The organism is Halalkalibacter okhensis (genome assembly GCF_000787375.1).
In the GTDB taxonomy this organism is placed as follows: Bacteria; Bacillota; Bacilli; order Bacillales; family Bacillaceae_D; genus Halalkalibacter; species Halalkalibacter okhensis.
Genome location: NZ_JRJU01000025.1, coordinates 1 through 56108, shown reverse-complemented (window position 1 = coordinate 56108; position 56108 = coordinate 1). Strand labels below are relative to the sequence as shown.

The window sequence follows — 56108 nt, the reverse complement described above, 5'->3', positions numbered from 1 at the left end:
CGCTTCCAGCCGATTCAAGTCAATGAACCAACACTTGATGAATCAGAGCAAATTTTAAAAGGGCTTCGTGACCGTTACGAGGCACATCACCGTGTAACCATTACAGATGATGCGATTGAAGCAGCAGTTAAATTATCTGATCGCTACATTTCAGATCGTTTCCTTCCAGACAAAGCCATTGATTTAATTGATGAAGCTGGTTCAAAGGTTCGTCTGAAGTCCTATACAGCACCACCTAACTTGAAAGAGCTTGAGCAACGTCTTGACGAAACGAGAAAAGAAAAAGACGCCGCGGTTCAAAGCCAAGAATTTGAAAAAGCTGCTTCTTTACGTGATTCAGAGCAACGTTTACGTGAAGAGTTAGAAGAAATGAAGAATGAGTGGAAGAAAAAGCAAGGCCAAGAGGACACAGAAGTAACAGCTGAAGACATCGCTCAGGTTGTCGCTAGCTGGACGGGAATTCCTGTTTCCAAGTTGGCGGAAGAAGAGACGGATCGTTTACTTAAGATGGAGTCGATTCTTCATGAACGTGTCATTGGTCAGGAAGAAGCGGTTAAATCGATCTCTAAAGCTGTCCGTCGTGCTCGAGCAGGTCTGAAAGATCCGAAACGTCCAATTGGTTCCTTCATTTTCTTAGGACCAACTGGGGTTGGTAAGACAGAACTAGCAAGAGCGGTTGCTGAAACATTATTTGGTGATGAAGACTCTGTCATTCGTATCGATATGTCTGAATACATGGAAAAGCATACGACGAGCCGACTAGTTGGTTCTCCTCCAGGTTATGTAGGACATGATGATGGCGGACAATTAACGGAAAAAGTTCGCCGTAAGCCATATTCAGTTATCTTGTTAGATGAGATTGAAAAAGCACACCCTGAAGTGTTTAATATCTTGCTACAAGTGCTTGAGGATGGACGTTTAACAGATTCAAAAGGAAGAACAGTTGATTTCCGTAATACCGCTATTATTATGACATCGAATGTAGGAGCAAGTGAATTAAAACGTAGCAAATTCTTAGGATTTGCGACAGAAGGCGAAGGTCAAGAATACAAAGATATGAAAGGGAAAGTGATGGAAGAGCTAAAGCGTAGCTTCCGTCCAGAATTCCTGAACCGTATTGATGAACTAATTGTCTTCCATTCACTTGAGAAGAAGCACATTCGTGAAATTATAACGTTAATGGCTGCTCAATTGAAAGCTCGTTTACAGGAGCAAGGCATAGACTTTGAACTTACTGAAGCGGCAAAAGATAAGATTACAGACCTTGGCTATGATCCAGAATATGGTGCGCGTCCGTTACGTCGTGCGTTGCAAAAGCAAGTGGAGGATCGCCTATCAGAAGAGTTGCTAAAAGGAACGATTTCTAAAGGTCAAAAAGCGATCATTGATGTTAAGGATGACGAATTATTTGTCCAAACATCTGAAACACTTGAAAATCTACAAGTATAAATTTAATCTTAGTGCATACATCACTGGCTCTAAAGTAGAAAAAGCCGAGGGAGAGTCATAATCCCTCGGCTTTTCACCATATAATAGGACTATAAGAGTCACAAAGGGTCTTACCGTTCATAAATTTTTGGTCAGAAGCTCAAGGAGAAAACTTTTTACTTCTACTCTGTTACAATAGATGTAATAGGTAGAAGGGAGAGAAATCATGGCCAAGAAGAAAACGAAATTCGTCTGCCAAGAGTGTGGATATGAATCAGCAAAATGGATGGGCAAGTGCCCGGGTTGCCAAGGCTGGAACACAATGATAGAGGAGTTTGAACCAAGTGCGAAACAAGCGAGTCGAAGCTATGTTACATCTGCTGCAACAGGTTCAAAGCCCCAATCCATTATTTCAGTAAAGAGCGAGACAGAAGCAAGAGTTAGCACGACGATGACGGAATTAGATCGTGTACTTGGTGGAGGAATTGTCCCAGGATCACTCGTTCTTGTAGGGGGAGACCCGGGAATTGGGAAGTCAACGCTTTTGCTACAGCTTTCTTCTAAGTTAGCTGAAACAAAGCAAAAGGTTTTATATATTTCTGGTGAGGAATCCGTGAAACAAACGAAGTTACGTTCAGAACGTCTTGGAGTGTCCTCAGGGGACTTATATGTCTTAGCTGAGACGGATATTGCTTTTATCGAGCGTGCGATAGATGAAGTGAAACCGACATTAGTGATTATTGATTCCATTCAAACGGTCTATCAAGAAGACATCACATCTGCACCTGGAAGTGTGGCGCAAGTTAGAGAATGTACGGCTGCTTTTATGCGCATTGCTAAAACAAGAGGAATTGCTATTTTTATCGTGGGGCATGTTACAAAACAAGGATCCATAGCAGGGCCGAAACTGCTAGAGCATATGGTTGATTCTGTTCTATACTTTGAAGGAGAACGACATCATACGTATCGGATTCTACGTGCCGTTAAGAATCGTTTTGGGTCCACGAATGAAATGGGCATATTTGAAATGAAAGAAACAGGTCTAGAGGAAGTGCTCAATCCGTCTGAAATCTTTTTGGAGGAACGGTCACAAGGAGCGGCTGGATCGATTGTTGTTGCTTCAATGGAAGGAACGAGACCTGTGTTAGTAGAGCTACAAGCACTTATATCACCGACGAGCTTTGGAAATCCAAGACGAATGGCTACCGGAGTCGATCATAACCGGGTATCTCTTTTGATGGCAGTACTTGAAAAGAGAGTGGGGCTTCTTCTTCAAAATCAAGATGCGTATTTAAATGTCGCTGGTGGAATTCGTTTGGATGAACCAGCCATTGATTTGGCTATTGCTCTTAGTATTGCATCAAGCTTCCGTAATCAAATTACGAGCCCTACAGATGTTGCCATAGGTGAGGTGGGATTAACGGGAGAAATTAGACGTGTTTCACGTATCGAGCAAAGGGTAAATGAGGCAGCCAAATTAGGGTTTAAACGGGCGATCATCCCGGAGAAGAATCTAGGGGGCTGGACGTATCCAAAGGATATTGACGTCATTGGTGTACCAACATTAGAACGAGCGCTAGAGGTCGGCTTAGGAGGGTAATAAATGAATGAGGGGAAAAAGCGGCAAGCTTTTATTCAAAATGTATTGAAGCTAGTTGCGCCCGGAACAGATTTGAGAGCAGGGATTGATAATGTTTTACGTGCGAAAACGGGAGGTTTGATTGTCATTGGTTATGACAATGCGATGATACCTATTGTGGACGGAGGTTTTTTTATCAACTGTGACTTTTCACCTGCTTACCTATACGAACTAGCCAAAATGGATGGGGCGATTATTTTAAGTGAAGATGGAAAACGAATCTTGTATGCCAACACCCAACTGGTCCCTAACAATGGGATCACCTCAAATGAAACAGGTATACGGCATCGTACAGCGGAACGGGTTGCTAAGCAAACAGGAAACCTAGTGATTTCGATTTCACAGCGACGAAATGTAATCACTCTCTATCAAGGAGATCACCGCTATTCATTAAAAGATATTGGCGTCATTTTGACAAAGGCCAACCAAGCCATTCAGACACTTGAAAAGTATAAAGTTGTTCTTGACCAAGGCATTACTAATTTGGGCGCACTCGAATTTGAACAACTTGTTACACTTCAAGAAGTGACACAAGTCATTCACAGAGTGCAGATGGTTTTAAGAATAAAAGGTGAGATACTAAATTATATTAACGAGCTAGGCAATGAAGGTCGATTAATTACGATGCAGTTAAATGAGTTAGTAGCAAACACAGAAAAAGAAGCGATTCATTTAATCAAAGATTATATGAAAAACGATCAACAAAATCCTAAAGATCTACTAAAGGAATTAACTAAGTTTCAAACCGAGGAATTATTTGATGAACAAGAGATTGTCAAAGCACTTGGTTATAGCAAAAATATAAATATTCAAGAGCAAGCGGTTTTGCCACGAGGTTACCGGATTTTACATCGTATTCCAAGGCTGCCATCTACCATTATTGAAAACCTAATCGAAAAATATGAGAACTTATCCAATGTTATGTTTGCCAGTATCAATGAGTTAGATGAAGTGGAAGGAATTGGTGAACCGAGGGCAAAGATGATTAAAGATGGGTTAAACCGTATACAAGAACAGCTGTTTGTGGATCGGCATATTTAACATTTAATATCAACATAAATCGTACTGTATAATAGGGAGTTTTCAGAATTGATAAGTGATTTAGCGTTTGATACGTTTCGCGAGTACGGAAGAATTTTGAGAATTTATGTGAAATACAGTTTGATAGGTTTCAAACCGGTAAACTTGTCTATAATAATAAAAGGAGGTGAATATGGATGCTAAAGCGAATTGTACAGCTTTTCTTCGTTCTAGTTGGAGGCACTTTGGGTTTTATCTTCATTCCAGAACTTATCCATATCTTAAATTTTGGCGAAGTACCCGTTTGGGTGACAAATTCCTATGCTGGCGCAGTGATCGGTGCTATTATTTTCTTTTTTGCTACGTTTTGGCTAGCTGATTATATCGTGAATCTCATGAAGCTTCTTGAGGAAGCGATTGTACGGGCTCCAGTCACAGATGTATTGTTTGGTACGATGGGATTAATTGTTGGTCTAATTGTTGCTTATTTAATTGGTATTCCATTAAACGCTATTAACATCCCGATTGTGAGTACCGTTGTTCCTATTTTTGTCACGATTTTCGTTGGATATTTTGGATTCCAAATTGGGTTCAAAAAACGAGATGAGTTGATTAATTTGTTTACACTAACGAGGAATTTAGGCAAGAAAAAAGAGGAAGAGGTCGATCCTTCAGTTGGGAAGCAATTAAAAATTTTAGATACAAGTGTTATCATTGATGGACGTATTGCTGACATTTGTAAAACGGGCTTTTTAGAAGGAACTCTAGTCATTCCTGGATTTGTGTTAGAAGAGTTACAACATATAGCCGATTCATCGGATGTGCTAAAGCGAAATCGAGGGCGCCGTGGCCTTGATATCTTAAATACAATTCAGAAAGAATTACCGATTAATGTAGAAATCTATGAAGGTGACTTTGAAGATATTTCTGAAGTAGATAGCAAATTAGTTAAATTAGCAAAGGTTTCTTCAGGAATGGTTGTAACAAATGACTTTAATTTAAATAAAGTATGTGAGTTGCAAGGAGTCGCCGTATTAAATATTAATGATTTAGCGAATGCAGTGAAGCCTGTTGTGCTCCCAGGTGAGGAGCTTAAAGTTCAAGTGATTAAAGATGGAAAAGAACAGCATCAAGGTGTTGCTTATCTTGACGATGGCACGATGATCGTTGTAGAGGGTGGGCGTGACTATATTGGAAAGCAAATTGATGTTGTTGTTACAAGTGTATTGCAAACAAGTGCGGGACGAATGATTTTTGCCAAGCCTAAGTTGCTTGAAAAGGCACTGTAAAGAGTGGGTTGAAACATAGTAGATCATTTCATAAGCGCTATACTCTTGATGGAGGATAGCGTTTTTCTTCTTTTGTTCTAAGTGTACAGGCTATACTTAAAACAAACATATGCAATTAAATGGGAGAACATGCTAAAATATATATCGGTTTAAAAAAGTAACGTATATATACAATATACAATTCATGGGATTATTATATATTGCTTTGATAGGAGAGAATACAATGGAGTATCGAGTTGTCATCCCTGCAGCTGGCCAAGGGAAAAGAATGAAAGCAGGCAAGAACAAGCAATTTCTTGAATTAAATGGCCAACCGCTTATTGTACATACGATCCGTTTGTTTCAGGAAGATTCGTGGTGCGACCAAGTGGTCCTTGTAGCTAATCGCGAAGAACTTGAAATCATGAATGAGTTAGCAAAGAAGCACTCCCTATCTAAAGTGACCGTAGTAGAAGGTGGAGAAGAACGTCAGCATAGTGTTAGAAACGGGCTTAGCTCTATTTTGGCAGATAGCATTGTTTTGGTCCATGATGGAGCAAGGCCATTTGTTCCTAGGGATGTCATTCACGCTTTAGTGCAAAAAGCGGCTGAGATGGGGGCTGTTACAGCGGCCGTGCCAGTGAAAGAGACGATTAAACGGGTCCTCTCCAAAAGAGTTGTGAATACATTGAAGCGTGAGGAACTGTGGACCATTCAAACACCGCAAGCGTTTCAGCTATCGTTAATAAAAGAAGCACATGAAAAAGCACAAGCTGCTGCTATGCTCGGAACAGATGATGCGAGTTTAGTTGAATGGTTAGGACATGAAGTTGCGATTGTTGAAGGGGATTATCAAAACATTAAGCTTACCACTCCTGAAGATTTATTGTTTGCAGAAGCTATATTTAAGGAAAGAGAGATGAGATAGGCATGAGAATTGGACAAGGGTTCGATGTTCATCAGTTAGTTGAAGGCAGACCACTTATACTTGGGGGGATAACGATTCCTTATGAATTAGGTCTCCTTGGACATTCTGATGCAGATGTATTGTTACATACGATTGCTGATGCAGCGCTAGGGGCAATTGGCGAAGGGGATATTGGCAAGCACTTTCCTGATACAGACAGTGCGTTTAAGGATGCAGACTCTGCGAAGCTTCTTACTCATGTATGGGAACTCGTGAAAGAAAAAGGATACAAGTTAGGAAATATCGATTGCACCATTATCGCTCAAAAACCGAAAATGGCTCCGCATATTGAAACGATGCGAGCGCGTATTGCTGAGTTGCTAGAGGCCGATGTTAGTCAAGTGAACGTAAAAGCAACGACAACAGAAAAACTAGGATTTACAGGGAGAGGCGAAGGAATCGCTTCGCAGGCAACAATTCTTTTAGTAGAGCAGTCATAAAAAAAGGTTTAGTTGACCAAAGTAGTGATATAGTGATATAGGTAATTAACATAAACATGTTATTATGCATAATAGGATCATAGAAATGGAAGGTGTATATTATGGGAAGTGACGTTCGCGTTCGTTTTGCTCCTAGTCCAACAGGACATTTACATATTGGTGGTGCTCGTTCTGCCTTATTTAACTATTTGTTTGCGAAAAGCCAGGGCGGGAAATTTATTTTGCGTATTGAAGATACTGATCAAGCCCGCAATGTCGATCAAGCAAAAGAGAAACTATTAGATAGTTTGAAGTGGCTTAAAATGGATTGGGATGAAAGTATTGATGTAGGTGGAGAATATGGGCCGTATAGCTGCATGGAACGTGTAGGGTTGTACAAAGAATATCTAGACCACCTTCTTAAAGAGGGGAAAGCATACTACTGCTATATGACAGAGGAAGAATTAGAGGCAGAGCGTGAGGAACAAAAAGCACGTGGGGAATTGCCTAAATATAGCGGTCGTGATCGAGATTTAACTGAAGAGCAGCGTAAAGAATATGAAGAAAAAGGAATTAAGCCGGTTGTGCGTTTCCGTGTTCCTGAAGGAAAGCTCATTCAAATTCAAGATGCAGTTCGTGGCGAAGTTACATTTGAATCGGATGGAATTGGTGATTTCGTTATTGCGCGTAAGGATGGCATTCCAATGTATAACTTTGCTGTTGTAATTGATGACCACCTCATGAAAATTTCGCATGTTATCCGTGGAGAAGAGCATCTATCAAATACACCAAGACAAGTGTTGCTTTATGAAGCGTTTGGTTGGGATGTGCCGAAATTTGCACATGCATCGTTAATTCTAAATCCAGATCGCCAGAAGATGAGTAAGCGGGATGAGTCCATTATTCAATTTGTTGAGCAATACAAAGAGCTTGGGTACATGCCAGAAGCCATCGTTAATTTCCTTGCTTTATTAGGTTGGTCTCCTGTTGGGGAAGAGGAGATTTTCTCTGTAGACGAGCTAGGAGAACAATTCACATTGGACCGAGTGGCAAAAGCTCCTGCTGTTTTTGATACAGACAAACTAGCTTGGATGAATAATCAATACATTAAAAATGCTGACCTTGATCAAGTGGTTGAGCTTGCATTGCCACATTTAGTTAAAGCTGGAAAGCTGTCAGAAGACATGACAGACGAACAAAAAGATTGGGCTAAGCGTTTAATTGCCTTGTATCAGGAGCAAATGCATTATGGTGCTGAGATCGTTGAGTTAACAGAACTTTTCTTTAAAACAGAAATTGGGTATAATGAGGAAGCACAAACGGTTTTAGATGAAGAGCAAGTTCCTGAAGTGTTAGCTCAATTAATAAAAGAGTTAGAAACAATGGAAGAGTTTACGGCTAGTACCATTAAGGATGCTATGAAAGCAACTCAAAAAGCTACAGGTCATAAAGGCAAGAAATTATTTATGCCGATCCGTGTAGCAACGACAGGGCAAACACATGGACGTGACTTGCCGGAATCATTGGAGCTTTTAGGCAAAGATGTTGTTGTTGCTAGACTTCATAGCTTATTAAATAAATAAGGTTACCGTGTTGAGAGGGAAAAGTAAAAGTGAGTCATTCCTTGCAGAGAGGACCATCATTGGCTGAGAGTGGTTTAGGAATCTTGCTTTGAACATGCACCCTTGAGTCTCTTTTTGAACATTATTTTTAGTAGGAAAGAGCGAGTTGCTTCGTTACAAGCTAGAAAAGATGAGTAGGTATTGCCTTCTCTAAGCAGAGTGGAACCGCGCCAAAAGCGCCTCTGTGCATCCTAGATGCACAGAGGCGCTTTTTTTGCTAAGTAGATCATTTAAGGGCAGCGGGTCCTCTAAAAGGGGGATGAGAACACATGGGGAAAAAATTTCGCACGTTATTAAATGATGTTGACGTTGTATTTGAACAAGATCCTGCCGCAAGAAGTAGACTTGAAGTGATATTTACGTACTCGGGTGTTCATGCAATATGGGCACATCGCGTAGCACACTGGCTTTGGAAAAGGAAAATGTGCTTCTTAGCTAGATCGATTTCACAAATTAGTCGTTTCTTCACCGGGATTGAAATCCACCCTGGTGCAATAATTGGTCAACGCTTGTTTATTGACCACGGAATGGGAGTGGTTATCGGAGAAACATGTGAAATTGGAAATAATGTCACGATCTATCAAGGGGTCACTCTCGGAGGGACAGGAAAAGAAAAAGGGAAGCGTCATCCAACAGTAGAGGATGGTGTCTTAGTTGCATCAGGAGCTAAAATACTAGGTTCCTTTACAATTGGAAAAAATGCACGTATAGGGGCTGGCTCCGTTGTATTAAAAGAAGTGCCAGCTAATTCTACAGTTGTGGGGATTCCAGGGAGAATTGTTATTCAAGATGGAGTAAAGGTTGAGCATGGATTGAATCACCATCTTTTGCCTGACCCGATAGCGGATAAATTAAAGGAATTGGAAGAAGAAATCAAAGCATTGAAAGAAGAACGGGAGCATCTGAGGTCATCAACAAAAAAGTAGCCTAATGCATAATGTAATAGAAATAAGAAAGAGGGAGTAGATCCAATGTCTATTCATGTTTACAACAGTTTAACAAAAAAGAAAGAACCCTTTATTCCGATGGAAGAAGGTAAAGTAAAGATGTATGTGTGCGGACCGACTGTATACAACTACATTCATATTGGGAATGCAAGGCCTCCGATTGTGTATGATATGGTCAGAAGATATTTAGAGTACAGAGGGTTTGACGTTACGTTTATATCGAACTTCACGGATGTTGATGATAAAATCATACGGGCAGCTAATGAAATTGGAGAAGATGTATTTCAAGTAGCTAATCGATTTATTGAAGCCTATCATCAAGATACATGCGCACTTGGGGTAAAAGAGGCCGACATTCACCCTCGTGTTACAGAAACAATGCCTGAAATAATCTCCTTCATCGGCGCGTTAATTGAAAAAGGATTCGCCTACGAATCAAGTGGGGATGTTTATTTTAGAACAAGAAAATTTAAAGATTATGGAAAGCTTTCATCTCAATCGATTGATGACTTGCGATCTGGAGCACGTATTGAAGTAGATGAAAGAAAAGAAGACGCTCTAGACTTTGTGTTATGGAAGGCGGCCAAAGAAGGTGAGATCTCATGGGAAAGTCCATGGGGAGAGGGAAGACCGGGCTGGCATATTGAATGCTCCGCTATGGTTAAAAAATATTTAGGGGACACGATTGACATTCATGCAGGCGGGCAAGATTTATCTTTCCCTCATCATGAAAATGAAATTGCTCAATCGGAAGCATTAACAGAAAAACCGATGGCAAATTATTGGCTTCATAACGGATTTATTAACATTGATAATGAAAAAATGTCGAAATCACTCGGAAATTTTGTTTTGGCCAAAGATATTATTCGACAACATTCAGCAGAAGTCGTTCGTTTCTTTATGTTAACAGCTCATTATCGCAGCCCTATTAACTTTAGTGATGAGTTACTAGAGGGGGCTAAAAGTGGACTCGAACGATTAAGAACAGCGGTATCGAGTTTAGAACATAGGCTAGAAGAATCAGCTGGCTTGGGTGAAAAAGGAGATTGGCTAGAGAGGATCGGTGCACTAAAGGATCGTTTTATCCAGGAAATGGATGACGATTTTAACAGTGCTAATGGAATTTCTGTTCTGTTTGACTTAGCAAAAGAAGCAAACCGCTACCTTCGCGAAGAGCAAACATCGAAGGAAGTACTAGAGGCATTTCTGCAATTATTTACAGAGTTTGCTGAGGTATTAGGGCTTACGCTCCACTCACAAAAAGAGTTACTGGATCATGATATTGAAGAGTTAATAAAACAACGTAATGAAGCGCGCAAACAAAAGGATTTTGCTCTTGCTGATAAAATTCGTGATGAGTTAAAAGAACAAGGGATTGTGTTAGAGGATACAGCTCAAGGTGTTCGTTGGAAACGAGGCTAGTATGAAGATCATTGAAGCAAATACAGACTTGAAACAACTTAACGCGCTAGCGCTTGCTTACATGGGTGATTCGGTGCTTGATATGTATGTACGCTACTATTTAATTGCAAAAGGAAATGTAAGACCGCACCGCCTTCATGTGGAAGCAACGAAATACGTTTCAGCTAAGTCACAGGCGTATATTATGGGTAGGCTAATAGAAGAAGAGTTTTTAACTGAGGCTGAGATGGCGGTATTTAAACGTGGAAGAAATGCGAAATCAGGCTCAATTCCTAAAAACACAGATTTAAACACCTATCGCTATTCAACAGGATTTGAAGCGATGTTAGGCTATCATTATTTTCAAGGAGAGCACGAGCGCCTTGATGAAATTATCAAAAAAGCTGTTGAAGTGGTTGAAGAAAGATAACGGTTATAGAAAGGAGGAAATAAGATGAGTCAAGAATTTATTGTCGGTAAGAATCCAATCATTGAAGCATTGAAAGCAGGGCATTCCATTAATAAAATTTGGATTGCAGAAGGTTCTCAAAAGGGCCAGATGACAAAAGTTGTACAGCTTGCCAAAGAAAATGGCGTGTTGATTCAACACGCCCCAAAGAAAAAATTAGCTCAACTTGTTGATACAGATAACCATCAGGGAGTGGTGGCATCCATAGCAGCCTATGAGTATGCAGAGATGGAGGATTTGTTTCAAGCAGCAAGTGAGCGCGGGGAGGAGCCCTTTTTCTTACTGTTAGATGAGGTGGAGGACCCACATAATCTAGGTTCTATTTTACGTACAGCTGATGCTGTTGGTGCCCACGGAGTCATTATCCCAAAACGCAGAGCCGTAGGGCTGACACAAACAGTAGCCAAGTCTTCAACTGGGGCCATTGAATATGTTCCAGTTGTACGTGTAACAAACATCGCAAGAACAATGGATGATTTAAAGAAACGTGGGCTCTGGTTTGCTGGGACAGATGCTAAAGGAACAGCTGATTATCGTCAAGCGTCATTTGATATGCCGATTGGTCTTGTTATTGGAAGTGAAGGGAAAGGGATTAGTCGTTTAGTGAAAGAAAAGTGTGATTTCCTCATTCGAATTCCCATGGTTGGTCATGTCACATCGTTAAATGCCTCAGTTGCTGCTAGCTTGCTCATGTATGAAGTATACCGGAGACGTCATGAAGTAGGCAGTGAGTAAAATGAGGGACATTTTGCTCGTCGATGGCTATAACATGATTGGGGCCTGGCCTGAGCTTCGAGAGCTAAAAGACAAAGACCTTGGTTTAGCGCGAGATCGCCTTGTTGAAATGATGGCAGAGTATCAAGCATACACTGGATATCAAGTCAAGGTGATCTTTGATGCACACATGGTTCAAGGGATTGGCAAAAGCTATAAAAATCACCGGATTGATGTATTATATACCCGCAAAAATGAGACGGCCGACGAACGAATTGAAAAGCTTGTTCTTGACTTGAAGCGTATCGATACAACGATCCATGTTGCTACATCTGATATGGCAGAGCAATCGATGATTTTTGGGAGTGGAGCTTTGCGGAAGTCTGCTAGGGAATTGTTAATGGAAATTGAAACGACGGAAAAAGGAATCGACAAAGAAGTCCAAAATACGCAAAAAAAGAAAAATTCGACAAAAATCCCTCTTAGCAAAGAAGTTGCTGAAATTTTTGAAAAATGGCGTCGACAGCGTTGATACGTGGTTGACCCGCTGGAAAACTGTGCTATATAATGGGTCTATAATTTAGACAACAGTCAAGGTCGGAGGGATTGTCGTGAGCATGGACCTTCAAGAAACCAAACTAAAGCCAAACTATGACGCTGTAGAAGATGATGAACTAGTTGTTTTTGTAAGAAATGGAGATAGTGGTGCACTAGAATTTCTAATCAACAAATATAAGAACTTTGTTCGCGCAAAGGCAAGATCTTATTTTTTGATTGGTGCTGATCATGAAGATATTGTGCAAGAAGGGATGATCGGACTTTATAAAGCAGTCCGTGATTTTAACGGGGATAAACTGTCCTCCTTCAAGGCTTTTGCTGAACTTTGTATTACAAGACAAATTATTACAGCTATTAAGACAGCAACAAGACAAAAGCACATACCATTAAACTCTTATGTTTCATTGGACAAGCCTTTATATGACGAAGAATCAGACCGGACTTTGTTAGACGTGATTTGTGGGACAAGAGTAACGGATCCGGAAGAGTTACTCATTAATCAAGAAGAGTTTGAAGACATAGAATTAAAGATGGGAGAACTTCTAAGTGATTTGGAGAGACAAGTATTAATGCTCTACTTAGATGGCAGATCTTATCAAGAGATTTCAGTTGATTTAAATAGACATGTTAAATCGATTGACAATGCATTGCAAAGAGTGAAAAGAAAACTCGAGCGATACGTTGAGCTCAAAGGGGTTTCAATTTCATAGGATAAGTAAGGGTAGCGAAGAAGTTGTGTCGGTGCCCTCTTTGCAACGTTCAACTTACAGATTGTTCTAATAATTGACACAGGTACATCGGTGTGATAGATTTAGATAGTATGTACTTTGAGCGTTGGAGGTGCGTTGTGCGAGCTAAAGTTGTACTAGCCTGTGAGGTTTGTCATTCTAGAAACTATGTGACAGAAAAGAATAAACAATCACATGGCAATCGCATTGAAATGAAGAAGTTCTGTAAAAGTTGCCAAGAACACACCCTTCATCGTGAAACAAAGTGAATCGAAATCTTTAAATTGACTATACACATATAAATATTTCGAATAGATGAACGTATATTTGTCTATATTGATTGATGCTGGAGGTGTCTTTGGTGGCTGGTGGAGAAAGAAGTGTCGGGAAGTTTTTCCGGGATGTTGTGCAAGAGATGAAGCGCGTATCATGGCCTACTCGTAAAGAATTAACACGTTATACATGGGTTGTTTTAGGAACGGTGGCTTTTATTTCTGTTTTCTTCTTTGTGGTCGATTACGGGATTTCTGAGCTTGTTCGAATCCTACTCGGGTAATGTATAGGTATAATCGTTAGAACAGCTTCTAAAAGGCCGGTCAAAGAAAGTTTGACAGCCTCGCTAATGAAGAGGAGGGAAGGACAAAACCGTCCTATTTAAAATGGAAAAAAATTGGTATGTACTTCATACGTATTCAGGGTACGAAAACAAAGTAAAGACTAATCTAGAAAAACGCGTTGAATCAATGGATATGACAGATAAAATCTTTCGCGTTCTTGTACCAGTTGAAGAAGAAACTGAAGTGAAAAATGGTAAAAGTAAAACGGTAACAAAAAAAGTTTTCCCTGGGTATGTCATTGTTGAAATGGTGATGACAGATGATTCATGGTATGTTGTGAGGAACACCCCAGGAGTAACAGGCTTTGTAGGTTCAGCGGGAGCGGGATCTAAACCAACACCACTTTTACAAGAAGAAGTAGAATCTATTTTGAAGCAAATGGGTGTAGAGCAACCGAAAGCGGATATTGACTTTGAATTAAAAGAGTCAGTTAAAGTGAAAGAGGGTCCATTTGCTAATTTTGTTGGTTCAATTGAGGAGATTCAAGTGGACAAGCAAAAGGTGAAGGTCCATGTAAACATGTTTGGTCGTGAAACGCCTGTGGAACTGGACTTTAATCAGGTGGAAAAGATTTAATTCGAAAAAAACTTGCTATCTTTTGTTGAAAGTGATAGAATCTTCATGGTTGACAATGGTTTCAGTAAATGAGCCATCGGGTGCAGATGCATTGCATCCGTTTTTTGAGTGGGAGGGTGGAAATTCTTCACCCGGATAACCACATCACGGACTTTAAGGAGGTGTGTCACGTGGCTAAAAAGGTAATTAAAATGGTTAAGTTACAAATTCCTGCTGGGAAAGCTAATCCAGCGCCACCAGTTGGTCCTGCATTAGGTCAAGCAGGTGTAAATATCATGGGATTCTGTAAAGAATTCAACGCTCGTACTTCTGATCAAGCGGGTCTTATTATTCCGGTTGAAATTACAGTATTTGAAGATCGTTCGTTTACATTCATCACGAAAACTCCGCCTGCTGCTGTTCTTTTAAAGAAAGCTGCTGGGATTGAGTCAGGTTCTGGAGAGCCTCATATTAAGAAGGTTGCTACAGTAAAGCGTGATAAAGTACGCGAGATTGCTGAGACGAAAATGCCAGATCTTAACGCAGCTGATGTTGAAGCGGCTATGCGTATGGTTGAAGGTACAGCTCGCAGCATGGGTATTACGATCGAAGACTAATTGGTAAGTTTTACGGAGGTTGCGATGAGGTATGACCCTCTTTGCCTAGTTACTAGGTTCGCAACCTTTAATAGTGGGAGGTATTACCGCTAAAACCACATTCGAGGAGGAAATATAGCATGGCTAAGAAAAGTAAAAAATATACAGACGCTCTTAAACTTGTTGATCGTGAAACGGCGTATCAAGTAGAAGAAGCAATTGAGTTAGTAAAGAAAACTGCTACAGCGAAGTTCGATGAAACAGTTGAAGTAGCTGTACGTCTTGGTGTTGACCCTAAGAAAGCAGACCAACAAATCCGTGGTGCTGTTGTACTTCCAAACGGAACTGGTAAAACACAACGCGTTCTTGTTTTCGCAAAAGGCGAAAAAGCAAAAGAAGCAGAAGCTGCTGGAGCAGATTATGTAGGGGATGAGGATTTCATCAACAAAATCAACCAAGGTTGGTTCGAATTTGATGTAATCGTTGCTACACCAGACATGATGGCTCAAGTTGGTAAATTAGGTCGTGTCCTTGGACCAAAAGGCTTAATGCCAAACCCTAAAACTGGTACAGTAACATTTGATGTTACAAAAGCTGTAGCTGAAATCAAAGCTGGTAAAGTTGAATACCGCGTTGATAAAGCTGGTAACATTCATGTGCCAATTGGAAAAGTTTCTTTTGAAACTGAAAAGCTTATTGAAAACTTCAAGACAATCATTGAAACTCTTGTAAAGGTGAAACCTGCAGCTGCAAAAGGTACGTACATGAAAAACGTAGCAATTGCATCTACAATGGGACCTGGAGTTCGTGTAAATGCATCTGCTTTTGCAAGATAATGATTGACTTACCTGCTTTGTGTGTGTATACTCTTAAGAGTGTCTTACGCAAGGCGCATAAAAATGAATGTCATACCGTAGACCGTAGGGGTGTTTAGCACTTAATTTCCTACCGAGGTAAGCAATAGATACAGGAACTCTTTACTGTGTTTGTATGCCCTCATGTCTACATGGGGGCTTTATATATGCTTCTTAAGCGGTATGGTGAAAAACCATAGGAGGTGTAAGGATGAGCGTATTAGAACAAAAAAAGCAAGTTGTTGCAGATATTGCTGCGAAACTACGTGAGAGTAAATCAACAGTAGTTGTTGACTACCGCGGATTAACTGTTTCTGAAGTAACAGAACTTCGTAAGCAACTTCGTGAAGCTGGTGTTGAGTTCAAGGTGTATAAAAACACATTAGCTCGTCGTGCAACTGCTGAGGCTGAATTAACTGCTCTAGATGAGCAACTAGTTGGTCCTACGGCAATTGCGTTTAGTACAGATGATGTTATTGCTCCTGCAAAGGTCATTAACGAATTTGCTAAAAAGAACGAAGCACTTGAAATTAAAGCTGGTGTCATCGAAGGACAAGTAGCTTCAGTTGCTGAAGTGAAAGCTCTAGCTGAACTTCCATCACGCGATGGACTACTTTCAATGCTTGCAAACGTACTTCAAGCTCCAGTTCGTCAATTTGCTTTGGCTACAAAAGCTGTTGCAGAGCAAAAAGAAGAACAAGGCGCTTAAACTCTTACCTCAAGCTACTGCGATGTAGTTAAGGTATGAATACTTACATCTGATTTGTATGCGAATATACAATGAGTATGTACAAAAATGCGTTAACCAATAAATTATCAAAACGATAACAGGGAGGATTTACAAAATGAGTAAAGATCAAATCATTGAAGCGATTAAAGAAATGACAGTTTTAGAACTTAACGACCTAGTTAAGGCAATTGAAGAAGAGTTTGGCGTAACTGCTGCTGCTCCTGTAGCTGTAGCTGCTGCTGGTGGAGACGCTGGTGCTGCTGAGCAAACTGAGTTTGATGTAGTTCTTGCATCTGCTGGTGGTTCAAAAATCAACGTTATCAAAGTTGTTCGTGAAATCACAGGCCTTGGTCTTAAAGAAGCGAAAGCACTTGTTGATGGCGCTCCTGCTCCAATCAAAGAAGGTGTTTCTAAAGACGAAGCTGAAGAATTCAAAGCTAAGCTTGAAGAAGCTGGCGCATCTGTTGAAGTTAAGTAATAAACCTAATAGAGAGGACTCGCTTTTTGCGAGTCCTTTTTGTTTCGGATTTTATTTGGTTATACTGAATTAATGAGGTTATAGAAGGGGTGATTATATGTCTAGTCATTACTATTCGGAAAAGCCGACCGTCGATAGTGAGGTGCGGGATTGGACGTTTAGTTTAAGAGGTCAAACGTTGAAGTTCTACTCTGATCGCGGTGTTTTTTCGAAAAGTGAGGTTGATTTCGGAAGCAAACTATTAATTGAATCGTTTGTATTTCCTGACTTGAAAGGGGATCTATTAGATGTTGGTTGTGGCTATGGACCGATAGGGTTATCCTTGGCTGCGAGTGAAAAAAGTAGAGTTTTGCATATGGTAGATGTGAATGAAAGGGCGTTACAGTTATCGAAGCGTAATGCTGAAAGAAACTCTATTGACAATATAAATGTGTACAAAAGTAATTGTCTTGATCAAGTGACTAAGACGGACTTTGCTGTTATTTTAACCAATCCACCTATTCGTGCAGGGAAAAATGTCGTTCATACGATTTTTGAACAATCCTTTGATCACTTAAAAGAAGAAGGAGAGTTGTGGATTGTTATTCAAAAGAAGCAAGGGGCTCCATCGGCGATGGAGAAACTGCAATCCTTATTTGGAGAAGTAGAGATAATCGTCAAGAAAAAAGGGTATTACATTATAAAAGCAAAAAAGGTTTGACCCAGCTTGTCTTTTGTGGTATTGTTATTTAATGCGTATAACTACCTGTTTTTAGATCGTTTTTTCTGCGAAAGTCAAGAGGAAATATATGAATAACGATGAGTAATAGTGGTTATACTTGTATAATCGTTGAATTTTTAGGGATAGATATCGATCTATTTCCTGTTAGAAGAAAGCAATCGAACTTTCTTTTAACGTCCGTACATAATTAGTGTGCGAGTTCTGCTTAATCTATAAAAATGTTTAACCTTCTATGTTCGGCACTTCATGTTGAAGTAGGTAGGTTGCATTTTTAGATACTATAACGCGAGATTTGAGGGGTGAATCAGTTGACAGGTCAACTAGTTCAGTATGGACGCCACCGCCAGCGAAGAAGCTATGCAAGGATTAACGAAGTATTGGAGCTGCCGAATTTAATTGAGATTCAAACAGCATCCTATCAGTGGTTTCTTGATGAGGGCCTTAGAGAGATGTTCCAAGATATTTCTCCTATTCAAGACTTCACAGGAAACTTGGTTCTAGAATTTATTGACTATAGTCTTGGAGAACCAAAATATCCAGTAGACGAATCGAAAGAGCGCGATGTGACGTTTGCGGCACCTTTACGTGTGAAGGTTCGTTTAATTAATAAGGAAACTGGAGAAGTAAAGGAACAAGAAGTATTTATGGGTGACTTCCCATTGATGACTGAGACAGGTACGTTTGTTATTAATGGGGCAGAGCGTGTCATTGTATCTCAGCTTGTTCGTTCGCCAAGTGTATACTACAGTCAAAAAACGGATAAAAACGGTAAGAAAGGTTTTACAGCTACTGTTATTCCTAACCGTGGTGCATGGTTAGAACTTGAAACAGATGCCAAAGATATCGTTTACGTTCGTATCGACCGCACAAGAAAAATACCAGTGACGGTTCTTTTGCGTGCTTTAGGTTTTGGATCTGATCAAGAGATCATTGATTTATTAGGTGAAGATGAATATCTTCGCAATTCGTTAGAAAAAGACAATACTGATGGAACGGATAAAGCGTTACTAGAAATTTATGAGCGCCTACGTCCGGGTGAACCTCCTACAGTAGAAAATGCGAAAAGTCTATTAGATTCACGCTTCTTTGATCCGAAGCGTTATGACTTAGCGAATGTTGGACGTTATAAGATTAATAAGAAGCTTCATATTAAAAATCGTTTGTTTAACCAACGTTTGGCAGAAACATTAGTAGATCCTGAAACGGGTGAAGTGATTGCTGAAGAAGGAACTTTACTAGATCGTCGTACACTAGACCGTATTCTACCTTATCTTGAAAACAACGTAGGGTTCCGTCGTGTGCATGCTTCTGGCGGGGTTGTTGAGGACGATGATATTGATTTACAATCAATTAAAATTTACGCTCCTGATGATCAAGATGGAGAAAAGACGATTCGTGTTATTGGAAATGGAATGGTAGAGCGTGATGTGAAGCACATTACACCTTCAGATATCATTGCGTCTATTAACTATTTCTTTAATCTATTACATGGCGTTGGAGACACAGATGACATTGACCATCTAGGAAACCGTCGTCTTCGTTCAGTCGGCGAACTTCTTCAAAATCAGTTCCGTATTGGTCTATCTCGTATGGAGCGTGTCGTTCGTGAGCGGATGTCGATCCAAGACCCGAATATGATTACACCACAGGCATTAATCAACATTCGTCCGGTCATTGCCTCTATTAAAGAGTTCTTTGGTAGCTCGCAGTTATCACAGTTCATGGATCAGACGAATCCGCTAGCAGAATTAACGCACAAGCGTCGTCTATCTGCATTAGGACCGGGTGGTTTGACTCGTGAACGTGCTGAATTTGAAGTTCGTGACGTTCACTACTCTCACTATGGTCGTATGTGTCCGATTGAAACTCCTGAGGGACCGAACATTGGTTTAATTAACTCACTTTCATCTTTTGCAAAAGTGAATGAGTTTGGATTTATGGAGACTCCTTATCGTAGAGTGGATCCTGAGACAGGGAAAGTAACTACACAAATTGATTACTTAACTGCTGATGAAGAGGACAACTATGTTGTTGCCCAAGCGAACGCTCGCCTTGATGAGGATGGCTCATTTATTGATGATAATATCATCGCTCGTTTCCGTGGGGAAAACACAGTCGTACCACGTGAGCGCCTAGATTATATGGATGTATCACCAAAACAAGTCGTTTCTGCTGCGACATCTTGTATTCCGTTCTTAGAAAACGATGACTCAAACCGTGCCCTTATGGGAGCGAACATGCAACGTCAAGCAGTACCGTTACTTGTTCCGGAGTCACCAATTGTTGGGACTGGTATGGAGCACGTATCTGCTAGAGATTCAGGTGCGGCGATTGTTGCTAAGGCAAGAGGAATTGTTGAGCGAGTAACTGCGAAGGAAATCTGGGTTCGTAGACTCGAAGAAATTGACGGCAAAGAGGTTAAAGGTGATTTAGATAAGTATAAGCTTCAAAAGTTTATCCGCTCTAACCAAGGAACAAGTTATAATCAACGCCCGATTGTCGCTGAAGGAAACGTTGTTGAAAGACGTGAAATTCTAGCTGATGGTCCTTCAATGGAGCTAGGTGAAATGGCACTTGGACGTAATGTTATGGTTGGTTTCATGACGTGGGATGGATATAACTATGAGGATGCGATCATTTTAAGTGAGCGCCTTGTTAAAGATGATGTTTATACGTCTGTTCATATTGAAGAGTATGAATCAGAAGCTCGTGATACGAAGCTTGGACCTGAAGAGATTACACGTGATATCCCGAATGTTGGGGAAGACGCACTTAAGAATTTAGATGAGCGCGGAATTATTCGTGTAGGTGCGGAAGTAAAAGATGGCGATATTTTAGTTGGAAAAGTTACACCTAAAGGGGTAACAGAATTAACGGCTGAAGAACGTCTTTTACATGCGATCTTTGGTGAGAAAGCTCGTGAAGTGCGTGACACATCTCTACGTGCGCCACATGGCGGAGACGGAATTGTCCTTGATGTGAAGATCTTTAACCGTGAAGACGGAGATGAATTACCTCCTGGGGTAAATCAACTTGTTCGTGTTTATATCGTTCAAAAACGTAAAATTCACGAAGGAGATAAAATGGCTGGTCGTCACGGGAACAAAGGGGTTATCTCCCGTATTCTTCCGGAAGAGGATATGCCTTATTTACCGGATGGTACGCCGATTGATATTATGTTAAACCCATTAGGGGTTCCATCTCGTATGAATATCGGACAGGTGCTTGAGCTCCACCTAGGTATGGCTGCACGTAAATTAGGTATTCATGTTGCTTCTCCTGTATTTGATGGTGCGAACGAGGAAGATGTTTGGGGCACGATTGAAGAAGCAGGCATGGCACGTGATGGTAAAACGATTTTATATGATGGTCGTACGGGTGAACCGTTTGATAACCGTGTATCAGTTGGAATCATGTATATGATCAAACTTGCTCACATGGTTGATGATAAGCTACATGCACGTTCTACTGGACCATACTCTCTAGTTACACAGCAACCACTAGGTGGTAAAGCGCAGTTTGGTGGACAGCGCTTTGGAGAGATGGAAGTTTGGGCTCTTGAAGCTTATGGAGCGGCTTATACTTTGCAAGAAATTTTAACTGTTAAATCCGATGATGTTGTTGGACGTGTGAAGACATACGAAGCGATTGTTAAAGGCGAGAATGTTCCTGAACCGGGCGTTCCAGAATCATTCAAGGTATTGATTAAAGAGCTTCAATCGCTAGGTATGGATGTGAAGATGCTTTCTAGCAACGAAGAGGAAATTGAGATGAGAGAGCTTGATGATGAAGACGATCAAACGAGTGAAAAGCTCAACTTGAATTTTGAATCAAGCGAATCAAATGTGTAATATAAGCTTGGGAGCTAGTTTTAGCTAGTTCCCTAAAGCTTTCTCTAATGACACGATTACTTTGTATCAGGCATAAATATGTGCTCGAATAGACATGGAAACGAAAAGGGAGGTTAGCCCCTTGATAGATGTAAACAACTTCGAATATATGAAAATTGGTCTTGCTTCACCAAACAAAGTCCGCTCTTGGTCAAGAGGGGAAGTTAAGAAGCCTGAAACAATCAACTATCGTACGTTAAAACCTGAAAAGGATGGCCTTTTCTGTGAGCGTATTTTTGGACCAACGAAGGACTGGGAATGTCACTGTGGAAAATACAAGCGCGTCCGTTATAAAGGGGTCGTTTGTGATCGCTGTGGTGTTGAAGTAACACGAGCAAAAGTGCGTCGTGAACGTATGGGACACATTGAATTAGCTGCTCCTGTATCGCACATTTGGTACTTTAAAGGGATCCCAAGTCGTATGGGCCTTGTTTTAGATATGTCACCTCGTTCGCTTGAAGAAGTTATTTATTTTGCTTCTTATGTAGTGACAGACCCAGGTGATACACCTCTTGAGAAAAAACAACTACTTTCTGAAAAAGAATATCGTACATACCGTGACAAATACGGTCGTTCGTTTAATGCCCAAATGGGTGCAGAAGCGATTCGTAAGTTGCTTTCCGATATTGATTTAGAAAAAGAAGTTGGATTATTAAAAGAAGAGCTTGTAACAGCACAAGGACAGCGCCGTACACGTGCGGTGAAACGCCTTGAAGTATTAGAAGCATTCCGTCACTCTGGTAACGAGCCATCTTGGATGATCCTTGATGTTCTTCCGGTTATTCCTCCTGAATTACGTCCAATGGTTCAATTAGATGGTGGTCGTTTTGCGACTTCTGACTTAAATGACCTATACCGTCGTGTGATTAACCGTAACAATCGCTTAAAGCGTCTTCTTGACTTAGGTGCACCAAATATCATTGTTCAAAATGAAAAGCGTATGCTTCAAGAAGCGGTAGATGCACTAATTGATAATGGTCGTCGTGGACGTCCGGTTACAGGACCAGGTAATCGCCCACTTAAATCTCTTTCTCATATGTTAAAAGGGAAACAAGGGCGCTTCCGTCAAAATCTACTTGGTAAACGTGTTGACTACTCTGGTCGTTCGGTTATCGTAGTAGGGCCTAACTTAAAGATGTACCAATGTGGTCTTCCAAAAGAAATGGCGCTTGAGTTGTTTAAACCTTTTGTTATGAAAGAGCTTGTGTCTAAAGGTCTTGCTCATAACATTAAGAGTGCAAAACGTAAGGTAGAAAAGGTTCAGCCGGAAGTTTGGGATGTACTCGAAGAAGTTATCCGTGAGCATCCAGTTCTTTTAAACCGTGCACCAACGCTTCACCGTCTAGGTATTCAAGCGTTTGAACCAACGTTAGTTGAAGGTCGTGCGATTAAGCTCCATCCGCTTGTATGTACAGCCTATAACGCTGACTTTGATGGGGACCAAATGGCGGTTCACGTACCTTTATCTGCTGAAGCACAAGCAGAAGCACGTATTTTAATGCTTGCAGCTCAAAACATCTTGAATCCAAAAGACGGAAAACCTGTTGTTACACCATCTCAAGATATGGTTCTTGGTAACTATTACCTGACGATGGAACGTGATAATGCCAAAGGTCAAGGGAAGATCTTTAAGGATACAAATGAAGCGCTAATCGCTTATCAAAATGGGTATGTGCATTTGCATAGTCGCTGTGCGATTCCGGTAGCGTCTCTTAATAAGCCGACGTTCCGTGAAGACCAACAAGATAAATTGTTATTAACGACAGTAGGGAAATTGATCTTTAATGAAATTTTACCTGAGACGTTCCCATATATTAATGAGCCGACAATGTACAACTTAGAACAAGAAACGCCTGAGAAGTATATTGTTCCAAGTACAACAGATGTAGCGCAACACTTCGAAAATAACGAACTTGTCTTGCCATTTAAGAAAGGCTTCCTAGGTAACGTTATTGCTGAGGTATTTAAGAAGTTTGCGATTGCAGAAACGTCCAAAATGTTAGACCGAATGAAAGAGTTAGGTTTCAAATTCTCGACAAGAGCTGGTATCACGGTTGGGGTTGCAGACATCGTCGTATTAGCAGAGAAGAAAGAAATCTTAGCTGAAGCTGAACAAAAAGTAGAGAAGATTCTAAAGCAATTCCGTCGTGGTTTAATTACAGAAGAAGAGCGTTATGATCGTGTTATCTCTGTTTGGAGTGAAGCGAAAGATGTTATTCAAAATAAATTAATGGGCACGCTAGACCGCTCCAACCCAATCTTCATGATGAGTGACTCTGGAGCCCGTGGTAACGCATCTAACTTTACACAGCTTGCGGGTATGCGTGGTCTGATGGCGAACCCGTCTGGTCGTATTATTGAGTTACCGATCAAGTCCAGTTTCCGTGAGGGTCTTACTGTACTCGAGTACTTTATCTCGACACATGGTGCGCGTAAAGGTCTTGCCGATACAGCCCTTAAGACAGCTGACTCTGGTTATTTAACTCGTCGACTTGTTGATGTGGCACAAGATGTTATTGTACGTTCAGATGATTGTGGAACAGACCGTGGTTTAGCTGTTCAGGCAATTAAAGAAGGCAATGAAGTGATTGAGAATTTATATGACCGTCTTGTTGGTCGTGTAGCATTTAAAACACTGAAGCACCCAGAAACTGGGGAAATTTTAATTAAGAAGAACGAATTAATTCATGAAGACATTGCAAAAACGATTGTTGATGCAGGTGTTGAAGAAGTAACGATTCGTTCAGTATTCACTTGTGATACAAGACATGGTGTATGTAAGAAGTGTTATGGCCGTAACTTAGCAACTGGTAGCGATGTAGAGGTTGGGGAAGCAGTCGGTATTATTGCTGCACAATCAATTGGTGAGCCAGGAACTCAGCTTACGATGCGTACATTCCATACCGGTGGGGTAGCTGGTGATGATATCACACAAGGTTTACCGCGTATCCAAGAGTTATTCGAAGCACGTAATCCAAAAGGTCAAGCGGTTATTTCTGAAATTGAAGGTGAAGTAATTGACTTCAAAGAAGGAGATAAGCGTGAAGTAACTGTGAAGAGCGAAATGGAGACAAAGAACTATGCGATTCCTTATGGAGCTCGTATGAAAGTTTCTGTTGGTGATTTTGTGGTCTCAGGTCAACCACTGACTGAAGGTTCAATTGATCCAAAAGAACTCTTGAAAGTTAAAGGAATGAACGGTGTACAAGAATATCTCTTACGTGAAGTACAAAAGGTTTATCGTATGCAAGGGGTTGAAATTGGAGATAAACACGTTGAAGTTATGGTTCGTCAAATGCTTCGTAAAGTACGTGTCGTTGATGCTGGTGAAACGAATGTATTGCCGGGATCGCTTATCGAAATTCAACAGTTCAACGATGAAAACAAGAAGATTCTTCTTGATCAAAAACGTCCTGCAACGGGTAAACCAATCTTACTTGGTATTACAAAGGCGTCTCTTGAAACGGACTCATTCTTATCTGCTGCATCATTCCAAGAAACAACTCGTGTGTTAACGGATGCTGCAATTAAAGGTAAGCGCGATGAGCTATTAGGCTTGAAGGAGAATGTTATCATTGGTAAGCTTGTACCAGCTGGTACGGGTATGCCGAGATACCGTCATTTAAATATTACTTCTGAGTATGATCAAGTAGAAGCAGAAACGACAGAAGAGAAGATTGCTGAAGGTGCACTTACTCACGAATAATTTTCAAAAAAAGTTGACAGTGTTATGTGAGGATGGTAATATATCAAAGTGTGCCTGAGAAACCTGTTGCTTTGGAGGATGAAAGATGTCTTATGATAAAGTTTTACAGGCGAATGACCTAATAATAGGTACCAAACAAACGCTTAAGGCGCTTGACGATGGTATTGTTTCCGAGGTTCTAATTGCAAAAGATGCAGAATACCGCGTGATATACAAAGTAGAAGCATTAGCTAAGGCCAAAGATATACCACTTTTATATGTCGACTCGATGAAGAAGCTTGGAAAAGCATGTGGAATTGATGTCGGTGCAGCCACTGTAGCTTTAAGGAAATAATATGTTTTTGCCATTCGGTGTTTCCTGCATGGCAAAAACTTTCCTTTTGCCTAAAGATGAACCACCAGGACCAGTGGTCTTAAATACTTTAAAGAGAGGAGGAAACAAAATGCCTACAATTAATCAATTAATTCGTAAAGGTCGTGTTGCGAAAGTTAAGAAGTCTGATTCACCAGCTCTTAACAAAGGGTTCAACAGCTTCAAAAAGTCTCAAACTAACCTGTCTTCTCCACAAAAGCGTGGTGTTTGTACTCGTGTTGGTACAATGACTCCTAAGAAGCCGAACTCAGCACTTCGTAAATATGCTCGTGTACGTTTAACTAACCAAATCGAGGTAACAGCTTACATCCCAGGGATTGGTCACAACCTTCAAGAGCACAGTGTTGTTCTTATCCGTGGTGGACGTGTAAAGGATTTACCAGGGGTTCGTTATCATATCGTACGTGGAGCGCTTGATACGGCTGGAGTTCAAAACCGTATGCAAGGTCGTTCTAAATATGGAACTAAGCGTCCAAAAGATAAAAAGTAATTAACACTAATAGTGAAGGGAGGGTAAATTATGCCTCGTAAAGGACCAGTCGCTCGTCGCGATGTATTACCAGATCCAATTTACAAGTCAAAGCTTGTTACACGTTTAATCAACCGTATTATGGAGGATGGAAAGCGTGGTAAAGCTCAAACAATTCTTTATAATGCATTTGAAATCGTTAAAGAACGTAGCGGAAATGACCCTATGGAAGTTTTCGATCAAGCATTAAAGAACATTATGCCAGTACTTGAGGTTAAAGCACGTCGTGTCGGTGGTGCTAACTATCAAGTTCCAATCGAAGTAAAACCTGAGCGTCGTACTACATTAGGTCTTCGTTGGTTAGTAAACTATTCACGTCTTCGTGGTGAGAAGACAATGGAAGAGCGTCTAGCTAATGAAATTCTTGATGCAGCAAACAATGCAGGTGCTTCTGTTAAGAAGCGTGAAGATACTCACAAGATGGCAGAAGCGAACAAAGCATTCGCTCACTATCGCTGGTAGGATTTATATCATACTAAATAAAATGTTTCTTATAGGAAGGAGAAATACCCTATGGCAAGAGAGTTCTCCTTAAAAGATACACGTAATATCGGCATCATGGCTCACATTGATGCCGGTAAAACAACTACAACAGAACGTGTTCTTTTCTACACAGGACGTATCCATAAAATTGGTGAAACTCATGAAGGTGCATCTCAAATGGACTGGATGGCACAGGAGCAAGAGCGTGGTATCACGATCACTTCTGCTGCGACAACAGCATCATGGAAAGATCACCGCATTAACATCATCGATACACCTGGACACGTAGACTTCACTGTAGAAGTAGAACGTTCTTTACGTGTATTGGACGGAGCTGTAGCAGTACTTGATGCTCAATCTGGTGTTGAGCCTCAAACAGAAACAGTTTGGCGCCAAGCTACTACTTATGGTGTACCACGTGTCGTTTTTGTTAATAAAATGGACAAGACAGGTGCAGATTTCCTTTACTCTTTAGGAACTCTTCGTGATCGTCTACAAGCAAATGCTCATGCAATCCAATTACCAATTGGTGCTGAAGACGAGTTTGAAGGAATCATTGACTTAATTGACATGGTTGCTTACTTCTACGAAGATGATCTTGGTACTCGTACAGAGGCGAAAGAAATCCCTGCTGAGTACAAAGATAAAGCTCAAGAACTACATGAATCACTAGTTGAAGCTGTAGCAGAGCTTGATGAAGAGCTAATGATGAAATATTTAGAAGGTGAAGAATTAACGAAGGAAGAGCTTAAAGCTGCAATCCGTAAAGGTACTTGTAACGTTGAGTTCTACCCAGTAATTTGTGGTTCTGCATTTAAGAACAAAGGTGTTCAACTTATGCTTGACGCAGTTCTTGATTACTTACCATCACCTTTAGATGTTCCAGCGATTAAAGGTATTGTTCCTGAAACAGAAGAAGAAGTAACTCGTGAATCAAGTGATGAAGGTCCGTTCTCAGCTTTAGCATTTAAAGTTATGACAGACCCTTACGTTGGTAAACTTACATTCTTCCGTGTGTACTCTGGTACACTACAATCTGGTTCTTATGTTAAGAACTCTACAAAAGACAAGCGTGAGCGTGTTGGACGTATCCTACAAATGCATGCAAACTCTCGTGAAGAGATTTCAACAGTTTATGCTGGAGATATTGCAGCTGCAGTTGGTTTGAAAGATACGACAACTGGTGATACTCTATGTGATGAAAAGAATCTTGTTATTCTTGAATCTATGGATTTCCCAGAGCCGGTTATCTCTTTATCTGTTGAGCCTAAATCTAAGGCTGACCAAGATAAAATGGGTATGGCTTTAGCGAAGCTTGCTGAAGAGGATCCGACATTCCGTACGGAGACAAACGAAGAAACAGGTCAAACAATTATTTCTGGTATGGGTGAGCTTCACCTTGATATCATTGTTGACCGTATGAAGCGTGAGTTTAAAGTGGAAGCTAACGTTGGTGCTCCTCAAGTATCATATCGTGAAACAATTCGTCAAACAGCTCAGGTTGAAGGTAAGTTTGTTCGTCAATCTGGTGGTCGTGGACAATTTGGTCACGTATGGGTTGAGTTCTCTCCAAATGAAGAGGGCGCAGGTTTTGAATTTGAAAATGCTATCGTTGGTGGATCTGTACCACGTGAATACATTGGTTCTGTAGAACAAGGTATTGAAGAAGCACTAGTTAATGGTATGGTTGCTGGTTACCCAGTAATCGACATTAAAGCGAAGCTTTATGACGGTTCTTACCATGACGTCGATTCAAGTGAAATGGCGTTTAAGATCGCTGCTTCTATGGCACTTAAAAATGCAAAATCAAAATGTGCTCCAGTATTACTTGAGCCATTAATGAAAGTTGAAATTGTTGTACCTGAAGAGTACATGGGAGACGTAATGGGTGACGTTACAGCTCGCCGTGGACGCGTTGAAGGTATGGAAGCTCGCGGTAACGCTCAAATCGTTAAAGCATTTGTTCCACTTGCTGAAATGTTTGGGTACGCAACTTCACTTCGTTCTCGTACACAAGGTCGTGGTACTTACTCAATGTTCTTTGATCATTATGAAGAAGTACCAAAGAGTGTTGCTGAAGAGATCATCAAGAAACAAACTGGACAATAATTTTTGTTTATAATTGTTTCTAATGAATTTTTGTTGTAAGCTAAGAAAGGTGTAAATTTCAAAACGATATTTCACCTTTCTTATCCATAAAAATTACTTACATTATACTTATGTTCAATTAAGGGAGGAAATGAATCATGGCTAAAGAAAAATTCGACCGTTCCAAGACGCATGCCAACATTGGTACAATTGGACACGTTGACCACGGTAAAACTACACTTACTGCTGCAATCACAACAGTATTAGCTAAAAGATCTGGTAAAGGTAACGCAATGGCGTATGACGCTATTGATGGTGCTCCAGAAGAGCGTGAGCGTGGAATCACAATCTCAACTGCACACGTTGAGTACGAAACTGACAACCGTCACTATGCACACGTTGACTGCCCAGGACACGCTGACTATGTTAAAAACATGATCACTGGTGCTGCACAAATGGACGGAGGAATCCTAGTAGTATCTGCTGCTGATGGTCCAATGCCACAAACTCGTGAGCACATCCTATTATCTCGTCAAGTAGGTGTACCTTACCTTGTTGTATTCTTAAACAAATGTGACATGGTAGACGACGAAGAGCTTCTTGAGTTAGTAGAAATGGAAGTTCGTGACCTACTTTCTGAGTACGATTTCCCTGGCGATGACGTTCCAGTTATCCAAGGTTCTGCTCTTAAAGCTCTTGAAGGAGAAGCTGAGTGGGAAGAGAAAATCATTGAGCTTATGGCTGCAGTTGATGACTACATCCCAACTCCTGAGCGTGACAAAGAAAAGCCTTTCATGATGCCAGTTGAGGATGTATTCTCAATCACTGGTCGTGGTACAGTTGCTACTGGTCGTGTTGAGCGTGGACAACTTAACGTTGGTGACACTATCGACATCATCGGTATCACTGAAGAGCCTAAATCAACTACTTGTACTGGAGTAGAAATGTTCCGTAAGCTTCTTGACTATGCTGAAGCTGGAGACAACATTGGTGCACTTCTTCGTGGGGTTGCTCGTGATGAAGTACAACGTGGTCAAGTACTTGCTAAGCCAGGTACAATCACTCCACACACTAACTTCAAAGCTGAAGTTTATGTTCTTTCAAAAGAAGAGGGTGGACGTCACACTCCATTCTTCACTAACTACCGTCCTCAGTTCTACTTCCGTACAACTGACGTAACTGGAATCGTTCAACTTCCAGAAGGCGTTGAGATGGTAATGCCTGGTGACAACATCGAGATGACTGTTGAGCTTATCGCTCCAATCGCTATCGAAGAAGGTACTAAGTTCTCTATCCGTGAGGGTGGACGTACTGTTGGTGCCGGCGTTGTTGCTTCTATTCAAAAGTAATAACAATATTAAGACCCATCTTGGATCATCCAAGATGGGTTTTTTCTATGCAAAAAATTGATCATAAGAATAGTGGAGAGCAGAATGGTAAAGTAGTAAATCTCGTTGAGTAAGAATAGATGGAAGCACGCTAGCTAATAGGCTATGATGTCCCTTGAAAAAGATGTAAAAGTAAAAAAACGGTAGCCAAAGAGCGACGATAACTCCCGAAAAAGGAGAAAGAGAGAAAGAACAGTAGCCAAAGAGCGGGGATGGCTCCCGAAAAAGGAGAAAGAGAGAAAGAACGGTAGCCAAAGAGCGGGGATGGCTCCCGAAAAAGGAGAAAGAGAGAAAGAACGGTAGCCAAAGAGCGGGGATGGCTCCCGAAAAAGGAGAAAGAGAGAAAGAACGGTAGCCAAAGAGCGGGGATGGTTCCCGAAAAAAGGGAAAGAGAGAAAGAACAGTAGCCAAAGAGCGCTAAAACCTAATTCCAACTGTCTACCTAATACAATTCCTAGCAGTTCCGGCTTGGTTACTTCACTAGTTGCTGTTAAAGAAGATTGTTCAAAGTTGATTCGACCAATGAACAAGGAACAAGTGTATTAACCGAAAAGCGCCCACCTGCTGTATTAAGATCCAACGAATAGAACTATAAAACCTTCCATATATACGGCAAATTTATATCTGAAGGATAACTTACAACATTTGCTAGAGGAAACTTACTAATACATTGCATAAAGAAGTTGATTTTTAATGAAAAGGGCTATATAATAGTAAAAGTGTGATCAGCGTAGGTTTTCCACTTGCACTGGTTTTTATTTTTGTGTATAATGTGGAATGTTGGTCATTGGCAGCGATGATGTGGAAGGTTGCTGACACACCCGGCCCCATTGCCATGGCAGGGTGTAGGAAATTTCCGCGGAGTATGTCTGTTTATAAAATGGACGAAAAAGGAGGGGCTATAATGGCAAAGCAAAAGATTCGCATTCGTTTGAAAGCATATGATCATAGAGTCCTTGATCAATCTGCAGAAAAGATTGTAGAAACAGCAAAACGTTCAGGTGCAAGTGTATCGGGTCCGATTCCACTTCCAACTGAGAAGTCTGTATACACAATCCTTCGTGCGGTTCACAAGTACAAAGATTCTCGTGAACAGTTCGAAATGCGTACTCACAAGCGTCTTATCGACATTGTGAATCCAACACCACAAACTGTGGATGCATTAATGCGTTTGGATTTACCATCTGGTGTCGATATTGAAATCAAGCTTTAGTACTTACAATTAATTTAACTAATGAGTAGTTAGCTCATTATTATGATATGAAAAATGGCATACAAATATGATTTTTATTAGGAGGTGTAACGGATGTCCAAAGGAATCTTAGGTAGAAAAATTGGTATGACTCAAGTATTTGCTGAGAATGGTGAAGTAATCCCAGTAACAGTTATTCAAGCTGAACCAAACGTGGTTCTTCAAAAGAAAACGGCTGAATCTGACGGTTATGAAGCAATCCAAGTTGGATTTGCTGACCAAAAGAAAGCAAACACAAACAAACCAGCTGAAGGCCACGCGGCGAAAGCTAACACGGCTCCTAAGCGCTTCATCAAGGAAATCCGTAACGTAAATCTTGACGAGTATGAAGTAGGTCAAGAAGTTAAGGTAGATACATTCGCTGAAGGTGATGTAGTAGATGTAACAGGAACATCAAAAGGGAAAGGTTTCCAAGGTGCTATCAAGCGTCATAACCAATCTCGTGGACCAATGTCTCACGGTTCTCGTTATCACCGTCGCCCAGGTTCAATGGGACCGGTTGCTCCAAACCGTGTATTCAAAGGGAAATTACTTCCTGGACGTATGGGTGGAGAAACAATCACAGTTCAAAATCTTGAAATCGTAAAAGTAGATGCAGAACGCAACCTTCTATTAGTAAAAGGTAATGTACCTGGTGCTAAGAAGAGCTACGTGTCTATCCAAAGTGCGGTTAAAGTAAAATAAAGATTGAAAGAAAGGAGGACACATCATGCCGAAAGTAGCATTATTTAACCAAACAGGTTCACAAGTTGGAGATATCGAACTAAATGACTCTGTATTTGGAATTGAACCAAACACAAGTGTGCTTCATGACGCTGTAGTTATGCAACAAGCATCTCTTCGTCAAGGAACACACAAAACAAAAGGACGTTCTGAAGTACGTGGTGGTGGTCGTAAGCCATGGCGTCAAAAGGGAACTGGTCGTGCGCGTCAAGGGTCGATCCGTTCACCACAATGGGTAGGTGGTGGTGTAGTATTTGGTCCAACACCAAGAAGCTACAGCTACAAATTACCTAAAAAAGTTCGTCGTTTAGCTATCAAATCTGCTCTTTCTAGTAAAGTGCAAGCTGAGGAAATCGTAGTACTTGATAACTTAGCATTTGAAGCTCCAAAGACAAAAGAAATGGCTGCAGTTCTTTCTAGCCTATCTGCAGATCGTAAAGCATTAGTAGTAACTGCTGATTACAACGAAGCTGTTGCTCTATCTGCGCGTAACTTACCTGGTGTAACATTCGTTACAGCTGACGGTGTAAGCGTGCTTGATGTGCTTAAGCATGATAAGCTTGTAATTACGAAAGATGCCGTTGAAAAGGTAGAGGAGGTGCTTGCGTAATGTCAAACGCTCGTGATATCATTAAGCGCCCTGTGATTACTGAACGTTCAACAGATCTAATGAGTGAAAAAAGATATACATTCGAAGTTGATGTACGTGCTAATAAAACTCAAATCAAAGATGCGATCGAAGAAATCTTTGAAGTGAAAGTTGATAAAGTAAACACAATGAACTACAAAGGTAAATCTAAACGTTTTGGTCGTTACACGGGTTACACTGCTCGTCGTAAGAAAGCCATCGTTACATTAACACCTGAGAGCAAAGAACTTGAGTTCTTTGAAGGTGTATAAAAAACACTAGCGAAGGAGGGAACTGAAAATGGCGATTAAAAAGTATAAACCAACCAGTGCCGGTCGTCGTGGTATGTCTGTATTAGACTTTGCAGAAATCACAACGGATAAACCGGAAAAATCGTTACTAGCACCTTTACACAAAAAAGGCGGACGTAACAACCAAGGTAAATTAACTGTTCGTCACCAAGGTGGCGGTCATAAGCGTCAATACCGTGTTATTGACTTCAAACGTAACAAAGATGGAATTCCAGGCCGCGTTGCTACGATCGAATACGATCCAAACCGTTCTGCTAACATCGCACTTATCAACTATGTTGATGGTGAAAAACGTTACATCTTAGCGCCAAAAGGCCTTAAAGTTGATATGATGATTGAATCAGGAGCTGAAGCGGATATCAAAGTAGGTAATGCATTACCACTTAAAAATATTCCTGTAGGTACTGTTATCCACAACATCGAGCTTAAGCCAGGAAAAGGCGGACAATTAGTTCGTTCAGCTGGAACTGAAGCACAACTATTAGGTAAAGAAGGCGATTACGTTCTTGTTCGTTTAAACTCTGGCGAGACTCGCTACATCTTAGCTACTTGCAGAGCTACAATCGGTCAAGTTGGTAACCTAGAGCATGAACTTGTGAACATTGGTAAAGCAGGTCGCTCACGTTGGTTAGGCAAACGTCCAACTGTTCGTGGATCTGTTATGAACCCTAACGATCACCCACACGGTGGTGGTGAAGGTCGCGCACCAATCGGACGTAAGTCTCCAATGTCTCCATGGGGTAAACCAACTCTTGGATACAAGACTCGTAAGAAGAACAAAGCATCTGATAAGTATATTGTACGCCGTCGTAAAAAATAACGGGATTGCACTACGGTTCTAATTAGAACCGTGGGTAATCACGAAGGGAGGTTTTCTCATGGGTCGTAGTTTAAAAAAGGGACCTTTTGTCGATGATCATTTGATGAAAAAGGTTGAAGCAATGAACGAAGGAACTGATAAGGACAAACGAGTTATCAAGACTTGGTCTCGTCGCTCAACGATTTTCCCTGAGTTTATTGGTCACACTATCGCAGTATATGATGGCCGTAAACACGTGCCTGTTTACGTTTCTGAGGACATGGTAGGTCACAAACTAGGTGAATTCGCACCAACTCGTACGTATAAAGGTCATGCAGCTGATGATAAGAAAACAAGACGTTAATAGGTAAGTAAGAGAGGAGGTCAATCCTATGCAAGCTAAAGCGGTAGCAAAACAAGTTCGTATTGCTCCTCGTAAAGTTCGTCTAGTTGTTGATTTAATTCGCGGTAAGCAAGTTGGTGAGGCTGTAGCGATTCTACGCCATACACCAAAAGCTGCTTCTCCAGTTGTAGAAAAGCTTTTAAACTCTGCAATTGCGAATGCTGAACACAACTATGAAATGGAGCCAAACAACCTTGTAATTAGCGAAGTTTTTGTTGATGAGGGTGTTACATTGAAACGTTTCCGTCCACGTGCGATGGGTCGTGCGAGCCGAATTAACAAACGTACTAGCCATATTACATTAGTTGTAACTGAAAAGAAGGAGGGATAAGACGTGGGTCAAAAAGTTAATCCTACTGGACTTCGAGTTGGCGTTATTAAAGACTGGGAGTCAAAATGGTACGCTGATAAAGATTACGCTGATTTATTACACGAAGATATTAAAATTCGTGAGTATGTAGAAAAACGTTTAAAAGATGCATCTGTATCTAAAGTAGAAATCGAACGTGCTGCTAACCGTGTTAACATCACAATTTCTACTGCTAAGCCAGGAATGGTGATCGGAAAAGGCGGTTCAGAAGTTGAAGCGTTACGTAAGGCACTTAATTCATTAACTGGCAAAAGAGTTCACATCAACATCCTTGAAATTAAACAAGCTGATTTAGATGCGAAACTTGTTGCAGAAAATATTGCTCGTCAATTAGAAAATCGTATTTCGTTCCGTCGTGCGATGAAGCAAGCTATCCAACGTACAATGCGTTCTGGTGCTAAGGGTATTAAAACTCAAGTATCTGGCCGTCTTGGTGGTGCTGATATTGCTCGTGCAGAACATTACAGTGAGGGAACTGTTCCACTTCACACACTTCGCGCTGATATCGATTATGGTACAGCTGAAGCTGATACAACATACGGTAAGCTAGGTATTAAAATCTGGATTTATCGTGGTGAAGTCCTTCCAACGAAAGGAACGAAAAAAGAGGAAGGAGGCAACTAATTATGTTAATGCCTAAACGTGTTAAATATCGTCGCGAACACCGTGGTAACATGCGCGGTCGTGCGAAAGGCGGTACTGAAGTACATTTTGGTGAGTATGGTTTACAATCTTTAGAAGCTTCTTGGATTACTAACCGTCAAATCGAATCTGCTCGTATTGCAATGACTCGTTACATGAAGCGTGGTGGTAAGGTTTGGATTAAAATCTTCCCTTCTAAGCCATACACTGCTAAGCCGTTAGAAGTTCGAATGGGTTCTGGTAAAGGTGCTCCTGAAGGTTGGGTAGCAGTTGTCAAGCCTGGAAAGATTATGTTTGAAATCTCTGGTGTTTCAGAAGAAGTTGCTCGTGAAGCTTTACGTCTTGCTTCTCATAAATTACCGGTTAAATGTAAGTTTGTAAAACGCGAAGAAGTGGGTGGTGACGCAAATGAAAGCTAATGATATTCGTAACTTAACCACTGCTGAAATTGAGCAAAAAACGAAATCACTTAAAGAAGAGTTGTTCAACCTTCGCTTTCAACTAGCGACTGGACAATTAGATAATCCAGCCCGTATTCGTGAAGTTCGTAAAGCAATCGCTCGTGCAAAGACAGTTTTGCGTGAACGTGAGCTTGGAATTAACAACGGCTAAAAAGGAGGTTTGCTTAAATGGAACGCAACCAACGTAAAGTTTACAGAGGACGTGTTGTTTCTGACAAAATGGACAAAACAATCACAGTTCTTGTTGAAACTTACAAAAAAGATCGCCTATACGGAAAGCGAGTAAAATACTCGAAGAAGTTTAAGGCTCATGATGAGAACAATAGCGCTAAGACTGGCGATATCGTAGAAATTATGGAAACTCGTCCGCTTTCTAAAGACAAACGTTTCCGCTTAGTTGAAATCGTAGAAGAAGCGGTTATTATCTAATAGAATACTGGTTTCGAAGGGAGGTAAGTTTGTATGATTCAACAAGAATCCCGTTTAAAAGTTGCAGATAACTCTGGTGCTCGTGAAGTACTTTGTATTAAAGTACTTGGTGGTTCTGGTCGTAAAACAGCTAATATTGGTGATGTTATTGTTTGCTCGGTAAAACAAGCAACACCAGGTGGCGTTGTCAAGAAAGGTGACGTTGTCCGTGCTGTAATCGTACGTACTAAGAGCGGTGCTCGTCGTAACGACGGTTCATACATCAAATTTGATGAAAATGCTGCTGTAATTATTCGTGATGATAAGAGCCCACGTGGTACTCGTATTTTTGGACCTGTTGCACGTGAACTTCGTGAAAACCAATTCATGAAGATTGTGTCTCTTGCTCCGGAAGTTCTTTAATAGAAGATTATTGAAAGGCCCTGTCAAGGAGGTGCGAACATGGCAAATATGCATGTCAAAAAAGGTGATACTGTTAAGGTCATCTCTGGAAAAGACAAAGGGAAACAAGGTGTAATCCTTGAGGCGTTCCCGAAGAAGAACCGTGTACTTGTTGAAGGTGTTAACATCGTGAAGAAACATGCTAAACCTTCTCAAGATAACCCACAAGGTGGAATCTTGAACCAAGAAGCACCAATTCATTCTTCTAACGTTATGCCTATCGATCCTAAGTCTGGTGAACCTACTCGTGTAGGTTATAAAGTAGAGAACGGTAAAAAGGTACGTATTGCTAAGAAGTCTGGCGAATCTTTAGATAAGTAGTCAGAGTGTGAAAGGAGGTCAATCGTATGAGTCGATTAAAAGAAAAGTATACAAGTGAAATTGTTCCTTCTCTAGTAGAGAAGTTCAACTATTCATCTGTTATGGGTGTTCCAAAGCTTGAGAAAATCGTTGTTAACATGGGTGTTGGTGACGCAGTATCAAACGCTAAGGCACTAGATAAAGCAGTTGAAGAATTAACTGAGATTACAGGTCAAAAACCATTAGTAACTAAGGCGAAAAAATCAATTGCAGGATTCAAACTACGTGAAGGTATGCCAATTGGTGCGAAGGTAACACTTCGTGGTGAGCGTATGTATGATTTCCTTGATAAATTAATTTCTATTTCACTACCACGTGTACGTGACTTCCGCGGTGTTTCTAAGAAAGCATTTGACGGACGTGGAAACTACACGCTAGGTGTTAAAGAACAATTGATCTTCCCTGAAATTGATTACGATAAAGTGGATAAAGTTCGTGGTATGGATGTTGTTATTGTTACAACTGCTAACACGGATGAAGAAGCTCGTGAACTTTTAACACAAATGGGAATGCCATTTCAAAAATAATCGAAGTCGTTTCGAAGAGGAGGGAAAACGTTGGCGAAGAAATCAATGATTGCAAAGCAAAAACGCACACAGAAGTATAAAGTACAAGAGTATACTCGCTGTGAACGTTGCGGTCGTCCTCATTCAGTATTACGTAAGTTTAAACTTTGCAGAATTTGCTTCAGAGAACTTGCTCACAAAGGGCAAATTCCTGGTGTGAAAAAAGCTAGTTGGTAATCCCAAGAACGGGAAGGAGGTAAATAATATGGTCATGACAGATCCAATTGCAGATATGCTTACTCGCATTCGTAATGCTAACACGGTTCATCACGAGAAGCTTGAACTACCTGCTTCTAAGGTGAAGAAAGAAATCGCTGATATCCTAAAGCGTGAAGGTTTCATCCGTGATTATGAATTTATTGAAGATAACAAGCAAGGTGTAATCCGCATCTTCTTAAAATATGGTGCTACAAATGAGCGTGTAATTTCAGGACTTAAGCGTATTAGTAAACCAGGTCTTCGCGTTTATGCGAAAGCTGGCGAACTTCCACGTGTACTAGGTGGTCTTGGTATCGCATTAGTTTCAACATCTAAAGGCGTAATGACAGACAAGGATGCGCGTCAACAACAAATTGGTGGCGAAGTATTAGCTTACGTTTGGTAAGACAATCCTTGAATTGAACGGAGGTGCAAAAGAATGTCTCGTATTGGTAAAAAGCCAGTAGAAGTTCCAAGTGGAGTTACTATTACGCTTGATGGTACGTTACTGACTGTTAAAGGTCCTAAAGGCGAACTTAAGCGTAATCTTCACGAGGATATGAAAATCAATATCGAAGAAAATCAAGTAACAGTTGAGCGTCCTTCTGAACACAAGGAGCACCGTGCTCTTCACGGAACAACTCGTAGCTTGATCAACAACATGGTTGAAGGTGTAACAAAAGGTTTCGAACGTTCACTTGAACTTGTCGGTGTCGGATACCGTGCTACTAAGTCAGGTCAGAAACTAGTTCTTAACGTTGGTTACTCTCATCCAGTTGAGATCGTTCCTGAGCAAGGGATCGAAATCGAAGTTCCATCTAACACAAAGGTAACTGTTAAAGGAATTGACAAAGAGCGTGTTGGTGCACTTGCATCTAACATCCGTTCTGTACGTCTACCTGAGCCTTACAAAGGAAAAGGTATTCGTTATGAAGGCGAATATATTCGTCGTAAAGAAGGTAAGACTGGTAAATAATCACTAACTCACGGAAAGGAATGACGTTCAATGATTACGAAGCGTAATAAAAACGTAGCTCGTAAGAAGCGACATGCACATGTTCGTCGTGCGATTACAGGAACACCTGAACGTCCTCGTCTAAATGTTTTCCGTTCATCTAAACACATTTATGCTCAACTTATTGATGATGTAAATGGTGTTACACTTGCTTCTGCATCTACTCTTGATTCAGAGGTAGCTGCAGATGCGACGAAAACAGATGCGGCAAAACTTGTAGGTGAACTCGTTGCGAAACGCGCGATTGAAAATGGACATAAAGTAGTTGTATTTGACCGTGGTGGTTATTTATATCACGGACGTGTTGCAACACTTGCAGCAGCAGCTCGCGAAGCTGGCTTGCAATTCTAAGAAAAAAAGGAGGGAAAACGAATGCGTCGTATTGACCCTAATACGTTGGAACTTGAAGAAAAAGTAGTAGCTGTCAATCGTGTAGCTAAAGTAGTTAAAGGTGGACGTCGTTTCCGCTTTGCTGCATTAGTTGTAGTTGGCGATAAAAATGGCCATGTTGGATTCGGTATGGGTAAAGCTCAAGAAGTTCCTGAAGCGATCCGTAAGGCTGTAGAAGATGCAAAGAAAAATCTTATTGAAGTACCTGTTGTTGGCACGACAATCCCTCATGAGATTGTTGGACATTTTGGTGCAGGACGTGTCCTACTTAAAAATGCTTCAGAAGGTACAGGAATTATCGCTGGTGGACCAGTACGTGCGGTGCTAGAACTAGCTGGTATCGGTGATATTCTTTCAAAATCTCTTGGTTCAAACAACCCGATCAACATGGTTCGTGCAACTATGGAAGGTCTTAAAGGTTTAAAACGTGCTGAAGAGGTTGCTAAACTTCGCGGCAAATCCGTGGAAGAACTGTTAGGATAAGGAGGGAAAGTAAATGGCTAAGAAATTAGAAATTACCCTCACTCGTAGTCTTATCGGGCGCCCGGAAGACCAACGCGTTACTGTGAATACTCTTGGATTGCGTAAGATGCACCAAACAGTTGTTCAACAAGATAACGCTGCGATTCGCGGTATGGTAAACAAGGTATCTCACCTTTTAACTGTTAAAGAGATCGAAGCTTAATTGATAATATTTAAATACGAGGAGGTGTCGACATGAAACTTCATGAGTTGAAACCTGCAGAAGGATCACGTAAAGTTCGTAACCGTGTAGGTCGCGGAATTGGTTCTGGAAACGGTAAGACAGCAGGAAAAGGACATAAAGGACAAAACGCTCGTTCGGGCGGTGGGGTACGTCCTGGTTTTGAGGGTGGTCAAAACCCTTTATACCGTCGTCTACCGAAACGTGGTTTCACAAACCCAACTCGTAAGGAGTACACAGTAGTTAACCTTGAAACCCTTAACCGTTTTGATGCGGGTACAGAGGTAACACCTGAACTTCTTATTGAGTCTGGTACAGTGAAAAACGTAAAGGTTGGTATCAAGATTCTAGGTAATGGAAAACTTGAGAAAAACTTAACTGTTAAAGCACATAAGTTCTCAGCGTCTGCAGTAGAAGCGATCGAAGCTGCTGGCGGTAAAACTGAGGTGATTTAATGTTCCGGACTATCTCCAACATTATGCGCGTGGGTGATTTACGCCAAAAGGTGATATTCACCCTCCTTATGCTCATTGTCTTTCGTATCGGAAGTTTTATCCCTGTTCCAGGAGCGAACAAGGATGTACTGAATTTTCACGATCAAGCGAATGCATTTGGGTTTTTGAATACGTTTGGTGGTGGAGCTTTAGGGAACTTTTCGATCTTCGCAATGGGTATTATGCCATACATTACTGCTTCGATTGTCGTGCAGTTATTACAGATGGATGTAGTACCTAAATTTGCTGAATGGGCGAAAGAAGGGGAAGCTGGTCGACGTAAATTAGCTCAGTTTACCCGTTATGGAACAATCGTTTTAGGTTTTATTCAAGCATTAGGAATGTCTATTGGATTTAATTCTTTATTTCCTGGTTTAATTCCTAATCCTAGTGTTCCAACTTATTTATTTATCGCTTTAGTTTTAACGGCAGGTACTGCTTTCTTAATGTGGCTAGGCGAACAAATTACAGCAAAAGGTGTAGGTAACGGAATTTCTATTATTATCTTTGCAGGTATTGCTGCAGGGATCCCTAATGGAATTAACCAAATCTACGCTACTCAAATTGAAGGTGCTGGAGAACAACTTTTCCTTAGTATTGTTACAGTTCTTTTAATTGCACTTGCTGTACTTGCAATCATCGTGGTTGTTATATTTGTTCAACAAGCATTAAGAAAAGTACCCGTGCAGTACGCTAAGCGTTTAGTGGGGCGTAGCCCGGTAGGCGGTCAGTCTACGCATTTACCGTTAAAAGTAAATGCTGCAGGTGTTATTCCGGTTATCTTTGCTCTTTCTTTGTTTATCTTTCCTCCAACCGTCGCTGGTTTCTTCGGAACAGATAATCAAATTGCAGCATGGGTAACGAGAGTATTTGATTATACTCAACCAATCGGAATGGTCGTTTACGCACTTTTAATTATTGGGTTTACGTATTTTTATACGTTTATCCAAGTTAATCCGGAAAAAATGGCTGACAACCTCAAAAAGCAAGGTGGGTATATTCCAGGCATTCGTCCCGGTAAGACAACACAGACTTACTTAACACGTATTTTATATCGATTAACGTTTGTTGGTGCACTCTTTCTTGCTATTGTTTCCATTATTCCTGTATTTTTCACAGCGTGGATGGGATTACCACCGGCTGTCCAGATTGGTGGTACTGGATTATTGATCGTTGTTGGTGTAGCATTAGACACGATGAAGCAAATTGAAAGTCAACTAATTAAACGTTCTTATAAAGGGTTTATTAAGTAACAAGGGGATCTGGGAAGTCATGTTCTTCCCGTTCGCCTTCTGTTGTTAAATCGGAGCGATGGAGGGAGATTGGAATGAATCTAATTTTAATGGGATTACCTGGTGCTGGTAAAGGCACACAAGCTGAGAGGATTGTTGAGGAGTACGGCATTCCCCATATTTCAACGGGCGATATGTTTCGCGCCGCGATTAAGGGTGAAACCGAACTAGGTTTAAAAGCTAAATCTTTCATGGATGCTGGCGAGCTTGTACCTGATGAGGTAACAATCGGGATCGTACGAGATCGTTTAGCTCAAGATGATTGTCAAAAAGGCTTCTTGTTAGACGGATTTCCACGTACAGTTGCTCAAGCAGAGGCGTTAGAAGAGTTACTAAGCTCTTTAGGACGTAAACTTGATTATGTCTTAAATGTCGATGTTCCTGAACAACTATTAATGGATCGTTTAACGGGGCGTCGAGTTTCTCCTACTTCTGGTAGAACATATCATGTCATTTTCAACCCACCGAAAGTGGAAGGAATTTGTGACGTTGATGGGAAAGAATTAGTTCAACGTGATGATGATAAGCCAGAAACGGTGAAAAAGCGTCTTGAAGTAAACCAAAAACAAGCAAAGCCATTAGTAGATTTCTACACTGAAAAAGGCTATCTGCGTGATATAAATGGTGATCAAGATATAGATAAAGTGTTTGAAGATATTGATCAGCTGTTGAAAGGACTTCATGCATGATCATTTGTAAGACGGAAAGAGAAATTGAAATCATGCGCGAAGCCGGTAAAATTGTTGCTTTAACACATCAAGCGTTAAAAGAACATATTCAGCCTGGCATATCTACAAAAGAATTGGATGAGATTGCTGAGAAATTGATTCGTTCTCACGGAGCAACTCCCTCATTCAAAGGTTATAATGGGTTTACAGGCAGTATCTGTGCTTCGGTAAATGAGGAACTCGTACACGGTATTCCTGGAAAAAGAGTGCTTAAAGATGGAGATGTCATTAGTGTTGACATCGGAGCTTATTATAATGGTTATCACGGTGATTCAGCATGGACATATGCAGTTGGCGAGATTTCTAAAAAAGATCAAGAACTGCTTGATGTGACAGAAACGTCTCTTTTTAAAGGTTTAGAGTTTGCTAAGCCGGGGAACCGACTGTCAGATATCTCACATGCGATTCAAGCGTATGCAGAACCATTAGGATATTCGATCGTTCGTGAGTATGTTGGACACGGTGTTGGGCAAGACTTGCATGAGGACCCACAAATTCCTCACTATGGTCCGCCAGGCAAAGGTCCAAGACTTAAACCGGGAATGGTTTTAGCTATTGAACCGATGATTAATGCTGGTACACGGTATGTACGTACTCTTTCTGACAACTGGACAGTTGTAACAGTTGATGGGAAGAATTGTGCACACTTTGAGCATACAATTGCTATTACGGAGTCAGGATTTGAAATCTTAACGAAAGCTTAAATGTAGGTGATGATGTCTATGCAAGACTCTGGTTCTTCTCCGGAGATTGGTCAAGTTGTTTTGATTACAAAAGGCCGCGATCAAGGTCAGTTAGGGATCATTGTTGAACTAATTGATGATCGTTTTGTTAAAATTGCTGATGGTGACAAACGTAAAGTTGACCGAATGAAGAAAAAGAACATGAATCACTTAGAGCTAGTAGATTACATTGCTGATGAAGTAAAAAGCAGCTTTGTTGAAACAGGACGTGTTACTAATGGAAAATTACGTTACGCACTAACGAATTTCTTAGAGCATCATTCTGATTTACTGAAGGAAGGAGAGTGAGCCCATGGCTAAAGAAGATGTAATTGAGGTTGAAGGTACAGTCATTGAACCTCTTCCAAATGCAATGTTTCGTGTTGAATTAGAAAATGGTCATAAGATTCTTGCCCACGTTTCTGGAAAGATTCGTATGCACTTCATTCGGATTCTTCCTGGTGATAAGGTGACTGTTGAACTTTCTCCTTATGACTTAACTCGTGGACGAATCACATATCGATACAAATAATACGTTGCGAGAGCGACTAGCATGATAATCATGGATTGTCCTGCTTTAATCTGATTGATTATAATCAGAGCACTCCGTACCATATAGGAGGTAAAAAAATGAAGGTAAGACCATCAGTCAAGCCTATTTGTGAAAAGTGTAAAGTAATCCGTCGTAAAGGGACGGTAATGGTTATTTGTGAAAACCCTAAGCATAAGCAAAAACAAGGCTAAATAACAAGGAGGTGCTGCACATGGCACGTGTTGCAGGCGTCGATATTCCTCGTGACAAACGCGTAGTTATTTCACTTACGTACGTTTTCGGGATCGGCAAAACTAAGTCGTCTGAAATTCTAGCGAAAGCAGGTGTATCTGAAGATACTCGCGTTCGTGACTTAACAGAAGAAGAATTAGGACGCATTCGTGAAGCAGTTGAAGGCTACAGAGTAGAAGGTGACCTTCGTCGTGAAGTTTCACTAAACATTAAACGTCTAATTGAAATTGGTTCATACCGTGGTATTCGCCACCGTCGTGGATTACCTGTTCGTGGACAAAATTCTAAAAACAATGCTCGTACGCGTAAAGGTCCTCGTCGTACAGTAGCAAATAAGAAAAAGTAGTAAAGGAGGTCGCATAAAAAATGGCTAAGAAAACGAATACTCGTCCAAAGCGTCGTCAACGTAAAAATGTTGAAGCTGGAGTTGCTCACATTCGTTCAACATTCAACAATACGATCGTGACAATTACAGATACGCATGGTAATACAATTTCTTGGGCTAGTGCTGGTGGATTAGGATTCAAAGGTTCTCGTAAGTCAACTCCATTCGCTGCTCAAATGGCAGCTGAAACAGCTGGTAAAACAGCAATGGAGCATGGCATGAAGACGATCGAAGTTTCTGTTAAGGGACCTGGTGCTGGTCGTGAAGCGGCAATCCGTTCTTTACAAGCTGTTGGACTTGAAGTTAACATGATCAAAGATGTTACTCCAGTACCTCACAACGGTTGTCGCCCGCCAAAACGTCGTAGAGTATAACGGAAATAATCTTTGTATAGATTTTCCTGACCTTGTCAATACTGGATAGAGCGATAACAGTCCTGTTGGCAAAATTGGTGTAAAGCTTAGGAATTGCCTGCTGGTTATCCGGTAAGGCAATCCTTGCAGTCTACCGGAGTTCGACGTTTTGAAGGAGGGTTTGTTTAATGATAGAAATTGAGAAGCCAAATATTGAAGCGGTTGAAGTAAGTGAAGACGCAAAGTATGGGAAATTTGTGATAGAACCATTAGAACGTGGGTATGGTACTACGCTAGGTAACTCCTTACGTCGTATTCTTCTTTCCTCTTTACCAGGCGCTGCTGTAACATCTGTTCAAATTGATTCTGTATTACATGAATTCTCTACAATCGAAGGTGTTGTAGAAGATGTAACGACAATCATTTTGAATTTAAAGAAGCTTGCTCTTAAAATCTATTCTGATGAAGAGAAGACCCTTGAAATCGACATCCAAGGTGAAGGTGTCGTAACGGCTAATGATTTAACACACGATAGTGATGTTGAGGTTCTAAATCCTGATCTTCACATTGCAACACTTGCAAAGGGTGCGCACCTTCGTATGCGACTTATTGCTAAACGTGGTCGTGGTTATGTTCTTGCTGAGGGTAATAAGAATGACGATCAACCAATTGGAGTACTTCCTATTGATTCGATTTACACACCAGTATCACGTGTGAATTATCAAGTTGAGAATACACGCGTCGGTCAAGTAACCAACTATGACAAACTAACTCTTGATGTCTGGACTGACGGAAGCATCCGTCCTGAAGAAGCTGTTTCTTTAGGTGCTAAGATCTTAACTGAGCATTTAAATATATTTGTTGGAATGACAGACCAAGCACAAAATGCTGAAATCATGGTTGAAAAAGAAGAAGATCAGAAAGAGAAAGTTCTAGAAATGACTATTGAAGAACTTGATCTATCGGTTCGTTCTTACAACTGTTTGAAGCGTGCGGGGATTAATACGGTTCAAGAACTAACTCATAAGTCTGAAGAAGACATGATGAAAGTTCGTAATCTGGGTCGTAAGTCATTAGAAGAAGTTCAAGAGAAGCTTGGAGAGCTAGGACTCGGTCTTCGTAAAGAAGAATAGTACTACCCTCAACTTTTCTACTAAGTTATATATTGTTGCTCGCGTAATCGAGCAGGTAACAAAGGAGGGAAACGAACATGGCATACGCAAAATTAGGTCGTGATAGCGCTGGTCGTAAGGCTCTATTCCGTGATTTAGCAACTGATCTTATCATTAACGAGCGTATCGAGACAACTGAAGCGAAAGCGAAAGAGCTTCGTTCAATCGTTGAGAAAATGATTACACTTGGTAAGCGTGGAGATTTACACGCACGTCGTCAAGCTGCTGCTTTCATCCGTAGAGAAGTAGCGAACGAAGAGACTGGCGAAGACGCTATCCAAAAACTTTTCTCTGATATTGCAACTCGTTATGAAGAGCGTCAAGGTGGTTATACACGTATCCTTAAAATGGGTCCTCGTCGTGGTGACGGTGCACCTATGGTTATTATTGAGCTTGTATAATTGAATTGATCCATGAGTGAATAGATGAGGCGACAAAGGGCAAATCAGATCTGAGCACGTATGCTCTGACTCTGGGCCCTTTTTTGTTTGCCCATTTTTCTAAGAGGGTGAAAATGTGTCCGCTTTAATTTCTTTAGATCATGTCACTTTTCAGTACGAAAATGCTAGTAGTTATGCATTAACGGATCTCACTGTGAGCATCGAAGCCAACGAGTGGATTGCCATCCTTGGTCGAAACGGGTCAGGAAAGTCAACATTTGGCCGTCTATTGAATGGGCTGCACTTACCTACGAAAGGTACGGTGTTGGTTTCAGGCATGTCGACGAAAAGTGATCAGGACATTTGGTCTATCCGCCGTGTCGTGGGGATGGTTTTTCAGAACCCTGACCATCAATTTGTTGCAACAACGGTAAGAGATGATCTAGCATTCGGGTTAGAAAATATTGGTCTCACACGTGAAGAAATGGAAGATCGAATTACCAAGTATGCCTCTTTAGTCGGTATCTCTCACCTCCTTGAGTCCGAACCGCATCGCTTATCAGGAGGACAAAAACAACGGGTTGCTATTGCTGGAATTATGGCAATGGAGCCAGAAGTCATTGTTTTTGATGAAGCAACGTCTATGCTTGATCCAATTGGTCGAAAAGAAGTGATGGATACCATTTCAATGCTTCATCAACGAGGAGTTACGATCATTTCTATCACTCATGACATGGATGAAGCCGTTTTAGCTAGTCGATTGCTTCTATTTCATGAGGGAAAGCTAGCTTTAGAAGGACGTCCAGAAGAAGTATTTTCCCAAAAGGAGAGATTATTAGAATTAGGGCTGTCCCTTCCTTTTGCCGTTGATTTGCAGCATGAGCTCAAAGAACAAGGGATTGCTCTAGGTAAGACATGTCTGAGTGAAAGTGAGCTGATTCATGAGTTATGGACATTGTATTCAGCAAAGTAGAACATCGCTATATGGAAGGGACCCCTTTTGAGAAGGTAGCGATCAAAGATTTCTCTATAACGATACCGTCAGGGTCATTTACAGCAGTGATTGGCCATACTGGATCAGGGAAGTCGACGTTTATCCAACATATTAATGGACTGTTGCGGCCCTTTGCAGGTTCAGTCAAGGTTGGAAAATATGAGATCAAAGCTGGCGAAAAGAAAGTAGATTTAAAAGAGTTAAGAAAACGAGTCGGGTTAGTCTTTCAATATCCAGAGCACCAGCTGTTTGAAGAGACCGTGGAAAAGGATATATGCTTTGGTCCTATTAACTTTGGATTGCCTAAAGATAAGGCCATTAGACGTGCGAAGGAACTTCTTCCTCTTGTTGGTCTAAAAGAGGACATTCTTTCTGCCTCTCCCTTTCAATTGAGTGGTGGTCAGATGCGCAGAGTGGCGATTGCAGGTGTATTAGCGGTGCAGCCATCCGTTCTAGTATTAGACGAACCAGCTGCGAGTCTCGATCCTGAGGGAAGGGATCAAATGATGAAGTTATTTTATGATTATCATCAAACAAACGATACGACAACCGTGCTTGTGACCCATCATATGGAGGATGCGGCTAAATATGCAGATCAAATCATTGTCCTTCATAATGGCTCGGTTGAAATGGTTGGCGGGCGCGAACTTATTTTTGAACAAGCAGCAAGACTGAATGAGATTGGACTTGATCTACCGAAGCCTGTCCGCTTCCTTCAAAGTATAAAAGAGAAATTTGGCTTAGAAGAGGTCCCTATGCATTTTGATACAAAAGGTACTTCTCATTTCTTAGGAAATGTATTGAAGCATAAAGGGGAGTAGATCATGTTACAAAATGTCATTATCGGGCAATATGTATCTACTTCTTCGATCTTACATCGTCTCGATCCCCGATCAAAGTTAGTTAGTGTGTTTCTTTTAGTTATCATTATTTTTCTTGCGAATAATTGGATAACGAACACGTTAATTATTTTATTTACGATTGCTATGGTCACTTTATCACGTGTTCCACTTTCATTTATTTACAAAGGAATACGTCCGATTCTTTGGCTCGTATTATTTACGTTTATTCTTCACCTCTTTTTAACAAGAGAAGGTGCCGTTCTTTTTCGTTTTGGTTTCTTTACTCTTTATGAAGAAGCATTGAGACAAGCTGTTACGATTGCCATCCGTTTAATAACAATCATTCTGCTTACTTCACTTGTTACGTTGACAACAAGACCGATTGATCTAACAGATGGACTTGAGAGTTTATTTAGCCCATTAAAGAAAGTTCGTTTACCTGCTCATGAATTAGCACTCATGATGTCCATAGCCCTGCGATTTATTCCAACCTTTATGCAGGAGACGGAAAAAATTATGAAAGCTCAGATGGCAAGGGGAGTCGATTTCACATCGGGTCCTATTGGACAGCGGGTTAAGGCCTTATTACCATTATTAGTCCCTCTATTTATCAGTGCCTTTAATCGAGCCGAGGACTTAGCACTTGCTATGGAATCACGTGGTTACCGGGGAGGAGAGGGACGTACAAAATATAGAGTGCTTCAATGGCAGGTAAGGGATACCATAGCATTCCTATTTTGTATTAGCTTTGGCATCGTCATTGTATTATTACGTTTTATATGAAAGGGAGGATGAAGGTGAAGCGAGTTGCTTTATGGGTCACGTACGAAGGGACGAGCTTTTCAGGTTATCAAGTGCAGCCTAATGGTCGAACCGTTCAGGAAGAAATAGAGAGGGCCGTTTCTCGAATTCATAAAGGCGAGCAGATCCGTATTCATTCGTCTGGTCGAACAGACACCGGAGTTCATGCTAGAGGACAGGTCGTGCATTTTGACTCTATGTTAAGTATTCCAGCAGAACGTTGGCCAAAAGCATTAAATGCTTGCCTTCCGGATGATATTCGCATTATAGAAGCTTGTTATGTAGCTTCTGACTTTCATGCACGTTATCACGCAGTGAAAAAGGAGTATCGCTATCGTGTGTTGCTTAGACAGGAGGGTGATGTTTTCAGGCGCAATACATCTCATCATGTGCCTTATCACATTTCGGTCCCGCGGATGCAGGAGGCTGCTCAAACGCTTATTGGAACGCATGACTTTTCTTCATTTTGTGCGGCAAATACAAGTGTAGTTGATAAAGTGCGGACGCTATTTACCATTTCGATTGAGCAAGACCGTGATGAACTTATTTTTAAGTTAGTCGGCAGTGGTTTTTTGTACAATATGGTTCGAATTATTGTGGGAACTTTGTTAGAAATTGGATCAGGAAAACGTGAAGTCCATGAACTTGCCTTCATTCTTAGTGCAAAAGATCGGACTCATGCAGGAAAAACGGCTCCTGGAACTGGGCTATTTCTTTGGAAAGTAGACTACAATGAGCCTATTTTTAGTGAGTTATATTAGGTTATAAAAAATAATCATATAACAACGAGGCCTAGTGTAACATTTTGTTGACATTGGCTTTTGAATATTATATGATGTTAGATGGTAATTCCAAAACCCACTAGCCCCGGGTTCGGAATGTTACATTAGACATTGGTTTTAACAATTTTAGATTTATTTTGAAAATACGAAAGCGATCGTTTCTTTAGGAGGGAAATTCATGCGTACAACATATATGGCAAAGCCAAACGAAGTTGAGCGTAAGTGGTATGTAGTAGACGCTGAAGGTCAAACGCTTGGTCGTTTAGCTTCAGAAGTTGCTTCTATCCTACGTGGTAAGAACAAACCAACTTTTACTCCTCACGTTGACACTGGTGATCATGTTATCATCATTAACGCTGAGAAAATTGAATTAACTGGTAACAAATTAAATGACAAGATTTACTACCGTCACACAAATCACCCAGGTGGTTTAAAAGCAACAAAAGCAGCTGACATGCGTGCGAACAAGCCTGAGCGTATGCTTGAGCTTGCAATCAAAGGAATGCTTCCAAAGAACACTCTTGGACGCGCACAAGGCATGAAGCTTCATGTATATGCAGGACCAGAACACAAACATCAAGCTCAAAAACCAGAAGCTTACACGCTTCGTGGTTAATCGATAGGAGGGTATTATTTTGGCACAAGTACAATATTATGGTACAGGTCGCCGTAAGCACTCTGTTGCTCGCGTTCGCCTATTACCAGGTGATGGCCGTATCGTTATTAACGGTCGCGAATTAGATGAATACTTCAATCTTGAAACGTTAAAGCTTATTGTTAAACAACCACTTGTTGAGGTTGGCGTTGAAGGTCAATATGATGTTCACGTTAATGTTGATGGTGGAGGTTACACAGGACAAGCGGGCGCTATCCGTCATGGTGTTGCTCGTGCTCTACTTCAAGTAGATCCTGACAACCGTCCTGCTCTTAAAACTGCAGGTTTCTTAACTCGTGATGCACGTGCGAAAGAGCGTAAGAAATACGGTCTTAAAGCAGCACGTCGTGCACCTCAGTTCTCAAAACGTTAATATACTTGCGTTTGGAAGGCTCTCATCCTTTATGGATGGGGGTCTTTTTGTTTATAAGTTGTAGGACGATCCAATGGCTGGAATTAGAAGCCCTGTTAAATTAATTTCAATCTCAGACAGCTGGACAATATCGACAATATTTCCACTGCATGCTCCTTGTTTTCCCTTCTCATACTAATTAAAAAGAAAATGAAATGAAAGGAGCGGAGGATGATGACCGTAACTTTGCTTTCTGAAAAACGACGGGAAAAACAATGGAAATTTGAACGGAGTGTTCTTCGGAGTTTGTCATTGAAGAAGCTTCAAGTCAATGTAGAAGAGCATTTTAAAGCTGTGGTCCCGTTTCATTTTCTTTCCCATCCATTTTTATTAGATCCTTGTATGGATATGGCTATTGATGCGTACTTGTTAGGAGCTGAGTATAGTAAGTTCGGCTATTTAGGTGAGTCAATTGCCGATGTGAAACATAGGTGTGATGATGAAGTCACGGAAATAACCCATTGCATCTTTAACCTTCTCCAAGGTTGGTTAATTGAATCTGATTATTTACTTGATTCCTTACAGGTGGCTACTGAAGCCTTTGTTGACCATTGGTGGACAAAGGGGTTTAGTGAAGGACAGAAAAGATATCGCTTAAGGTTGCATTAATAAACGATTTTTATACCATACATGTCTTAAGGCTGAATTAAGAGGAATACAAAAGGGGAAAACAAGTCTCTCCTTTTTGTATTCCTCTTTCATATTCTGCTCCTTGTCCCAATATATATAAATGGACGAGGAGGGATGGTAGTGAATTTGATAAAGTGGTTGAAAGGTGCCGCCTTTGCTTTAGGTGTTGTGAGTTTGTTATTTATTATTCAATATCAATTTGTAAGCAATGACTCGTGGTCAACTTGGAATTTACCACTATCAGGGAAAGTGATAGTCGTTGATCCAGGACATGGAGGAATTGATGGGGGCGCTGTTTCGAAAAGTGGAATGCTTGAAAAAGATGTGACGTTATTAATTAGTGAGCAGCTAAGAGATTATTTACAAGAAGCTGGGGCACTTGTCTTAATGACGAGGGAAGATGATCATGATTTAGCTAATGCCGATACAAAAAAAGTAAGACAAAGGAAAAATGAAGATCTGAGAAGGCGTGCAGAAATTGTTAACGATTCAGATGCAGATATGTTTGTAAGTCTTCATTTAAATGCCATTCCGTCACCTAGATGGAGTGGGGCACAAACGTTCTACAATCGTGCCATTCCAGAGAATGAGCGTTTAGCAAAATTTGTCCAAGAAGAGGTCATTCGCAATTTAGAGAATACGACAAGACAAGCAAAGCCAATCAACAATGTATATTTAATCAAACAAGCGTCCATTCCTGGAGTCTTGATTGAAGCTGGGTTTTTGTCAAACCCAACTGAAGCAGAATTATTAAATACGGAAGAGTACCAGCAGAAGGTTGCAGCCTCGATCTATCAAGGAATCTTACGTTACTATACAAATGAAAAAGATCCGGAATAATCTAGATGGAACCGGATTCACGTTCTTCCTTACTCCTGTGCTATACTAGGGATATATTTGGAAAAGGAAGGTGTCCGTATTGGTAACAGAAGCAGTAGTCATCGAAGCATTAAAACGAGTTAAAGATCGAGACTTAAATAAAAATCTTGTCGAAACGGGTGGCGTCCGTGAAATAAAGGTTAAAGAAGGAAATGTTAGCTTGAAAATTGCCTTAGCCAAAACAGGAACAGCTGAACAAATGGAAGTGCAGCAAGAAATTGTTAATGTCGTAAAAGGAGAAGGAGCTTCTTCAGTAGGTCTTAGATTTGAAGAACTTTCAGACGAGGAGCTTCAAAAGTTAGGTGGTATGGATGAACCTGCTTTTCAAGGACCAGCCATTTTAGCGCCTAATAGCAAAACAACATTTATTGCCGTAACAAGTGGAAAAGGTGGGGTAGGGAAATCTACGGTTTCGGTGAACCTAGCAACTACCCTTGCTCGTTTAGGGAAGAAAGTAGGGATCATAGACGCTGATATTTACGGATTCAGTGTACCTGATATGATGGGTATTGAGGAGCGTCCGAAAGTGATTGCCGATCGTATTTACCCAGTTGAACGTTTTAATGTAAAGGTTATTTCAATGGGATTTTTTGTTGAAGACAATGCTCCTGTTATTTGGAGAGGACCGATGCTTGGCAAAATGTTAAATCAATTCTTCACTGAAGTGGAGTGGGGAGAGTTAGATTACTTAGTATTAGACTTGCCACCAGGAACAGGGGATGTGGCCTTAGATCTTCATACGATGCTTCCGCATTCAAAAGAAATTCTTGTTACAACTCCGCATGCTACAGCAGCATTTGTTGCAGCACGGGCAGGGACCATGGCAATAAAAACACATCATGAGATCTTAGGTGTTGTCGAAAATATGGCCTACTTTGAAAGCCGTGTAACTGGAGAAAAAGAATATGTCTTTGGAACAGGTGGAGGAGAAAGATTAACAGAGGAACTAAAGACCGATTTGTTAGGACAAATTCCTTTAGGACAACCAGAAATTAATAAAGAAGACTTTGCGCCATCTGTCTATGGCAAGACTCACCCAATTGGACAAATTTATGAACAGATTTCCCAAAGAATCATTGAAAAAACAAGGTAACAAAAAAGCCCACTCTGGGCTTTTTTGTATTTGATGAATTCGTGTTGAAGTCCAATGGAAGCGAACGGTCAGCTATTAGTTACCGCCGCCGCCTTCTCCACCACCTTCTTCTCCACCGCCGCCGCCTTCAGCAGGTTGGTCTTGTTTCTCCATTTGCTTTTCAGCGACCTTTGTAAGAATTTCATTTATTTTTGCTGTGAAATAGGGGCTCTCAAAAGACTCTGACATGATAGCCATAACTTGTGTGCGATACTCTTTAGACTTTAGAGTCTCTAAAAACGCTTCTTCCATTTCTGGGTCTTGTAATACAGTAATCATCATTGCTTGGTATTCTGGATCTTTCATCAAACTCTTAAGCATTTTTTCATTTTCCGTTTGCATGCTTTCAGCGAATGTTTGAGCAAACTCAGGTTCTTGCATCACTTCTTGCCAAAATGTTTTTCCTTCCTCGGAGGTGAGTGTTGTTTGTATGGTTTCTTTGACGAAATCTGTATCCATAACGATTTCCTTTTTTACTTCTTCATCAGATAAAACTTCTTGTACGGCTTTTTTCCCTTCGTCTGTTTGTAGCATGTCAACCATCATCTTTTTTGTGGTGTCATAGTCAGGACTGCTGCTACCGCCGCCATTTTCAGCTGCTGCGCAACTAGCAAGAGTAACAAGAAGAAAACTTATAACCATTACAGAAAAAGTTTGTTTCATGCTGTGCGGCTCCTTTCGGTCATTTTGTCATTAATTTGAGATATTTGTCATCTAATTATTCATCACTATTCGAGAAGTTCTGGCATTTTTTTTAGGAGATTGTTACAATCATGTAAGCATAATTGAATATTGGGGGATTTGTCTGTGAACAGTCGAAAAGTTGTTTACTTGTTTTTTTCCACTCTTTTAGTTGGTAGCATAAGTGGTGCGATTGTTGGATTTATATTAGATTTTCACGTATATACAGAAGGTTCATTTTTAAACTTATTTTTTGGATTATTATGGTTGCTTGGGATTTGTGCGGCGTTCAGCTTAATTAGTCAAATGGGCTTTTTTGCGTATTTGACACTGCATCGGTTTGGTCTTGCGTTATTTAGATCGCAAAAGCTTTGGAATTATGTACAGGTGATTCTTGTTGCTTTTGTTATTTTTGATTTAATTTACTTTAGGTTCGTTGCGTTTGCAGAGCCGGGTGAAACGATATTTGGTTTTATGGTTATGCCCATTTTATTACTCATTTATGGATTGGTGATTGCCTATTTAAAGGCAAAAGGTACAAACCAAGGAGCGTTTATTCCTGCTTTATTCTTTATTGTTGTCGTTACGACTATTGAGTGGGTTCCAGCACTCACGGTCAATGACCCAAAATGGTTGTGGCTTTATTTCACACCTTTAATTACAGCAAATACATGGCAGGTTTTAACCTTGCATCGTTTGACAAAACAAGAAAGTTAGTAGAAAGAGGGCACTCTGTTGTTATACAGAGTGCCCTCTTTTACTATTTAATCTCTTCGTTTTCCGATATGGTACTAGCCATTAAGTCTTCAACTGTAGTAAAGGAGAAACCCTTGCCGCGAAGTTGGTCGATGACAATAGGTAGAGCTTTATGTGTTTGTTTAACAGAATCAGAAGCATGAAACAAAATGACATCACCAGAACTTGTTTTAGGGACTATGGCATTAACAATCGCATCAACACCTGGATTTTGATAATCCTTTGAATTAATACTCCAGTGAATAACGCTGTATCCTTGTTTGTCAGCTAAGTTTAATATGCGTTTGTCGAATGAACCATTTGGAGGACGTAAAAGTGTGGGTTTGTCTCCTGTAAGTTCGGAAAGAATCTGGGTACTTTGGTTCATATCTTTTCGTATTTTTTCATCATCCCAACTTGTATAGTCTTTATATTGATAGCCATGGCTACCAATTGTGTGACCTCGTTCTTTGATTTCCTTTACGACGTCAGGGTACCGCTCTGCCCAAGATGCAGATACAAAAAAGTTTGCATGATCTACTTCTTTTTGGTCTAGAATGTCTAAAATCGGTTCAATCCGATTTTCTCCCCAGCTAATGTTAAACGTTAATGCGACTTGCTTGTCATCCGTTTCAGCCTTATAAAAAGCTTGAGGGCCGTCTGGGGTAGAGAAGACGGCTATTTGGGTCCGTTCTACATAAAGTAAACCAGCTGTAAAAAAGGCAGCGATGATAATGAGTGATAATTGCTTGATTCGTTTGGCATGAAAGATCCAAAAGAAATTCATTTCTTAGCCTCCTTGTCCATTGTTATGACCAATCTATGGTACAAACCTAGAAGATATGAATAAAATTGGAACAAATTGAAAACAATTTAAAAGAGTTTTGAGAGAAGAACTGGAGATCAACAAATATATTTTGGAGTTGTTAGTCACAATAGTCGAGGTGGTATGGTGTTAGGGGTTATTTTAAATGAAAAAGAGGTACAGGAAGTAGAATATATGTTAAAGAGAGAGATGGAAGAGTTGCTGTTAGACCTATCGGATCCGCGGATAGACGAAGTAGTAAAACGTGCAATGGAAGAGAAATATCAGATTGTTTTTAAAATCTATAAACGGTTTGTACCTCCTAAAGAAACGATGAAGTACGTATTAAACAAACGCAGCACACAATAAACTTGTGTGCTGATATTTATTGATTGGATCAAATGAATTAAGATGTATTATTGGTTTGGGTTAAGTTTTTGTTATTTAGTGTTGACTTCATTATAGACACATGATATATTATTTCTTGCCGCAAATAGTTATTAAATAGTGGGCTTGACCACAAAAACTGTTTGTGTTATAGTAAAACAAGTTGCCGATGAGTGACATTTAG

Annotated in this window: 72 protein-coding genes and 2 other annotated features (1 of these 74 running past the window's edge); of the genes, 70 read left to right on the top strand and 2 right to left on the bottom strand. The window is 40.7% G+C overall.

Annotation, left to right across the window (positions count from 1 at the left end; translation table 11 throughout):
* The 68 genes from clpC to salA form a co-directional block, all read left to right on the top strand.
* Window positions 1-1449, top strand: the 3' portion of a protein-coding gene (gene clpC, locus LQ50_RS16795; protein ID WP_034631537.1) for an ATP-dependent protease ATP-binding subunit ClpC. Its footprint begins 1002 nt before the window's first position; the window shows 1449 of its 2451 coding nt (coding positions 1003-2451); the start codon falls outside the window, past its left edge; it ends in the stop codon at window positions 1447-1449.
* Window positions 1450-1654: 205 nt separating this feature from the next.
* Entirely contained in the window at window positions 1655-3028 is a 1374-nt protein-coding gene (gene radA, locus LQ50_RS16790) for a DNA repair protein RadA (RefSeq protein ID WP_034631536.1), read from the top strand.
* A 3-nt stretch (window positions 3029-3031) separates the two neighbouring features.
* On the top strand, window positions 3032-4108 hold the full coding sequence (disA, locus tag LQ50_RS16785; protein ID WP_034631534.1) for a DNA integrity scanning diadenylate cyclase DisA: 1077 nt from the start codon (window positions 3032-3034) through the stop codon (window positions 4106-4108).
* 176 nt (window positions 4109-4284) lie between these two features.
* Window positions 4285-5376, top strand: coding sequence for a PIN/TRAM domain-containing protein (locus LQ50_RS16780; RefSeq protein WP_034631533.1), 1092 nt, complete (start codon window positions 4285-4287; stop codon window positions 5374-5376).
* A 223-nt stretch (window positions 5377-5599) separates the two neighbouring features.
* On the top strand, window positions 5600-6283 hold the full coding sequence (gene ispD, locus LQ50_RS16775; RefSeq protein ID WP_034631531.1) for a 2-C-methyl-D-erythritol 4-phosphate cytidylyltransferase: 684 nt from the start codon (window positions 5600-5602) through the stop codon (window positions 6281-6283).
* Between the two features lie 2 nt (window positions 6284-6285).
* Window positions 6286-6762: a 2-C-methyl-D-erythritol 2,4-cyclodiphosphate synthase gene (ispF, locus tag LQ50_RS16770; RefSeq protein WP_034631530.1), complete on the top strand. Its 477-nt coding sequence runs from the start codon at window positions 6286-6288 to the stop codon at window positions 6760-6762.
* Between the two features lie 101 nt (window positions 6763-6863).
* Window positions 6864-8324 (top strand): glutamate--tRNA ligase, encoded by a 1461-nt coding sequence (gene gltX / locus LQ50_RS16765; RefSeq protein WP_034631529.1) that lies wholly within the window; start codon window positions 6864-6866, stop codon window positions 8322-8324.
* Between the two features lies 1 nt (window position 8325).
* Window positions 8326-8550 (top strand) — a binding site (T-box leader).
* A gap of 82 nt (window positions 8551-8632) precedes the next feature.
* Entirely contained in the window at window positions 8633-9289 is a 657-nt protein-coding gene (cysE, locus tag LQ50_RS16760; RefSeq protein ID WP_034631527.1) for a serine O-acetyltransferase, read from the top strand.
* A 45-nt stretch (window positions 9290-9334) separates the two neighbouring features.
* Window positions 9335-10732, top strand: coding sequence for a cysteine--tRNA ligase (cysS, locus tag LQ50_RS16755; protein ID WP_034631526.1), 1398 nt, complete (start codon window positions 9335-9337; stop codon window positions 10730-10732).
* Window position 10733: 1 nt separating this feature from the next.
* On the top strand, window positions 10734-11141 hold the full coding sequence (locus tag LQ50_RS16750; protein ID WP_034631525.1) for a Mini-ribonuclease 3: 408 nt from the start codon (window positions 10734-10736) through the stop codon (window positions 11139-11141).
* Window positions 11142-11165: 24 nt separating this feature from the next.
* Entirely contained in the window at window positions 11166-11915 is a 750-nt protein-coding gene (gene rlmB, locus LQ50_RS16745; protein WP_034631523.1) for a 23S rRNA (guanosine(2251)-2'-O)-methyltransferase RlmB, read from the top strand.
* Between the two features lies 1 nt (window position 11916).
* A complete protein-coding gene (locus LQ50_RS16740; RefSeq protein ID WP_034631522.1) occupies window positions 11917-12426 on the top strand; it encodes an NYN domain-containing protein in 510 nt (169 codons plus the stop codon).
* Window positions 12427-12505: 79 nt separating this feature from the next.
* The gene (gene sigH / locus LQ50_RS16735) at window positions 12506-13162 is read left to right on the top strand and encodes an RNA polymerase sporulation sigma factor SigH (protein ID WP_034631521.1); all 657 of its coding nucleotides are present in this window, start codon (window positions 12506-12508) and stop codon (window positions 13160-13162) included.
* Window positions 13163-13299: 137 nt separating this feature from the next.
* Window positions 13300-13449, top strand: coding sequence for a 50S ribosomal protein L33 (gene rpmG / locus LQ50_RS25020; protein WP_084138886.1), 150 nt, complete (start codon window positions 13300-13302; stop codon window positions 13447-13449).
* A 92-nt stretch (window positions 13450-13541) separates the two neighbouring features.
* Complete coding sequence (gene secE, locus LQ50_RS16730) at window positions 13542-13736, top strand: preprotein translocase subunit SecE (RefSeq protein WP_237563736.1); 195 nt, start codon at window positions 13542-13544, stop codon at window positions 13734-13736.
* A gap of 103 nt (window positions 13737-13839) precedes the next feature.
* Window positions 13840-14373: a transcription termination/antitermination protein NusG gene (gene nusG / locus LQ50_RS16725; protein WP_034631518.1), complete on the top strand. Its 534-nt coding sequence runs from the start codon at window positions 13840-13842 to the stop codon at window positions 14371-14373.
* A gap of 170 nt (window positions 14374-14543) precedes the next feature.
* Complete coding sequence (gene rplK / locus LQ50_RS16720) at window positions 14544-14969, top strand: 50S ribosomal protein L11 (protein ID WP_034631517.1); 426 nt, start codon at window positions 14544-14546, stop codon at window positions 14967-14969.
* 119 nt (window positions 14970-15088) lie between these two features.
* The gene (gene rplA, locus LQ50_RS16715) at window positions 15089-15784 is read left to right on the top strand and encodes a 50S ribosomal protein L1 (RefSeq protein ID WP_034631515.1); all 696 of its coding nucleotides are present in this window, start codon (window positions 15089-15091) and stop codon (window positions 15782-15784) included.
* Between the two features lie 57 nt (window positions 15785-15841).
* Window positions 15842-15977 (top strand) — a sequence feature (ribosomal protein L10 leader region).
* A gap of 36 nt (window positions 15978-16013) precedes the next feature.
* On the top strand, window positions 16014-16511 hold the full coding sequence (gene rplJ, locus LQ50_RS16710) for a 50S ribosomal protein L10 (RefSeq protein ID WP_034631514.1): 498 nt from the start codon (window positions 16014-16016) through the stop codon (window positions 16509-16511).
* Between the two features lie 136 nt (window positions 16512-16647).
* Window positions 16648-17010, top strand: coding sequence for a 50S ribosomal protein L7/L12 (gene rplL, locus LQ50_RS16705; RefSeq protein ID WP_034631512.1), 363 nt, complete (start codon window positions 16648-16650; stop codon window positions 17008-17010).
* Between the two features lie 97 nt (window positions 17011-17107).
* Window positions 17108-17710, top strand: a complete 603-nt coding sequence (locus tag LQ50_RS16700) for a class I SAM-dependent methyltransferase (protein ID WP_034631511.1) — start codon at window positions 17108-17110, stop codon at window positions 17708-17710.
* A 329-nt stretch (window positions 17711-18039) separates the two neighbouring features.
* Entirely contained in the window at window positions 18040-21582 is a 3543-nt protein-coding gene (rpoB, locus tag LQ50_RS16695) for a DNA-directed RNA polymerase subunit beta (protein WP_034631510.1), read from the top strand.
* A 121-nt stretch (window positions 21583-21703) separates the two neighbouring features.
* Complete coding sequence (rpoC, locus tag LQ50_RS16690) at window positions 21704-25327, top strand: DNA-directed RNA polymerase subunit beta' (protein ID WP_034631508.1); 3624 nt, start codon at window positions 21704-21706, stop codon at window positions 25325-25327.
* Between the two features lie 85 nt (window positions 25328-25412).
* The gene (locus LQ50_RS16685; protein WP_034631507.1) at window positions 25413-25661 is read left to right on the top strand and encodes a 50S ribosomal protein L7ae-like protein; all 249 of its coding nucleotides are present in this window, start codon (window positions 25413-25415) and stop codon (window positions 25659-25661) included.
* A gap of 109 nt (window positions 25662-25770) precedes the next feature.
* Window positions 25771-26190 (top strand): 30S ribosomal protein S12, encoded by a 420-nt coding sequence (gene rpsL / locus LQ50_RS16680; protein WP_034631505.1) that lies wholly within the window; start codon window positions 25771-25773, stop codon window positions 26188-26190.
* Between the two features lie 30 nt (window positions 26191-26220).
* A complete protein-coding gene (rpsG, locus tag LQ50_RS16675) occupies window positions 26221-26691 on the top strand; it encodes a 30S ribosomal protein S7 (protein WP_034631504.1) in 471 nt (156 codons plus the stop codon).
* 51 nt (window positions 26692-26742) lie between these two features.
* Window positions 26743-28821 (top strand): elongation factor G, encoded by a 2079-nt coding sequence (gene fusA, locus LQ50_RS16670; protein WP_034631502.1) that lies wholly within the window; start codon window positions 26743-26745, stop codon window positions 28819-28821.
* A 137-nt stretch (window positions 28822-28958) separates the two neighbouring features.
* Window positions 28959-30149 carry an elongation factor Tu gene (tuf, locus tag LQ50_RS16665; protein WP_034631501.1) on the top strand — a complete coding sequence of 397 codons (1191 nt, stop codon included), beginning with the start codon at window positions 28959-28961 and terminating at the stop codon, window positions 30147-30149.
* Window positions 30150-31092: 943 nt separating this feature from the next.
* Window positions 31093-31401 (top strand): 30S ribosomal protein S10, encoded by a 309-nt coding sequence (gene rpsJ / locus LQ50_RS16660; protein ID WP_017729599.1) that lies wholly within the window; start codon window positions 31093-31095, stop codon window positions 31399-31401.
* Window positions 31402-31494: 93 nt separating this feature from the next.
* A complete protein-coding gene (rplC, locus tag LQ50_RS16655) occupies window positions 31495-32124 on the top strand; it encodes a 50S ribosomal protein L3 (RefSeq protein ID WP_034631498.1) in 630 nt (209 codons plus the stop codon).
* A 25-nt stretch (window positions 32125-32149) separates the two neighbouring features.
* The gene (rplD, locus tag LQ50_RS16650) at window positions 32150-32773 is read left to right on the top strand and encodes a 50S ribosomal protein L4 (RefSeq protein WP_034631497.1); all 624 of its coding nucleotides are present in this window, start codon (window positions 32150-32152) and stop codon (window positions 32771-32773) included.
* Window positions 32773-33063: a 50S ribosomal protein L23 gene (rplW, locus tag LQ50_RS16645; RefSeq protein WP_034631495.1), complete on the top strand. Its 291-nt coding sequence runs from the start codon at window positions 32773-32775 to the stop codon at window positions 33061-33063. The genes rplD and rplW overlap by 1 nt, the downstream gene beginning before the upstream one ends.
* Before the next feature lie 28 nt (window positions 33064-33091).
* Window positions 33092-33922 carry a 50S ribosomal protein L2 gene (gene rplB / locus LQ50_RS16640; protein ID WP_034631493.1) on the top strand — a complete coding sequence of 277 codons (831 nt, stop codon included), beginning with the start codon at window positions 33092-33094 and terminating at the stop codon, window positions 33920-33922.
* A 58-nt stretch (window positions 33923-33980) separates the two neighbouring features.
* Window positions 33981-34265 carry a 30S ribosomal protein S19 gene (gene rpsS, locus LQ50_RS16635; RefSeq protein ID WP_034631491.1) on the top strand — a complete coding sequence of 95 codons (285 nt, stop codon included), beginning with the start codon at window positions 33981-33983 and terminating at the stop codon, window positions 34263-34265.
* 28 nt (window positions 34266-34293) lie between these two features.
* Window positions 34294-34635: a 50S ribosomal protein L22 gene (rplV, locus tag LQ50_RS16630; RefSeq protein WP_034631489.1), complete on the top strand. Its 342-nt coding sequence runs from the start codon at window positions 34294-34296 to the stop codon at window positions 34633-34635.
* Between the two features lie 3 nt (window positions 34636-34638).
* Window positions 34639-35298, top strand: coding sequence for a 30S ribosomal protein S3 (gene rpsC / locus LQ50_RS16625; RefSeq protein WP_034631487.1), 660 nt, complete (start codon window positions 34639-34641; stop codon window positions 35296-35298).
* A 2-nt stretch (window positions 35299-35300) separates the two neighbouring features.
* A complete protein-coding gene (gene rplP / locus LQ50_RS16620) occupies window positions 35301-35735 on the top strand; it encodes a 50S ribosomal protein L16 (protein WP_034631485.1) in 435 nt (144 codons plus the stop codon).
* Window positions 35725-35928, top strand: coding sequence for a 50S ribosomal protein L29 (gene rpmC, locus LQ50_RS16615; RefSeq protein WP_003322618.1), 204 nt, complete (start codon window positions 35725-35727; stop codon window positions 35926-35928). Before rplP ends, rpmC begins: the two co-directional genes overlap by 11 nt.
* A gap of 17 nt (window positions 35929-35945) precedes the next feature.
* Complete coding sequence (rpsQ, locus tag LQ50_RS16610) at window positions 35946-36206, top strand: 30S ribosomal protein S17 (RefSeq protein ID WP_034631484.1); 261 nt, start codon at window positions 35946-35948, stop codon at window positions 36204-36206.
* Between the two features lie 33 nt (window positions 36207-36239).
* Window positions 36240-36608 (top strand): 50S ribosomal protein L14, encoded by a 369-nt coding sequence (gene rplN, locus LQ50_RS16605; RefSeq protein ID WP_034631482.1) that lies wholly within the window; start codon window positions 36240-36242, stop codon window positions 36606-36608.
* 48 nt (window positions 36609-36656) lie between these two features.
* Entirely contained in the window at window positions 36657-36968 is a 312-nt protein-coding gene (gene rplX / locus LQ50_RS16600) for a 50S ribosomal protein L24 (protein WP_034631545.1), read from the top strand.
* A 26-nt stretch (window positions 36969-36994) separates the two neighbouring features.
* Window positions 36995-37534, top strand: a complete 540-nt coding sequence (gene rplE, locus LQ50_RS16595; RefSeq protein WP_034631480.1) for a 50S ribosomal protein L5 — start codon at window positions 36995-36997, stop codon at window positions 37532-37534.
* A 30-nt stretch (window positions 37535-37564) separates the two neighbouring features.
* A complete protein-coding gene (locus tag LQ50_RS16590; RefSeq protein WP_012957149.1) occupies window positions 37565-37750 on the top strand; it encodes a type Z 30S ribosomal protein S14 in 186 nt (61 codons plus the stop codon).
* 28 nt (window positions 37751-37778) lie between these two features.
* Window positions 37779-38177: a 30S ribosomal protein S8 gene (rpsH, locus tag LQ50_RS16585; RefSeq protein ID WP_034631476.1), complete on the top strand. Its 399-nt coding sequence runs from the start codon at window positions 37779-37781 to the stop codon at window positions 38175-38177.
* A 33-nt stretch (window positions 38178-38210) separates the two neighbouring features.
* Window positions 38211-38747 carry a 50S ribosomal protein L6 gene (gene rplF, locus LQ50_RS16580; RefSeq protein WP_034631474.1) on the top strand — a complete coding sequence of 179 codons (537 nt, stop codon included), beginning with the start codon at window positions 38211-38213 and terminating at the stop codon, window positions 38745-38747.
* A gap of 30 nt (window positions 38748-38777) precedes the next feature.
* Window positions 38778-39137 carry a 50S ribosomal protein L18 gene (rplR, locus tag LQ50_RS16575; protein WP_034631473.1) on the top strand — a complete coding sequence of 120 codons (360 nt, stop codon included), beginning with the start codon at window positions 38778-38780 and terminating at the stop codon, window positions 39135-39137.
* A gap of 21 nt (window positions 39138-39158) precedes the next feature.
* Window positions 39159-39659: a 30S ribosomal protein S5 gene (gene rpsE, locus LQ50_RS16570; RefSeq protein WP_034631472.1), complete on the top strand. Its 501-nt coding sequence runs from the start codon at window positions 39159-39161 to the stop codon at window positions 39657-39659.
* A 13-nt stretch (window positions 39660-39672) separates the two neighbouring features.
* On the top strand, window positions 39673-39861 hold the full coding sequence (gene rpmD, locus LQ50_RS16565) for a 50S ribosomal protein L30 (RefSeq protein ID WP_034631470.1): 189 nt from the start codon (window positions 39673-39675) through the stop codon (window positions 39859-39861).
* Window positions 39862-39893: 32 nt separating this feature from the next.
* Window positions 39894-40334, top strand: a complete 441-nt coding sequence (gene rplO, locus LQ50_RS16560) for a 50S ribosomal protein L15 (protein ID WP_034631469.1) — start codon at window positions 39894-39896, stop codon at window positions 40332-40334.
* Window positions 40334-41626: a preprotein translocase subunit SecY gene (gene secY, locus LQ50_RS16555; RefSeq protein ID WP_034631468.1), complete on the top strand. Its 1293-nt coding sequence runs from the start codon at window positions 40334-40336 to the stop codon at window positions 41624-41626. The genes rplO and secY overlap by 1 nt, the downstream gene beginning before the upstream one ends.
* Window positions 41627-41700: 74 nt before the next feature.
* Window positions 41701-42354 carry an adenylate kinase gene (locus LQ50_RS16550; protein ID WP_034631467.1) on the top strand — a complete coding sequence of 218 codons (654 nt, stop codon included), beginning with the start codon at window positions 41701-41703 and terminating at the stop codon, window positions 42352-42354.
* A complete protein-coding gene (gene map, locus LQ50_RS16545; protein WP_034631466.1) occupies window positions 42351-43097 on the top strand; it encodes a type I methionyl aminopeptidase in 747 nt (248 codons plus the stop codon). The genes LQ50_RS16550 and map overlap by 4 nt, the downstream gene beginning before the upstream one ends.
* 18 nt (window positions 43098-43115) lie before the next feature.
* The gene (locus LQ50_RS16540; protein ID WP_034631465.1) at window positions 43116-43424 is read left to right on the top strand and encodes a KOW domain-containing RNA-binding protein; all 309 of its coding nucleotides are present in this window, start codon (window positions 43116-43118) and stop codon (window positions 43422-43424) included.
* 4 nt (window positions 43425-43428) lie between these two features.
* Window positions 43429-43647 carry a translation initiation factor IF-1 gene (infA, locus tag LQ50_RS16535; RefSeq protein ID WP_010896341.1) on the top strand — a complete coding sequence of 73 codons (219 nt, stop codon included), beginning with the start codon at window positions 43429-43431 and terminating at the stop codon, window positions 43645-43647.
* Between the two features lie 98 nt (window positions 43648-43745).
* A complete protein-coding gene (gene rpmJ, locus LQ50_RS16530) occupies window positions 43746-43859 on the top strand; it encodes a 50S ribosomal protein L36 (protein WP_003322638.1) in 114 nt (37 codons plus the stop codon).
* Between the two features lie 20 nt (window positions 43860-43879).
* Window positions 43880-44245 carry a 30S ribosomal protein S13 gene (rpsM, locus tag LQ50_RS16525; RefSeq protein WP_034631462.1) on the top strand — a complete coding sequence of 122 codons (366 nt, stop codon included), beginning with the start codon at window positions 43880-43882 and terminating at the stop codon, window positions 44243-44245.
* A gap of 20 nt (window positions 44246-44265) precedes the next feature.
* Complete coding sequence (rpsK, locus tag LQ50_RS16520; protein ID WP_034631459.1) at window positions 44266-44658, top strand: 30S ribosomal protein S11; 393 nt, start codon at window positions 44266-44268, stop codon at window positions 44656-44658.
* A gap of 167 nt (window positions 44659-44825) precedes the next feature.
* Complete coding sequence (locus tag LQ50_RS16515; protein ID WP_034631457.1) at window positions 44826-45770, top strand: DNA-directed RNA polymerase subunit alpha; 945 nt, start codon at window positions 44826-44828, stop codon at window positions 45768-45770.
* 77 nt (window positions 45771-45847) lie between these two features.
* Window positions 45848-46210, top strand: a complete 363-nt coding sequence (gene rplQ / locus LQ50_RS16510) for a 50S ribosomal protein L17 (protein ID WP_034631456.1) — start codon at window positions 45848-45850, stop codon at window positions 46208-46210.
* Window positions 46211-46325: 115 nt separating this feature from the next.
* Complete coding sequence (locus LQ50_RS16505; protein ID WP_034631453.1) at window positions 46326-47162, top strand: energy-coupling factor transporter ATPase; 837 nt, start codon at window positions 46326-46328, stop codon at window positions 47160-47162.
* Complete coding sequence (locus tag LQ50_RS16500; RefSeq protein ID WP_034631452.1) at window positions 47138-48004, top strand: energy-coupling factor transporter ATPase; 867 nt, start codon at window positions 47138-47140, stop codon at window positions 48002-48004. Before LQ50_RS16505 ends, LQ50_RS16500 begins: the two co-directional genes overlap by 25 nt.
* Before the next feature lie 3 nt (window positions 48005-48007).
* Window positions 48008-48808, top strand: a complete 801-nt coding sequence (locus LQ50_RS16495; RefSeq protein ID WP_034631449.1) for an energy-coupling factor transporter transmembrane component T family protein — start codon at window positions 48008-48010, stop codon at window positions 48806-48808.
* 14 nt (window positions 48809-48822) lie between these two features.
* Window positions 48823-49587 (top strand): tRNA pseudouridine(38-40) synthase TruA, encoded by a 765-nt coding sequence (gene truA / locus LQ50_RS16490; RefSeq protein WP_034631447.1) that lies wholly within the window; start codon window positions 48823-48825, stop codon window positions 49585-49587.
* A 199-nt stretch (window positions 49588-49786) separates the two neighbouring features.
* The gene (gene rplM / locus LQ50_RS16485) at window positions 49787-50224 is read left to right on the top strand and encodes a 50S ribosomal protein L13 (RefSeq protein WP_034631444.1); all 438 of its coding nucleotides are present in this window, start codon (window positions 49787-49789) and stop codon (window positions 50222-50224) included.
* Between the two features lie 19 nt (window positions 50225-50243).
* Complete coding sequence (gene rpsI / locus LQ50_RS16480; protein ID WP_034631441.1) at window positions 50244-50636, top strand: 30S ribosomal protein S9; 393 nt, start codon at window positions 50244-50246, stop codon at window positions 50634-50636.
* A gap of 210 nt (window positions 50637-50846) precedes the next feature.
* Window positions 50847-51284 (top strand): YbaK family protein, encoded by a 438-nt coding sequence (locus LQ50_RS16475; protein WP_034631438.1) that lies wholly within the window; start codon window positions 50847-50849, stop codon window positions 51282-51284.
* Between the two features lie 135 nt (window positions 51285-51419).
* Window positions 51420-52145 (top strand): N-acetylmuramoyl-L-alanine amidase CwlD, encoded by a 726-nt coding sequence (gene cwlD, locus LQ50_RS16470; RefSeq protein ID WP_034631435.1) that lies wholly within the window; start codon window positions 51420-51422, stop codon window positions 52143-52145.
* 79 nt (window positions 52146-52224) lie between these two features.
* Window positions 52225-53277, top strand: a complete 1053-nt coding sequence (salA, locus tag LQ50_RS16465) for an iron-sulfur carrier protein/transcriptional regulator SalA (protein ID WP_034631432.1) — start codon at window positions 52225-52227, stop codon at window positions 53275-53277.
* 75 nt (window positions 53278-53352) lie between these two features.
* Here the strand turns inward: salA and gerD are convergent, their stop codons facing one another.
* On the bottom strand, window positions 53353-53979 hold the full coding sequence (gene gerD, locus LQ50_RS16460; RefSeq protein WP_034631429.1) for a spore germination lipoprotein GerD: 627 nt from the start codon (window positions 53977-53979) through the stop codon (window positions 53353-53355).
* Between the two features lie 144 nt (window positions 53980-54123).
* Between gerD and LQ50_RS16455 the strand changes: the two genes are divergently transcribed.
* The gene (locus LQ50_RS16455) at window positions 54124-54714 is read left to right on the top strand and encodes a KinB-signaling pathway activation protein (protein ID WP_034631426.1); all 591 of its coding nucleotides are present in this window, start codon (window positions 54124-54126) and stop codon (window positions 54712-54714) included.
* Window positions 54715-54757: 43 nt separating this feature from the next.
* Here LQ50_RS16455 and pdaB read toward each other — a convergent pair whose 3' ends face one another.
* The gene (gene pdaB / locus LQ50_RS16450; RefSeq protein ID WP_034631423.1) at window positions 54758-55519 is read right to left on the bottom strand and encodes a polysaccharide deacetylase family sporulation protein PdaB; all 762 of its coding nucleotides are present in this window, start codon (window positions 55517-55519) and stop codon (window positions 54758-54760) included.
* 165 nt (window positions 55520-55684) lie between these two features.
* Here pdaB and LQ50_RS16445 point away from each other — a divergent pair, with 165 nt between their 5' ends.
* The gene (locus LQ50_RS16445) at window positions 55685-55906 is read left to right on the top strand and encodes a hypothetical protein (RefSeq protein WP_034631420.1); all 222 of its coding nucleotides are present in this window, start codon (window positions 55685-55687) and stop codon (window positions 55904-55906) included.
* Window positions 55907-56108: the final 202 nt, after the last annotated feature.

Coding starts and splice junctions, on each gene's coding strand:
- radA (WP_034631536.1), top strand. CDS start 1,655: ATGGCCAAGAAGAAAACGAAATTCGTCTGCCAAGAGTGTGGATATGAA.
- disA (WP_034631534.1), top strand. CDS start 3,032: ATGAATGAGGGGAAAAAGCGGCAAGCTTTTATTCAAAATGTATTGAAG.
- LQ50_RS16780 (WP_034631533.1), top strand. CDS start 4,285: ATGCTAAAGCGAATTGTACAGCTTTTCTTCGTTCTAGTTGGAGGCACT.
- ispD (WP_034631531.1), top strand. CDS start 5,600: ATGGAGTATCGAGTTGTCATCCCTGCAGCTGGCCAAGGGAAAAGAATG.
- ispF (WP_034631530.1), top strand. CDS start 6,286: ATGAGAATTGGACAAGGGTTCGATGTTCATCAGTTAGTTGAAGGCAGA.
- gltX (WP_034631529.1), top strand. CDS start 6,864: ATGGGAAGTGACGTTCGCGTTCGTTTTGCTCCTAGTCCAACAGGACAT.
- cysE (WP_034631527.1), top strand. CDS start 8,633: ATGGGGAAAAAATTTCGCACGTTATTAAATGATGTTGACGTTGTATTT.
- cysS (WP_034631526.1), top strand. CDS start 9,335: ATGTCTATTCATGTTTACAACAGTTTAACAAAAAAGAAAGAACCCTTT.
- LQ50_RS16750 (WP_034631525.1), top strand. CDS start 10,734: ATGAAGATCATTGAAGCAAATACAGACTTGAAACAACTTAACGCGCTA.
- rlmB (WP_034631523.1), top strand. CDS start 11,166: ATGAGTCAAGAATTTATTGTCGGTAAGAATCCAATCATTGAAGCATTG.
- LQ50_RS16740 (WP_034631522.1), top strand. CDS start 11,917: ATGAGGGACATTTTGCTCGTCGATGGCTATAACATGATTGGGGCCTGG.
- nusG (WP_034631518.1), top strand. CDS start 13,840: ATGGAAAAAAATTGGTATGTACTTCATACGTATTCAGGGTACGAAAAC.
- rplA (WP_034631515.1), top strand. CDS start 15,089: ATGGCTAAGAAAAGTAAAAAATATACAGACGCTCTTAAACTTGTTGAT.
- rplJ (WP_034631514.1), top strand. CDS start 16,014: ATGAGCGTATTAGAACAAAAAAAGCAAGTTGTTGCAGATATTGCTGCG.
- rplL (WP_034631512.1), top strand. CDS start 16,648: ATGAGTAAAGATCAAATCATTGAAGCGATTAAAGAAATGACAGTTTTA.
- LQ50_RS16700 (WP_034631511.1), top strand. CDS start 17,108: ATGTCTAGTCATTACTATTCGGAAAAGCCGACCGTCGATAGTGAGGTG.
- LQ50_RS16685 (WP_034631507.1), top strand. CDS start 25,413: ATGTCTTATGATAAAGTTTTACAGGCGAATGACCTAATAATAGGTACC.
- rpsL (WP_034631505.1), top strand. CDS start 25,771: ATGCCTACAATTAATCAATTAATTCGTAAAGGTCGTGTTGCGAAAGTT.
- rpsG (WP_034631504.1), top strand. CDS start 26,221: ATGCCTCGTAAAGGACCAGTCGCTCGTCGCGATGTATTACCAGATCCA.
- fusA (WP_034631502.1), top strand. CDS start 26,743: ATGGCAAGAGAGTTCTCCTTAAAAGATACACGTAATATCGGCATCATG.
- tuf (WP_034631501.1), top strand. CDS start 28,959: ATGGCTAAAGAAAAATTCGACCGTTCCAAGACGCATGCCAACATTGGT.
- rpsJ (WP_017729599.1), top strand. CDS start 31,093: ATGGCAAAGCAAAAGATTCGCATTCGTTTGAAAGCATATGATCATAGA.
- rplC (WP_034631498.1), top strand. CDS start 31,495: ATGTCCAAAGGAATCTTAGGTAGAAAAATTGGTATGACTCAAGTATTT.
- rplD (WP_034631497.1), top strand. CDS start 32,150: ATGCCGAAAGTAGCATTATTTAACCAAACAGGTTCACAAGTTGGAGAT.
- rplW (WP_034631495.1), top strand. CDS start 32,773: ATGTCAAACGCTCGTGATATCATTAAGCGCCCTGTGATTACTGAACGT.
- rplB (WP_034631493.1), top strand. CDS start 33,092: ATGGCGATTAAAAAGTATAAACCAACCAGTGCCGGTCGTCGTGGTATG.
- rpsS (WP_034631491.1), top strand. CDS start 33,981: ATGGGTCGTAGTTTAAAAAAGGGACCTTTTGTCGATGATCATTTGATG.
- rplV (WP_034631489.1), top strand. CDS start 34,294: ATGCAAGCTAAAGCGGTAGCAAAACAAGTTCGTATTGCTCCTCGTAAA.
- rplP (WP_034631485.1), top strand. CDS start 35,301: ATGTTAATGCCTAAACGTGTTAAATATCGTCGCGAACACCGTGGTAAC.
- rpmC (WP_003322618.1), top strand. CDS start 35,725: ATGAAAGCTAATGATATTCGTAACTTAACCACTGCTGAAATTGAGCAA.
- rpsQ (WP_034631484.1), top strand. CDS start 35,946: ATGGAACGCAACCAACGTAAAGTTTACAGAGGACGTGTTGTTTCTGAC.
- rplN (WP_034631482.1), top strand. CDS start 36,240: ATGATTCAACAAGAATCCCGTTTAAAAGTTGCAGATAACTCTGGTGCT.
- rplX (WP_034631545.1), top strand. CDS start 36,657: ATGCATGTCAAAAAAGGTGATACTGTTAAGGTCATCTCTGGAAAAGAC.
- rplE (WP_034631480.1), top strand. CDS start 36,995: ATGAGTCGATTAAAAGAAAAGTATACAAGTGAAATTGTTCCTTCTCTA.
- rpsH (WP_034631476.1), top strand. CDS start 37,779: ATGGTCATGACAGATCCAATTGCAGATATGCTTACTCGCATTCGTAAT.
- rplF (WP_034631474.1), top strand. CDS start 38,211: ATGTCTCGTATTGGTAAAAAGCCAGTAGAAGTTCCAAGTGGAGTTACT.
- rplR (WP_034631473.1), top strand. CDS start 38,778: ATGATTACGAAGCGTAATAAAAACGTAGCTCGTAAGAAGCGACATGCA.
- rpsE (WP_034631472.1), top strand. CDS start 39,159: ATGCGTCGTATTGACCCTAATACGTTGGAACTTGAAGAAAAAGTAGTA.
- rpmD (WP_034631470.1), top strand. CDS start 39,673: ATGGCTAAGAAATTAGAAATTACCCTCACTCGTAGTCTTATCGGGCGC.
- rplO (WP_034631469.1), top strand. CDS start 39,894: ATGAAACTTCATGAGTTGAAACCTGCAGAAGGATCACGTAAAGTTCGT.
- secY (WP_034631468.1), top strand. CDS start 40,334: ATGTTCCGGACTATCTCCAACATTATGCGCGTGGGTGATTTACGCCAA.
- LQ50_RS16550 (WP_034631467.1), top strand. CDS start 41,701: ATGAATCTAATTTTAATGGGATTACCTGGTGCTGGTAAAGGCACACAA.
- map (WP_034631466.1), top strand. CDS start 42,351: ATGATCATTTGTAAGACGGAAAGAGAAATTGAAATCATGCGCGAAGCC.
- LQ50_RS16540 (WP_034631465.1), top strand. CDS start 43,116: ATGCAAGACTCTGGTTCTTCTCCGGAGATTGGTCAAGTTGTTTTGATT.
- infA (WP_010896341.1), top strand. CDS start 43,429: ATGGCTAAAGAAGATGTAATTGAGGTTGAAGGTACAGTCATTGAACCT.
- rpmJ (WP_003322638.1), top strand. CDS start 43,746: ATGAAGGTAAGACCATCAGTCAAGCCTATTTGTGAAAAGTGTAAAGTA.
- rpsM (WP_034631462.1), top strand. CDS start 43,880: ATGGCACGTGTTGCAGGCGTCGATATTCCTCGTGACAAACGCGTAGTT.
- rpsK (WP_034631459.1), top strand. CDS start 44,266: ATGGCTAAGAAAACGAATACTCGTCCAAAGCGTCGTCAACGTAAAAAT.
- LQ50_RS16515 (WP_034631457.1), top strand. CDS start 44,826: ATGATAGAAATTGAGAAGCCAAATATTGAAGCGGTTGAAGTAAGTGAA.
- rplQ (WP_034631456.1), top strand. CDS start 45,848: ATGGCATACGCAAAATTAGGTCGTGATAGCGCTGGTCGTAAGGCTCTA.
- LQ50_RS16500 (WP_034631452.1), top strand. CDS start 47,138: ATGGACATTGTATTCAGCAAAGTAGAACATCGCTATATGGAAGGGACC.
- LQ50_RS16495 (WP_034631449.1), top strand. CDS start 48,008: ATGTTACAAAATGTCATTATCGGGCAATATGTATCTACTTCTTCGATC.
- rplM (WP_034631444.1), top strand. CDS start 49,787: ATGCGTACAACATATATGGCAAAGCCAAACGAAGTTGAGCGTAAGTGG.
- LQ50_RS16475 (WP_034631438.1), top strand. CDS start 50,847: ATGATGACCGTAACTTTGCTTTCTGAAAAACGACGGGAAAAACAATGG.
- cwlD (WP_034631435.1), top strand. CDS start 51,420: ATGGTAGTGAATTTGATAAAGTGGTTGAAAGGTGCCGCCTTTGCTTTA.
- gerD (WP_034631429.1), bottom strand. CDS start 53,979: ATGAAACAAACTTTTTCTGTAATGGTTATAAGTTTTCTTCTTGTTACT.
- pdaB (WP_034631423.1), bottom strand. CDS start 55,519: ATGAATTTCTTTTGGATCTTTCATGCCAAACGAATCAAGCAATTATCA.